General features: G+C 38.0%; 63 protein-coding genes, 1 tRNA gene, 1 pseudogene and 2 other annotated features. Of the genes and pseudogenes, 26 read left to right on the top strand and 39 right to left on the bottom strand.

Annotated features, from left to right (window positions below; genetic code table 11):
- Positions 1-276: transposase (locus tag CWR48_RS03590; protein WP_147294860.1), on the bottom strand; the 276-nt coding region annotated here is incomplete at its 3' end.
- Positions 277-639: 363 nt separating this feature from the next.
- Here CWR48_RS03590 and CWR48_RS03595 point away from each other — a divergent pair.
- Positions 640-1869, top strand: coding sequence for a carboxylate--amine ligase (locus CWR48_RS03595; RefSeq protein WP_115771681.1), 1230 nt, complete (start codon positions 640-642; stop codon positions 1867-1869).
- A 159-nt stretch (positions 1870-2028) separates the two neighbouring features.
- Here the strand turns inward: CWR48_RS03595 and CWR48_RS03600 are convergent, their stop codons facing one another.
- The 8 genes from CWR48_RS03600 to CWR48_RS03635 all read right to left on the bottom strand — a co-directional run bounded on the left by CWR48_RS03600 (position 2029) and on the right by CWR48_RS03635 (position 9933).
- On the bottom strand, positions 2029-2733 hold the full coding sequence (locus CWR48_RS03600) for a SurA N-terminal domain-containing protein (protein WP_115771779.1): 705 nt from the start codon (positions 2731-2733) through the stop codon (positions 2029-2031).
- 243 nt (positions 2734-2976) lie between these two features.
- Positions 2977-3963: a siderophore ABC transporter substrate-binding protein gene (locus tag CWR48_RS03605; RefSeq protein WP_115771682.1), complete on the bottom strand. Its 987-nt coding sequence runs from the start codon at positions 3961-3963 to the stop codon at positions 2977-2979.
- Positions 3964-4298: 335 nt separating this feature from the next.
- Positions 4299-5054, bottom strand: coding sequence for an iron ABC transporter ATP-binding protein (locus CWR48_RS03610; RefSeq protein ID WP_115771683.1), 756 nt, complete (start codon positions 5052-5054; stop codon positions 4299-4301).
- Positions 5048-5998 carry an iron chelate uptake ABC transporter family permease subunit gene (locus CWR48_RS03615; RefSeq protein WP_115771684.1) on the bottom strand — a complete coding sequence of 317 codons (951 nt, stop codon included), beginning with the start codon at positions 5996-5998 and terminating at the stop codon, positions 5048-5050. Before CWR48_RS03615 ends, CWR48_RS03610 begins: the two co-directional genes overlap by 7 nt.
- Complete coding sequence (locus tag CWR48_RS03620; protein WP_115771685.1) at positions 5988-6941, bottom strand: ABC transporter permease; 954 nt, start codon at positions 6939-6941, stop codon at positions 5988-5990. The genes CWR48_RS03615 and CWR48_RS03620 overlap by 11 nt, the downstream gene beginning before the upstream one ends.
- Positions 6942-7393: 452 nt before the next feature.
- Positions 7394-8116, bottom strand: coding sequence for a DsbA family oxidoreductase (locus CWR48_RS03625; protein ID WP_115771686.1), 723 nt, complete (start codon positions 8114-8116; stop codon positions 7394-7396).
- A gap of 140 nt (positions 8117-8256) precedes the next feature.
- The gene (gene fni / locus CWR48_RS03630) at positions 8257-9312 is read right to left on the bottom strand and encodes a type 2 isopentenyl-diphosphate Delta-isomerase (protein ID WP_115771687.1); all 1056 of its coding nucleotides are present in this window, start codon (positions 9310-9312) and stop codon (positions 8257-8259) included.
- A 78-nt stretch (positions 9313-9390) separates the two neighbouring features.
- A complete protein-coding gene (locus CWR48_RS03635; protein ID WP_115771688.1) occupies positions 9391-9933 on the bottom strand; it encodes a 2TM domain-containing protein in 543 nt (180 codons plus the stop codon).
- A 123-nt stretch (positions 9934-10056) separates the two neighbouring features.
- Between CWR48_RS03635 and CWR48_RS21150 the strand changes: the two are divergent.
- Both CWR48_RS21150 and CWR48_RS03640 read left to right on the top strand, forming a co-directional pair.
- A pseudogene (locus CWR48_RS21150) lies at positions 10057-10185 on the top strand (TetR family transcriptional regulator); the annotation flags it as partial.
- Positions 10186-10224: 39 nt separating this feature from the next.
- Positions 10225-10764: an HD domain-containing protein gene (locus CWR48_RS03640; RefSeq protein WP_115771689.1), complete on the top strand. Its 540-nt coding sequence runs from the start codon at positions 10225-10227 to the stop codon at positions 10762-10764.
- Between the two features lie 201 nt (positions 10765-10965).
- Here CWR48_RS03640 and CWR48_RS03645 read toward each other — a convergent pair whose 3' ends face one another.
- Positions 10966-11682, bottom strand: coding sequence for a ferredoxin reductase domain-containing protein (locus CWR48_RS03645; RefSeq protein WP_115771690.1), 717 nt, complete (start codon positions 11680-11682; stop codon positions 10966-10968).
- A gap of 265 nt (positions 11683-11947) precedes the next feature.
- Between CWR48_RS03645 and CWR48_RS03650 the strand changes: the two genes are divergently transcribed.
- Positions 11948-12436, top strand: a complete 489-nt coding sequence (locus CWR48_RS03650) for a pyridoxamine 5'-phosphate oxidase family protein (protein ID WP_115771691.1) — start codon at positions 11948-11950, stop codon at positions 12434-12436.
- Positions 12437-12527: 91 nt separating this feature from the next.
- On the opposite strand, the gene rsgA is transcribed toward CWR48_RS03650, so the two are convergent.
- From rsgA to CWR48_RS20975, 4 genes are all read right to left on the bottom strand, one after another.
- Positions 12528-13592, bottom strand: a complete 1065-nt coding sequence (rsgA, locus tag CWR48_RS03655; RefSeq protein ID WP_425453873.1) for a ribosome small subunit-dependent GTPase A — start codon at positions 13590-13592, stop codon at positions 12528-12530.
- Positions 13593-14023: 431 nt separating this feature from the next.
- The gene (locus tag CWR48_RS03660) at positions 14024-14848 is read right to left on the bottom strand and encodes an aldo/keto reductase (RefSeq protein WP_115771693.1); all 825 of its coding nucleotides are present in this window, start codon (positions 14846-14848) and stop codon (positions 14024-14026) included.
- 48 nt (positions 14849-14896) lie between these two features.
- On the bottom strand, positions 14897-16531 hold the full coding sequence (gene abc-f / locus CWR48_RS03665) for a ribosomal protection-like ABC-F family protein (protein WP_115771694.1): 1635 nt from the start codon (positions 16529-16531) through the stop codon (positions 14897-14899).
- Between the two features lie 116 nt (positions 16532-16647).
- Positions 16648-16770, bottom strand: coding sequence for an RAxF-45 family protein (locus tag CWR48_RS20975; protein WP_278309192.1), 123 nt, complete (start codon positions 16768-16770; stop codon positions 16648-16650).
- A gap of 197 nt (positions 16771-16967) precedes the next feature.
- On the opposite strand from CWR48_RS20975, the gene CWR48_RS03670 reads away from it, so the two are divergent.
- Positions 16968-18713, top strand: a complete 1746-nt coding sequence (locus CWR48_RS03670) for a methyl-accepting chemotaxis protein (RefSeq protein ID WP_115771695.1) — start codon at positions 16968-16970, stop codon at positions 18711-18713.
- A 52-nt stretch (positions 18714-18765) separates the two neighbouring features.
- Here the strand turns inward: CWR48_RS03670 and CWR48_RS03675 are convergent, their stop codons facing one another.
- From CWR48_RS03675 to CWR48_RS03700, 6 genes are all read right to left on the bottom strand, one after another.
- The gene (locus tag CWR48_RS03675) at positions 18766-19329 is read right to left on the bottom strand and encodes a cysteine hydrolase family protein (RefSeq protein WP_115771696.1); all 564 of its coding nucleotides are present in this window, start codon (positions 19327-19329) and stop codon (positions 18766-18768) included.
- A gap of 154 nt (positions 19330-19483) precedes the next feature.
- Positions 19484-19780: an antibiotic biosynthesis monooxygenase family protein gene (locus tag CWR48_RS03680; RefSeq protein ID WP_115771697.1), complete on the bottom strand. Its 297-nt coding sequence runs from the start codon at positions 19778-19780 to the stop codon at positions 19484-19486.
- 318 nt (positions 19781-20098) lie between these two features.
- Complete coding sequence (locus CWR48_RS03685) at positions 20099-20668, bottom strand: DNA-3-methyladenine glycosylase I (RefSeq protein ID WP_115771698.1); 570 nt, start codon at positions 20666-20668, stop codon at positions 20099-20101.
- Positions 20669-20747: 79 nt separating this feature from the next.
- Positions 20748-21317 carry a DNA-3-methyladenine glycosylase I gene (locus tag CWR48_RS03690; protein WP_115771699.1) on the bottom strand — a complete coding sequence of 190 codons (570 nt, stop codon included), beginning with the start codon at positions 21315-21317 and terminating at the stop codon, positions 20748-20750.
- Between the two features lies 1 nt (position 21318).
- Complete coding sequence (locus tag CWR48_RS03695; RefSeq protein ID WP_115771700.1) at positions 21319-22161, bottom strand: sulfurtransferase; 843 nt, start codon at positions 22159-22161, stop codon at positions 21319-21321.
- Positions 22162-22163: 2 nt separating this feature from the next.
- Positions 22164-22664, bottom strand: a complete 501-nt coding sequence (locus tag CWR48_RS03700; protein ID WP_115771701.1) for a GNAT family N-acetyltransferase — start codon at positions 22662-22664, stop codon at positions 22164-22166.
- A gap of 127 nt (positions 22665-22791) precedes the next feature.
- On the opposite strand from CWR48_RS03700, the gene pepT reads away from it, so the two are divergent.
- Together pepT and CWR48_RS03710 are read left to right on the top strand one after the other, a co-directional pair.
- Entirely contained in the window at positions 22792-24021 is a 1230-nt protein-coding gene (gene pepT, locus CWR48_RS03705; RefSeq protein ID WP_115771702.1) for a peptidase T, read from the top strand.
- A gap of 363 nt (positions 24022-24384) precedes the next feature.
- The gene (locus CWR48_RS03710; RefSeq protein ID WP_115771703.1) at positions 24385-25434 is read left to right on the top strand and encodes a D-alanyl-D-alanine carboxypeptidase family protein; all 1050 of its coding nucleotides are present in this window, start codon (positions 24385-24387) and stop codon (positions 25432-25434) included.
- Positions 25435-25519: 85 nt separating this feature from the next.
- Here CWR48_RS03710 and CWR48_RS03715 read toward each other — a convergent pair whose 3' ends face one another.
- From CWR48_RS03715 to CWR48_RS20710, 5 genes are all read right to left on the bottom strand, one after another.
- The gene (locus tag CWR48_RS03715) at positions 25520-26038 is read right to left on the bottom strand and encodes an HD domain-containing protein (protein ID WP_115771704.1); all 519 of its coding nucleotides are present in this window, start codon (positions 26036-26038) and stop codon (positions 25520-25522) included.
- Between the two features lie 333 nt (positions 26039-26371).
- Positions 26372-26830 (bottom strand): DUF2269 family protein, encoded by a 459-nt coding sequence (locus tag CWR48_RS03720; RefSeq protein ID WP_115771705.1) that lies wholly within the window; start codon positions 26828-26830, stop codon positions 26372-26374.
- A 212-nt stretch (positions 26831-27042) separates the two neighbouring features.
- Entirely contained in the window at positions 27043-27192 is a 150-nt protein-coding gene (locus CWR48_RS20295) for a hypothetical protein (RefSeq protein WP_170140688.1), read from the bottom strand.
- A 42-nt stretch (positions 27193-27234) separates the two neighbouring features.
- Positions 27235-27429, bottom strand: coding sequence for a hypothetical protein (locus tag CWR48_RS03725; RefSeq protein WP_115771706.1), 195 nt, complete (start codon positions 27427-27429; stop codon positions 27235-27237).
- A 40-nt stretch (positions 27430-27469) separates the two neighbouring features.
- Entirely contained in the window at positions 27470-27952 is a 483-nt protein-coding gene (locus CWR48_RS20710; protein ID WP_245976709.1) for a GyrI-like domain-containing protein, read from the bottom strand.
- A 569-nt stretch (positions 27953-28521) separates the two neighbouring features.
- Positions 28522-28764 (top strand) — a binding site (T-box leader).
- Between the two features lie 55 nt (positions 28765-28819).
- Positions 28820-29075 (top strand) — a binding site (T-box leader).
- Between the two features lie 65 nt (positions 29076-29140).
- On the opposite strand from CWR48_RS20710, the gene trpE reads away from it, so the two are divergent.
- The 7 genes from trpE to trpA are packed head-to-tail and all read left to right on the top strand — an operon-like array spanning position 29141 to position 35539.
- Entirely contained in the window at positions 29141-30553 is a 1413-nt protein-coding gene (gene trpE / locus CWR48_RS03735; protein WP_245976710.1) for an anthranilate synthase component I, read from the top strand.
- On the top strand, positions 30534-31145 hold the full coding sequence (locus tag CWR48_RS03740) for an anthranilate synthase component II (RefSeq protein WP_115771707.1): 612 nt from the start codon (positions 30534-30536) through the stop codon (positions 31143-31145). Before trpE ends, CWR48_RS03740 begins: the two co-directional genes overlap by 20 nt.
- Complete coding sequence (trpD, locus tag CWR48_RS03745; RefSeq protein ID WP_115771708.1) at positions 31117-32142, top strand: anthranilate phosphoribosyltransferase; 1026 nt, start codon at positions 31117-31119, stop codon at positions 32140-32142. Before CWR48_RS03740 ends, trpD begins: the two co-directional genes overlap by 29 nt.
- Positions 32143-32928 carry an indole-3-glycerol phosphate synthase TrpC gene (trpC, locus tag CWR48_RS03750; protein ID WP_115771709.1) on the top strand — a complete coding sequence of 262 codons (786 nt, stop codon included), beginning with the start codon at positions 32143-32145 and terminating at the stop codon, positions 32926-32928.
- A gap of 3 nt (positions 32929-32931) precedes the next feature.
- Entirely contained in the window at positions 32932-33534 is a 603-nt protein-coding gene (locus CWR48_RS03755; RefSeq protein WP_115771710.1) for a phosphoribosylanthranilate isomerase, read from the top strand.
- Positions 33535-33547: 13 nt separating this feature from the next.
- Positions 33548-34744 (top strand): tryptophan synthase subunit beta, encoded by a 1197-nt coding sequence (gene trpB, locus CWR48_RS03760; RefSeq protein ID WP_115771781.1) that lies wholly within the window; start codon positions 33548-33550, stop codon positions 34742-34744.
- Positions 34745-35539 (top strand): tryptophan synthase subunit alpha, encoded by a 795-nt coding sequence (trpA, locus tag CWR48_RS03765; protein WP_115771711.1) that lies wholly within the window; start codon positions 34745-34747, stop codon positions 35537-35539.
- Positions 35540-35967: 428 nt separating this feature from the next.
- Here trpA and CWR48_RS03770 read toward each other — a convergent pair whose 3' ends face one another.
- Genes CWR48_RS03770 through CWR48_RS03785 form a run of 4 tightly spaced genes read right to left on the bottom strand, consistent with a single transcriptional unit; the run spans position 35968 to position 39114 of the window.
- The gene (locus CWR48_RS03770) at positions 35968-37212 is read right to left on the bottom strand and encodes a hypothetical protein (RefSeq protein ID WP_115771712.1); all 1245 of its coding nucleotides are present in this window, start codon (positions 37210-37212) and stop codon (positions 35968-35970) included.
- 14 nt (positions 37213-37226) lie between these two features.
- The gene (locus CWR48_RS03775) at positions 37227-38060 is read right to left on the bottom strand and encodes a hypothetical protein (RefSeq protein WP_115771713.1); all 834 of its coding nucleotides are present in this window, start codon (positions 38058-38060) and stop codon (positions 37227-37229) included.
- Positions 38057-38746 carry an ABC transporter ATP-binding protein gene (locus CWR48_RS03780; protein ID WP_115771714.1) on the bottom strand — a complete coding sequence of 230 codons (690 nt, stop codon included), beginning with the start codon at positions 38744-38746 and terminating at the stop codon, positions 38057-38059. The genes CWR48_RS03775 and CWR48_RS03780 overlap by 4 nt, the downstream gene beginning before the upstream one ends.
- Complete coding sequence (locus CWR48_RS03785) at positions 38743-39114, bottom strand: GntR family transcriptional regulator (RefSeq protein ID WP_115771715.1); 372 nt, start codon at positions 39112-39114, stop codon at positions 38743-38745. The genes CWR48_RS03780 and CWR48_RS03785 overlap by 4 nt, the downstream gene beginning before the upstream one ends.
- A 565-nt stretch (positions 39115-39679) precedes the next feature.
- Here CWR48_RS03785 and CWR48_RS03790 point away from each other — a divergent pair.
- Positions 39680-40432 carry an exodeoxyribonuclease III gene (locus tag CWR48_RS03790; protein ID WP_115771716.1) on the top strand — a complete coding sequence of 251 codons (753 nt, stop codon included), beginning with the start codon at positions 39680-39682 and terminating at the stop codon, positions 40430-40432.
- A 158-nt stretch (positions 40433-40590) separates the two neighbouring features.
- Here CWR48_RS03790 and nagZ read toward each other — a convergent pair whose 3' ends face one another.
- On the bottom strand, positions 40591-42285 hold the full coding sequence (gene nagZ, locus CWR48_RS03795; RefSeq protein WP_170140690.1) for a beta-N-acetylhexosaminidase: 1695 nt from the start codon (positions 42283-42285) through the stop codon (positions 40591-40593).
- A gap of 163 nt (positions 42286-42448) precedes the next feature.
- Here nagZ and CWR48_RS03800 point away from each other — a divergent pair, with 163 nt between their 5' ends.
- Positions 42449-42844 carry a VOC family protein gene (locus CWR48_RS03800; RefSeq protein WP_115771718.1) on the top strand — a complete coding sequence of 132 codons (396 nt, stop codon included), beginning with the start codon at positions 42449-42451 and terminating at the stop codon, positions 42842-42844.
- 158 nt (positions 42845-43002) lie between these two features.
- Here the strand turns inward: CWR48_RS03800 and CWR48_RS03805 are convergent, their stop codons facing one another.
- The gene (locus tag CWR48_RS03805; protein ID WP_115771719.1) at positions 43003-43950 is read right to left on the bottom strand and encodes an MBL fold metallo-hydrolase; all 948 of its coding nucleotides are present in this window, start codon (positions 43948-43950) and stop codon (positions 43003-43005) included.
- Between the two features lie 139 nt (positions 43951-44089).
- Between CWR48_RS03805 and CWR48_RS03810 the strand changes: the two genes are divergently transcribed.
- The 7 genes from CWR48_RS03810 to CWR48_RS03840 all read left to right on the top strand — a co-directional run bounded on the left by CWR48_RS03810 (position 44090) and on the right by CWR48_RS03840 (position 49152).
- Positions 44090-44704, top strand: coding sequence for a spore coat protein (locus CWR48_RS03810; protein WP_115771720.1), 615 nt, complete (start codon positions 44090-44092; stop codon positions 44702-44704).
- Positions 44705-44869: 165 nt separating this feature from the next.
- Positions 44870-45670, top strand: a complete 801-nt coding sequence (locus CWR48_RS03815) for a TIGR00266 family protein (protein WP_115771721.1) — start codon at positions 44870-44872, stop codon at positions 45668-45670.
- Positions 45671-45766: 96 nt separating this feature from the next.
- Positions 45767-45952 (top strand): YfhD family protein, encoded by a 186-nt coding sequence (locus tag CWR48_RS03820; protein ID WP_115771722.1) that lies wholly within the window; start codon positions 45767-45769, stop codon positions 45950-45952.
- Between the two features lie 255 nt (positions 45953-46207).
- Positions 46208-46669 carry a YueI family protein gene (locus tag CWR48_RS03825; RefSeq protein ID WP_342772431.1) on the top strand — a complete coding sequence of 154 codons (462 nt, stop codon included), beginning with the start codon at positions 46208-46210 and terminating at the stop codon, positions 46667-46669.
- Positions 46670-46877: 208 nt separating this feature from the next.
- Positions 46878-47126, top strand: a complete 249-nt coding sequence (locus tag CWR48_RS03830; RefSeq protein ID WP_115771723.1) for a DNA alkylation repair protein — start codon at positions 46878-46880, stop codon at positions 47124-47126.
- A gap of 194 nt (positions 47127-47320) precedes the next feature.
- The gene (locus CWR48_RS03835) at positions 47321-47845 is read left to right on the top strand and encodes a type 1 glutamine amidotransferase domain-containing protein (protein ID WP_115771724.1); all 525 of its coding nucleotides are present in this window, start codon (positions 47321-47323) and stop codon (positions 47843-47845) included.
- A 161-nt stretch (positions 47846-48006) separates the two neighbouring features.
- Entirely contained in the window at positions 48007-49152 is a 1146-nt protein-coding gene (locus CWR48_RS03840) for a conserved virulence factor C family protein (RefSeq protein ID WP_115771725.1), read from the top strand.
- 107 nt (positions 49153-49259) lie between these two features.
- Here the strand turns inward: CWR48_RS03840 and CWR48_RS20300 are convergent, their stop codons facing one another.
- On the bottom strand, positions 49260-49406 hold the full coding sequence (locus CWR48_RS20300; protein ID WP_170140691.1) for a hypothetical protein: 147 nt from the start codon (positions 49404-49406) through the stop codon (positions 49260-49262).
- Positions 49407-49458: 52 nt separating this feature from the next.
- Between CWR48_RS20300 and CWR48_RS03845 the strand changes: the two genes are divergently transcribed.
- Positions 49459-51447: an acetoacetate--CoA ligase gene (locus CWR48_RS03845; RefSeq protein WP_115771726.1), complete on the top strand. Its 1989-nt coding sequence runs from the start codon at positions 49459-49461 to the stop codon at positions 51445-51447.
- A gap of 449 nt (positions 51448-51896) precedes the next feature.
- Here CWR48_RS03845 and CWR48_RS20715 read toward each other — a convergent pair whose 3' ends face one another.
- The 6 genes from CWR48_RS20715 to CWR48_RS03870 all read right to left on the bottom strand — a co-directional run bounded on the left by CWR48_RS20715 (position 51897) and on the right by CWR48_RS03870 (position 56340).
- Positions 51897-52100: a hypothetical protein gene (locus CWR48_RS20715; protein ID WP_245976711.1), complete on the bottom strand. Its 204-nt coding sequence runs from the start codon at positions 52098-52100 to the stop codon at positions 51897-51899.
- A 96-nt stretch (positions 52101-52196) separates the two neighbouring features.
- Positions 52197-52391, bottom strand: coding sequence for a hypothetical protein (locus CWR48_RS20720; protein ID WP_245976712.1), 195 nt, complete (start codon positions 52389-52391; stop codon positions 52197-52199).
- A gap of 305 nt (positions 52392-52696) precedes the next feature.
- Positions 52697-53113, bottom strand: a complete 417-nt coding sequence (locus CWR48_RS03855; RefSeq protein WP_211316696.1) for a hypothetical protein — start codon at positions 53111-53113, stop codon at positions 52697-52699.
- Positions 53114-53461: 348 nt separating this feature from the next.
- Entirely contained in the window at positions 53462-54505 is a 1044-nt protein-coding gene (locus tag CWR48_RS03860; protein WP_115771727.1) for a DUF4097 family beta strand repeat-containing protein, read from the bottom strand.
- Between the two features lie 111 nt (positions 54506-54616).
- Positions 54617-56053, bottom strand: coding sequence for a sodium/pantothenate symporter (panF, locus tag CWR48_RS03865; protein WP_115771728.1), 1437 nt, complete (start codon positions 56051-56053; stop codon positions 54617-54619).
- The gene (locus tag CWR48_RS03870; RefSeq protein WP_245976713.1) at positions 56050-56340 is read right to left on the bottom strand and encodes a YhdT family protein; all 291 of its coding nucleotides are present in this window, start codon (positions 56338-56340) and stop codon (positions 56050-56052) included. Before CWR48_RS03870 ends, panF begins: the two co-directional genes overlap by 4 nt.
- Before the next feature lie 205 nt (positions 56341-56545).
- On the opposite strand from CWR48_RS03870, the gene CWR48_RS03875 reads away from it, so the two are divergent.
- Positions 56546-56616: transfer RNA gene (locus CWR48_RS03875), tRNA-Ala, on the top strand.
- Between the two features lie 297 nt (positions 56617-56913).
- Positions 56914-57165: a thiamine phosphate synthase gene (locus CWR48_RS03880; RefSeq protein ID WP_281270239.1), complete on the top strand. Its 252-nt coding sequence runs from the start codon at positions 56914-56916 to the stop codon at positions 57163-57165.
- On the opposite strand, the gene CWR48_RS03885 is transcribed toward CWR48_RS03880, so the two are convergent.
- Positions 57074-57523 carry a GNAT family N-acetyltransferase gene (locus CWR48_RS03885; protein WP_115771731.1) on the bottom strand — a complete coding sequence of 150 codons (450 nt, stop codon included), beginning with the start codon at positions 57521-57523 and terminating at the stop codon, positions 57074-57076. The two genes, CWR48_RS03880 and CWR48_RS03885, sit on opposite strands and share 92 nt — an antisense overlap.
- Positions 57524-57671 lie beyond the last annotated feature (148 nt).

The following is a 57671-nucleotide window of genomic DNA, read 5'->3' on the forward strand; positions in this document are numbered from 1 at the left end:
AATCTCATTCTCCAACTCTTTTTCTTTTAGCTTCTTTTTTAATTCTATAATTTCTTTGCTTTCTTTGGCTTTTTTAGTTTGGCTGACGGAACGCGGATTCATTAATCCCTCTTTACCGTTTAAAAGATATGCGTTACGCCAATTATTAACAGTTTCTCGGTGCACACCAATCTCATCAGCTACTTGAGCCACACTTCGATGATTCTCTAAGATATCTTGAACCACTTTTAATTTAAAGTCGACACTTTTATGTGCCTTTCTATAATTTTTATCCATCAAATATTCCCCCTATAAAGTCCGTTATGACGTGTTTTTATTATATCTTATTGTCCATTATAAGGGGGCTAATCACTGTCACTTCCCGAGTTTTGTCGAAAATTGGCATAGAAGTCAGTATTGGGGCAATTGGTTCTAGTACTGATTTTTTTCATTATATGCTAGAATTACGATTACAAGCGGAAGTCTTTTTTCCTTTAACCATATTAGGTATGGTTTCACATTTCACTGAATTTGGTCTAAAATGTAATGTGTCGTAAATAATCGATTGAGAATAAACAATTAGACGACAGCTTTAGTTGCACTTCGCTTATGCAGTGAGAAAGCTACTATTCTTTCAAATCTGCTAAGAAAGGAGATTATATGGAACAAGATACAAATTTATCAAAGCAAACATTTATACCCGTAATATTAGGTGCAAGTATTGGTGTATATAGTACTGCACGTTCTTTTCATGAGGCATATGGAGTGAAGACGCTCAGTGTTTCCCGACAGCTGATTGGTCCGATTAAACATTCCGCAATCATCGTTCCTGTGTTGGAGCCTAATATGGAGGAATCCGATGCATTACTTGCCTGCTTAAATAAAATTGCCCAGACCTATCCAGATACACCGAAGATAATCATCGGTAGTGATGATTGGCATGTGGAGATGGTCGTAGATTTAAGAGATAAGCTGAACGGAAACTGGATTGTCCCTTATACGGATAGAGAAAGCCTACATACGGTCATTGATAAAGCTAAATTCTATGAACTATGTGATGGTTTAGACGTCGATTATCCAAAATATATCGCATTTGATGGTAATCATTCACTCGATCCTGAATTACCATTTACATTTCCAGTAGTTATCAAGCCTACAAGTAGGGTATCCTATGAAAATTTAAAGTTCCCCGGTAAAAAGAAGGTATTCACTGCACATGATCGACAAGAGCTTGACCAGATTATCACGCTAATAAGAAACGCTGGCTATCTTGATGAATTGATTGTTCAAGAATTCATTCCTGGTGATGACACAGCGATGCATATTCTTACACTTTACATCGCGCAAGATGGAGAGGTGAAACTCGCTTCCTTTGGACAAACATTGCTTGAGGACCATACACCGGGTGGAATTGGCAATCCCGTTACAATCCGCACACTCCGTAATGACGAAGCCGTTGAACAAGCAACAAGGATTGTGAAGCAGGTTGGATATATTGGATTTGCGAATTTTGATTTAAAATATGATTCGCGTGACGGAAAATATAAATTCTTTGAATTGAACCCACGTCTCGGTCGAAGTAATTATTATGTAACAACTGGAGGACATAATCCAGTTGAATATTATATAAAGGATTTCCTTGAAAATCAGCCCCTTTCCTATACCGTAGCAGAAAAGGAAATGATTTATACAATCCTTCCTAAGGGATTGCTTATGAAGCATTTAAAGGATACGCAATTACGGGACCGAGTAAATACATTATATAAAGAAAAACGCGTAAAAAATCCAATGTTCTATTTTTCAGTTGAAAAAAACTTAAAACGATTATTATATGTAATTGTATCAACCTTTAATTTCTATCGGAAATTTAAAAAGTATCCACCATTATAATATCAAAAGCAGGAGCGCCCGTTTGAGCTGTGTACGGAGCGAGGGAAGTCTCGCTAGGCGCTGGACGTGGCCTACCTTGTCATGAAAAATTTTATACTTTGCTATTCTAGAGAAAGAAAAGCATCGTCCACTCATATCTGGACGATGCTTTTCTAAAATCTATATCAATGTTTCCACTTCAGCCTTTTCACGTAACGCTTCAACCTTTACTTGCAACTGTTCACTTTGCTTCTGACTATAGAGCACAGATTCGATTCTTTCCTCTAATTCCGCTAGCTCCCCCACTTTTTCATCCTGTTCTTTTAGCATGTCATAATACTCTTGGATTTCCTTATCTGTTACTTCAATGTCAAATTGATCTTCCATGTATTGAACGGTAATTAAATCATTTAATAATTGATCCCTAAATTCTTCCTCTGTCATTTGATACTGTTCTAGTAATTTATTATATTGTTCTTCACCAGTTTCTTCCTTAATTGCATCCAGTTCTTTTTGTGCTTCCTCTTCTGTAACAGAAATTTCCTTGTCAGCTGCATCCTGTCTGATCAACTCTTCATCGACTAGCAACGAGATTGTTTGTTTCTTAATCGCATCCAAGTCAGAAACGTCCTGTCCATATTGATATAGCATCGTCTTCACGCGGGTATACACTGAATTATATTGGTTACCGTTAATTTCCTTTCCGTTAACAGAAACCACTGGAGTATCTTCAACAATCCGTTCTTTATCTTCAAATGTTAGTTCCTTTTGCTGTTGTTCCGATGTTGCATCTTCTGGTGTATTTTTGTCAGCAGACTTATCACTACATGCTGCCATAAATAATGTGATACATAGCATAAGCGCTAATGTAATAAATTTCTTCATTAAAAATTTCCCTCTTTTCATCATTCTTCTCTTATTCAAACATAAATGAACACCACATTTCAAGTTTAGTATCGGAAAAGATGCTTCGGTGTATGTTACGCGAGCATATTTATATTAAGTCTTTGTCGAATATCAGTGGGTCGATTATCGATATCAGCAAAAATTCAACTTATATCAGCATATTTTTCTCTCGAAAGCAAAAAAATAACAGGCAACCTTAAGGCTACCTGTTAATCCACTATGTTAATTCAAGCTCTCATCAATATCCATAATCATCTGTGCCACTGAAACGACTCCACCACCAGACAGGTACCAGTATTCAGGATTCAGATAAACAATTTTGTCATTTTTAAATGCTTTTGTATTCTTAACTAATTCATTTTCAACAAGCTGTGATGCAGATGTTTCGCCACCAACAGCTGCTGCACGGTCAACAACATAGAGAATATCCGGATCTTGTTCTACAACATATTCAAACGTAACGTTCATTCCATGTGTGGATGCTTCAATGTTCTCATCAGATTGTGCTACCCCAAGAACATCATGGATGATCCCAAATCGTGAATTCGCACCGTATGCACTTATCTTATCATCATTCGCTAAAATAATAAGCCCTTTTTCTCCAGAAGCTGTAGCTTTCTCATTTACAGTTGCAATTGATTCTTCGATAGTTGCAATTTCTGCATCAATTTCTGCTTGTTTATCAAAAATTTCGCCGATTATAGCCATATTTTCTTTAAATGATTCCATGTACCTTGTATTATCTACACCAAGGTTAATTGTTGGTGCAATTTTGCTAAGCTCATCATACATTTCTGCCTGACGACCAGAGATGATAATTAATCCAGGCTCAACTCCTGAAATTGCTTCAAGATCTGGTTCTTTAAGACTTCCGATATTTGTATATTCTTCACCTGCATACTTTTCTAAATAAGACGGTATTGTACCCGCTTGGGCAACACCTGCAACGTCAATTCCTAGTTTATCAAGCGTATCTAAAATACCAAAGTCAAAAACAACAACATTTTCTGGATTTACTGGTACCGGTGTTTCACCAGACTCATGTTTCACTGTTATCGTACCTGACGCTTCCTCTGTATCTGAATTTTCTTCTGTATTTGGTGTTTCATTTCCTGTACTAGTATCTTGCTCGCCTTCCTCTTTAGCACCACAGGCGGCAATAATAAATAGCAATAAAGCTGTTATAAGTAACAGTCCTAGTTTCTTCATCTTTTTTCTCCCTTTTGAATGAAATTTATTATTAACAATAACTATTAATGCATGAATACTTATGAATCGCTTGGAGAAAATCATTCCTTCACAGCAAATGAGCTGATATATTAAGAACGTATACATGTCGAGCGCTCAAGACATGTATCCCTTATAAAGTCATAGTATGAGACAAATCCATTTACCTAATCTCAAAGATAAGGTATGATAAGAATTGAGGGTTCCTTTATAGTGGATTGGTTCATTTTATGAGCTTCCATTATAAGGGGATTTTTTCTTACTTTTAGGAAGTGAATACTCCCCTTCTATCCATTTTCTTCATCCATCAACCGTTATTAGAAATAAACACAAATACGTTGATTATCAATTTCTTTGATTTCAATGTCCATGTCATAGATTTCCTTTAATACACATTTATCAATCACATCACATGTTCGACCTTGTTTGACAATCTTGCCATCCTTTAGTGCAACAATGTTATCTGAATAGCAAGATGCGAAATTGATATCATGAATAACGATAACAATGGTTTTACCCATTTCATCCACTAATTTTCGCAGTGTCTTCATAATGGATACGGAATGTCGCATATCTAAGTTATTTAGTGGTTCATCTAGTAGAATATATTCCGTATCCTGCGCCATAACCATCGCAATATGTGCTCGCTGACGCTGACCGCCACTTAGTTCATCTAAGTATTTATCTTGCATATCGCGCAGCTCCATATAATCAATTGCTTCCTCAATCTTAGCTACATCTTCCTTTGATAATCTTCCCTGAGAATATGGAAAACGGCCAAATGAAACTAGTTCACGAACCGTTAATTTTAAATTAATTTGATTTGATTGTTTTAGTATTGAAATTTTCTTAGCAAGTTCATTATTTTTTACACTAAGTATATCCTGTCCATCGATTGAAATTTCCCCTTGGTCTCTTACAATTAGGCGACTAATCATAGAAATTAACGTACTTTTCCCAGCACCATTCGGCCCAATAAACGACGTGATTGTTCCTCTTTCAATTTCCAGAGAAACATCCTCAATAACAGGTTTACTTTGATATGATTTAAATACATTTTTTATATTTACCATGATTTATTCTCCTTTAATAAAAGAAATATAAAGTAAATTCCACCAATAAGGTTAATAATAACACTTACCGTCGTACTGAACGTGAAAATCTTTTCCACGATAAATTGTCCACCAAGTAATGCGATTATACTTATTAAAACAGCAGCAAGTAATATATAGGCATGCCGATATGTCTTCATCAGTTCATATGCCAAATTTACAACGAGTAATCCTAAAAATGTAATTGGCCCAATTAATGCGGTTGAAATGGAAATCAGTACTGCAACAATGATCAATAGCCGCTTGACGATTTTATCATATGGTACACCTAAATTAATTGCCTGATCCTTGCCCAACGCCATGACATCTAAATATTTGTAATACGGGATAAAGAAAATCAGTGTAATTATAATTAAGATGATCGAGACACCGACAAGATCGGAATTCACATTATTAACACTCGCAAACATCTTATCTTGCACAATCGAAAATTCATTAGGGTCGATCAAGACTTGCATAAACGATGCGAAGCTATTAAAAAACGTCCCTAGAATCATACCGATTAATAATAAGAAGTAGATACTCTTATTCTCACCTTTAAATAAAAAATGATAAAGAATCAATGTAAACAATATCATTAATCCGACAGAAATAAGAAAGTTTGTATTGCCACTCATCATCGCAAGTGTATGTGATCCAAACACAAAGACGATTACGGTTTGAATCAATAAATAAAGGGAATCAAGTCCTAATATACTCGGTGTTAAGATTCGGTTATTTGTAACCGTCATAAACACTGTTGTTGCAAAGGCGATTGCACCACCAGTTAAAATAATGGTAACTACCTTTGTAATTCTTCTAGGTAATATATAGCTAATGTTTCCACTTAGATCATAGAAGATGTATAACAATGCTAGTAGTAACGCAATACCAGCTAAAATGATTATTTTCTTCTTATATGCCATACTTTCTTCTCCTTACTAATAGATAGATAAAGATTGCACTACCTATTACCCCAACGGTTAAACTGATTGGAATTTCATAAGGATAAATGATAATTCTGCCGATAATATCGCAAACAAGTACAAATACTGCACCTAACAATGCTGTATGTATTAATGTTTTCTTCAAGTTATCACCTAAATAGATGGTTACAATATTCGGTACGATTAACCCTAAGAATGGGATAACACCAACCGAAAGTATAACGGATGCTGTAACAAGTGCACTAATAATCAAGCCAATATTTACGACGCGTCGGTAATTTAATCCTAGATTTTTCGAGAAATCTTCACCCATACCCGCAATCGTAAACTTATTTGCATATAGATAGGCGATAATTAGAACCGGGATACTGACAAACATTAATTCATAATTTCCACTCATGATCATTGAGAAGTCACCTTGCATAAAGGAAGACATATTCTGAATAAGATCATTCTGATATGCGATAAACGTAGAGATAGAAGTAATAATATTCCCAAACATTAATCCAACCAGTGGAATGAATACAGCATCCTTAAACTTTATCTTTTCTAATATCTTCATAAAGATAACCGTACCTATAAGTGCAAAGATAAATGAAACTGACATTTTTTGTAAGGGTGTAGCAGATGTAAAAATCATCAAAGAGATCAGTACTCCAAGTCTCGCTGCATCCATTGTTCCTGCAGTTGTTGGAGAAACGAAACGGTTTCTACTCAGCTGTTGCATAATTAAGCCAACAATACTCATACTCATTCCAGCAATGATGATGCTAATTAACCTTGGCAATCTACTAACCATTAAAATCTGTGTTTGTTCCTCTGTTAAGCTAAATAAATCGATTATCGTAACATCAGAAACCCCGATAAAAACAGATGCTACAGAAAGAACAATAAGTGTTAATACTAAATACCATATCTTCATAGACTGCCCTTCTTTTCAAAAACCAATCCTGCCGATATATTGCGACATTATGATTAGTCTTACTCCATCCACTATATTTATTTATACGTATAATAAAGTAATAATAATTCTTATTTTTTAATGTGTCTAAATAATAATGATATTCATTATCAATTAGATTTCTTATTTATAGTATATCAGAAATCTAAGTATCGTCAATACAAATAAGCGATTATAATCTATAATTTGATCCGCTTACAATACTTAGATTATAAACCATGTTTCATATCTTTTAGGATTGGTATGCTCGTAATCGGTTGACATAGATTACAAAGAAGAGGAAAGTCTCGCTAGGAGCACGAGCACTGGAGTTGGACGTGGCTGTTTCAGCCATGAGTAATATTTTATATTTTCTTGGCACTAAAAAAAACTAACCTGTTGCAATATATCACAACAAGTTAGTTTCCCTGTTCTTAAGACTCTTTTACGTCGCAGCCCTCATCTGTACAATAAGAAGTCTCTGATTTCTTTGGGTTCAACGATTGCAATACTTGCACTTTATTTTCTTCTTCCCATACTTTTTCAAGTACTTCAGAGAATACCTCAGCAGGTTGTGCACCTGACACAGCATATTTTTCATTGAATACGAAGAATGGCACACCTTGCACACCGATTTGATGTGCTACCGTAATGTCATTCTCAACTGCCTTCGTATAATCATTTGATTGAAGAATTTCCGCTACTTCTTCTTTATCTAAGCCAACCTCAACAGCTAGTTCGATTAATGTTTCATGATCACTCATTAATCTAGACTCTGTAAAGTAAGCATGCAAGAATCGCTCGGTTATTTCCTTACCCTTCCCTTGCTTCGCTGCATATTTTGCAACGCGGTGGGCATCAAACGTATTCGCATACTGCATTGTATCGAAATTATAGGTTAACCCTTCACCTGCCGCCTGCTGACCAACTTGGTTATTCATCACCTTCACCTGTTCCAGTGGAATCCCTTTTAATTCGGAGAAAGTTTCATAAAAATCCTTCCCTGGAATATGTCTTGCCGTTGGGTCAAGCTGATAGCTTTTATATTCAACTTTTATGTCATCTCTATGTTCAAACTGTTTCATCGCATTTTCTAATCTGCGTTTTCCAATATAACAAAATGGACAAACAAAATCAGACCATACTTCGATTTTCATATGTCACACACTCCTTTTCTAAATGCTATTGTAGCACAGCAATTCTCTCGGTGAAAATTATGTGCTTACATCATTACTCTTGCGTTTATCATATGATACTATACGGTAATCATGCTAAAAAACAGCTAAAGCAGTTTGCTTTAGCTGTTTTCATCCAATAAAGACTGACCCATGATACTTACTCGATTTGTATTCTTTAATTCCTCGAGGTTTTTCACACCAATCCCGAACATTGTCATTTTCAATTCTAATTCAATTTGCTCCATTGTTTCAATAACTGATTCTGCTGATTCTGTAGCAGCTTTCAGTAAATGACGTGCAAAGCCAATCATGTCCGCACCAATCGTTATTGCCTTGGCCGCTTCAACGCCGTTCTTCATTCCACCACTGGCAACTAATGGTACTTCGGGTAATTTACTTCTGACAGATACAAGACAATCCTTCGTCGGAATTCCCCAATTATTAAACGCCTCTGCCGCCGCTTTTCTTAATGGATTTCTTGAACGTAGCTTTTCAACCTGACTCCAAGATGTCCCACCTGCACCTGCAACATCAATATAGGAAATTCCAGCATTATATAATTTTTCTGCAACGGTACCATCAATACCAAATCCAACCTCTTTCACACCTACTGGTACTTCAAGTGTCTTACAAACTTGTTCAATTTTTGGTAGTAGATTTTCAAAGTTTAAATCGCCACCATCTTGAACAACTTCCTGTAGGCTATTCAAGTGAAGCACAATCGAATCTGCACTTGTTTTATCAATAATTCGCTGACACTCTTCTGCACCATAACCATAGTTTAGTTGGACAGCACCAAGGTTTACAATTAGTGGCGTATTTGGTGCTTGCTCACGAATCAAGAAAGATTCTTTGTATGCATCACTCTCAAGAAATGCCCGTGTCGAACCAATCGCAAGTGCCCAACCCTTCGCTTCAGCAGCAATTGCTAGGTTTTGATTGATCGTAACCGCTAAATCAGATCCGCCTGTCATTGAGCTTACTAAAAAAGGAGCCCTTAACACTCTATCTAAAAAGCTAGTTTTAATTTCAATGTCATCAAAATTAATCTCTGGTAATGCATTATGTATAAAATGGATCCCTTCAAGACCCGTTGATTTATTTACACCTTCAACTTTTCCTGTTAAACAGAGACGAATATGCTCCGTTTTCCTTTGATTGATTCCCTTTTCCATATAAGGTACCTCGCTTTACTAAAATAATCCACATTTAATAGTGTACTTGTTTCCCAATCAAAATAAAAGGAAATCGAATTAATTTGACCGTGGATCCTTCTTGGGGAAAATTGTATAACTGAAACTAATAAGAAAATCAGCAGCCAAGACAATCGACCATAGACGAAGTGTACCGTATAACGCTTCCGTCTGCTCTTGATTATTGATAAAGAAAATGATTGCTACTAATAAAGCACTGCCAATACACCATGCCAGTAAGTGCCGATACCAGCCTGAACGTTCAGACTTCGCATATTTTTTCCCATATTTCTTTCCCTTCACCGGCTTCTCACCGTTTGCAAATCTAGCCGCAAAATGTTCGTCTGCCCATTTAATCATCCTGTGGCCAAATGCAATACTAACCCCAATGTAAACTGCTGCTATCCCATGTGCTGTTGTCGCAATCGCCCCGTTTTTCAAATCAATTACAGTTACAATTAATAGGAGTAAATCTACAAGTGGTGTACAAATCAATAATAATGCCCCAAGTTTCTTCTTTTTAAAAATATACCTTGCGACTAGACCAGCTATTACAAATATCCAAAACAAGATTTCACAAGCGATAATCATATAACCGACCATTTCATTTCCCCTTCGCAATGGATTCTCTCTAAAGATAATGTAGCATAATATTTTTATATAATACAGCCATGTTATACTAAGAGTATGCCTAAAATAATTAACCATGAATAAAGAAAAGTCCAAATCGCTGAAGCAACATGAAAGATCATCATTCCAGATGGATTTGAACGTGCCTCTGCACGAATCATCGCTAAAGAAGCGGGGCTTTTTGTTGGAGCTCTGCGACATTACTTCATATCACAATTGAAATTATCTTATCCTTTCTTAACTACTAAATAAAGGAGGAAATTTATGATAGAGAAAGCAAAAGCATTTGCAACAAAGGCACACGAAGGCCAAGTGAGAAAAAATTCTGATATTCCTTATATCACCCATCCAATTCGAGTTGCCGAACGCTTACAGAAATTTGGATTTAATGAAGCATTAATCTGTGCTGGCTATCTCCATGATGTAGTGGAAGATACACCAGTTGAAATTGAGGATATTGTAAGGGAATTTGGAAAGGAAGTAGCGGAGCTCGTTGCCGCTCACACGGAAGATAAATCGAAATCTTGGAAGGAGCGTAAACAGCATACAATTGATACGGTTAAAAATGCTGAAAAGGAAATAAAATATTTAATTGTTTCCGATAAACTCGATAATCTGCTTGGTCTCGAACAAGATCTTAAAAAACAGGGAGATACCGTGTGGAATAACTTCAATGCTGGGCCAGACATGCAGAAATGGTATAACGAATCAATTGTGAGAAGTATGTATGCTGGGTTAGATGAGGAGGATATCCCTGAATATTTTAGTGAATATGAAGCTGCTGTAAAGCGGGTATTTGAATAGATAAAATATAACAATCTACATTGCAAGCACAAAAGCGCAAGTTCCCGTTTAGCAACAACGTCCATGTTGCTTTGGAAATAAAGTTCGAACAAAGTACCCTGTAAAAGCTCATTTTAGGGCAAATAAAAAGAATCCGTTATAATAAAAATGGATTCTTTTTATTTGAAAACTGTGGTTTAACCAAGCCTCTCTTTGTCTCGCTTAAATTGATAAATCAAATGATAAAAACTCAGGTCTTTGTTGTTCATGCTTGTCGAGCATAATCTGTTCTGGCTTTATGCCCTGCTCACGCAGTACTTCAATGTTTTGCACGAGGAACTCATCGCTGCCGACAACATAGAAGAGTCCATCCTTGTCGAAGCCAAGATTTTTCACTTCTTCATAGTAGTCTTTACGGTTATCGACGAACTGTGATGTGAACTTCTTGTCAGGTGCGGATTCAAAAATATTAGTGAATAAGAAATTTTTTGATGAATCAATGTTCAGGGAATGTATTTGATTGACGTTGTCAGCACGTTCGAAATAATCAAGTACAAGCGGTCTGAAAGTTGCCAAGCCAACACCTGATGACAGCAGGTAAACATTTTTGTCTTCTCTTTTAAGCGGTACATTCGAATGGGTTTTAAATATTGCAACTTCACTGCCGACTTCAAGTTCTCTTAAAATCGTTTTAAACTCCGAGCACTGCTCTCTGATGCGTGTTGTGATACCAATTGAATTTTCGCGCGGTAAAGTGGCGATTGACATATGACGAACTAGACTTTTATTTGGTTTATCTCCAGCATTAAAACCTTCCAGTGCAAAGTGGACATGGGAACCTTCTTCCCATGTAAATTCTTCCGGACAGTCGAGTAGGTACGTTTTAACCTCAGGCGTTTCTTCAATAATCTTATTTATTTTAGTCCAGTATATTTGCATTATATCTTCTCCTCACTCAGATGATATGTCTCGTTACTACGTATTATACATCAAGTGATAACAATTCTCAATTAAACGTATTGATTTTTTCAGATAATTTATGTGTCTTAAATTTATATTGTATCCTTGCATCCTTATTCTTTTACCAAATTCCGATTTTTGGTTTCATTTTGTTAGATTTCATTTTGTAATCCGCCATACCTGATTGATTAAAAATTAGTGTAAAGGGTAGTATACTTCTATAAACATAAATGAGGTGATAGGAATGTCTAACACGATCAAAGATGAGGAAATGGAAACATTAAGAGAGTTAATCAAAGACGTAGACACTGCCATGTTGACCACATTAACGGAAGAGGGGCTTATTTCACGCCCTATGAAAACACAAGAAGTAGAGTTTGATGGTGACTTATGGTTTTTCACTAAAAAAGAAACTAATAAATATAAAGAAATTTTACATGATCAAGAAGTAAATGTTACTTATGCTGGAAAATCCTATGTTTCCGTTCGTGGAAGAGCAGAAATCGTTGAGGATATTGGCAAGAAAAAGGAATTATGGAGCAAAATGTATGAGAAAATAATGAGAACCAATTATGATGATCCTAACATTGTGTTGATAAAGGTAAAAGCAGAAGCAGCAGAATATTGGGAAACCGGTAATTTCACAAAAAAAGTCGCCTTTCTTTATAAAAGCATAACAGGGCAAAGTTCAGAATCAACAGATGTAAATGAAACGATTAAATTAGATAAATAACACAACAATGGATTGTCCGGTAATAGGACAATCCATTGTTGTTAGGCTAAGTTATGTTAATTAGTTACTAATTGCTTTTTTCTCTAAATTGTTAAACTCGCCTCTTATACTTACTTTTCAAATCCTTAGAAACCTGCTTCCATTTGTTTCTTTCTTCCTGCTGTGCCTTTTGATCCTGCTTTCTTTTCTCATATGCGAGTTCACGTTGAATCTTTAAATAGTTTTGAAAGCGCCTTTCCGTTAACTCCCCATTTTCTAAAGCTTCTCTAACAGCACAACCTGGCTCTGACTCATGGTTGCAATCAGTGAAACGACAGTTTTCTGCTAAGCCTTCTACATCCTGGAAAGTCGCATCAATTGCTGACTCACCTTCCCATAATTGCAGCTCCCTCATTCCTGGTGTATCAATCATGAGCGCTCCGTTTGGCAGCATGAACATTTCTCGATGTGTCGTCGTATGGCGACCTTTACTGTCAGATTCACGAATACCTTTCGTATCTTGCACCTCTTTTTCAAGCAATGTATTCACTAAGGTTGACTTCCCTACACCCGAAGATCCGAGCAATGCAGCTGTCCGACCAGCCGGCAGGAGCTCCAGTAACTCCTCCATACCGTCTTTCGTTACACTGCTTACTGCTATAATTGGAATTCCAATTGCAACGGACTCTGCTTCAGCAATCGCAGTCTCAATTTCTTCTTGAGAGCATTCATCCTTCTTTGTAAGAACGATAACAGGCGATGCACCACTTTCGTATGCCGCTAGCAAATAGCGTTCGATTCGTCTCATATTCAAATCATGGTTTAGTGAATTGACAATAAATATCGTATCAATATTCGTTGCGACGATTTGCGCCTCTGTTCTTAGTCCTGCAGCCTGTCTGACAAACTGACTTTTTCGCGGAAGTACCTGCTTAATAACGGCCTTCTGTTCATCCGCTAGCTTTTGCACCTCTACCCAGTCTCCAACCGCCGGAAAATCAAGTGCCGAGGCTGCTTCATTTAGAAACTTACCGCTCAGATGCGCTAAATATTCCATTTCTCCATCAGAAATACGATAGCTATTTTTCTGTACGGTGATCACACGGGCAATAAACTCCGTGTTTATTACTGTATTTGGGCTTTCCCAACCAAGCTTAATAAGATTATTCAATTTTATTTTCCTCCTGTTTAGTGGAGGTAAAGTCATCTATACCGACTGTTCCTCCATTTTTCTGCTAGTGTATTTGAACTCGATTGTTAAAATTTGAGTTTCAATCATACTACATCACACCTTTCCAAATGGATGAACCATATTTTCTAATAGTTTACTACAAAACAAGGTAATTGTGCGAATTATTTTATTTAAAGGTTAATATATGCTGCATAAGCTAGGATGACTATTACTTTCTGGCCAGCCGCTGCGAAAATACACTACGCGCACCTTAGGGGAGCTGGAGTCTTCGTGTATTTTCTTCGCTGGGACGGTGTGGGTATATATAAATAGCAATCCCTTTCTATAGAATTTTCCACTCTTACAGCCATTAATAACATAGAAAATGGCCATAAAAAAATCAGATGTGCATATTTACACATCTGATTCCCTATTAATTATCGATTATTATTTTCATTCGGTGCTTTATTTATACGGATATTGCGATCAAGTGTTGCGAGTTTCTCCATGTCTGCTTCACTTAGCTCGAAGCCAAACACATCGATATTCTCCTCGATTCTTGAAGGTGTGACAGATTTCGGAATGACAACAACGCCTGTTTGCAAATGCCAGCGAAGAATGACTTGTGCAGGTGTCTTGCCATATGTTTCAGCTAATTGTTTTACAACCTCGTCTTCTAATACATCTCTTCCATTCATTAATGGGCTGTATGCTTCCACTAAAATTCCGTGTTTTTGACAGAATTCCTTCAATTCTTTTTGCTGTAAGTATGGGTGACATTCTACTTGGTTAATTGCTGGAACGACTTCACATTCATCTAAAATACGCTCCAGATGCGGGGTAGCAAAGTTACAAACACCAATTGCCTTTACACGCCCATCTTTGTATAGCTTTTCCAGTGCTTTATACGTTTCCACATATTCATCAAATTTAGGGGTTGGCCAGTGGATGAGATATAAATCTACATAGTCCAGTCCAAGTCTTTCTAAACTTGCATCAAATGCTTTCAATGTATTTTCATAGCCATGGTCACTATTCCATACCTTTGTCGTAATAAAAAGCTCTTCTCTTGGAATATTGCTATTCGCAATTGCTCTGCCAACGCCAGCTTCATTTCCGTAAACCTTTGCTGTATCGATGGAACGATAGCCAGATTCAAATGCCTTTTCTACTGCTGCTGTTGCTTCTTCATCGGGTACTTGCCAGACACCAAATCCTAATTGTGGCATCTCTAGACCATTGTTTAGTGTAATAGTTTGCATATTATCGCATCCTCTCTAACCGTATTAATTTTAGTTTACCATATTCTTTCAAAATTGCGACTCTCTCCACTTGCTTCTGGCAAACGTGAAGTTCCCTTCGTATTTGGTTAGTGTTTGATTTGCCAGTAAATACGTGATTGGAAATAGTCGGTCCAAGAAATATCGGTCATGTGAAACAGCGATTATCGTTCCGTCAAATAAATCTAGTGCCTCCTCTAATACTTCCTTCGACTCAATATCCAGATGGTTTGTTGGCTCATCTAAGATTAAGAGGTTATGATTTTGATGAACTAGTTCAGCTAACCTTAAGCGCATTTTCTCTCCGCCGCTTAAGTCTTTCACTTTTTGGAACACTGTTTTTCCATAGAAAAGGAATTTGGCTAGTATTGCTCTGGCTTCCCCTTCTGCAACATGCACATGATCACGGAACTCTTCTAAAATTGTTTGCTCGCTATCAAGCTCTAATACATGCTGGGAAAGAAATCCAATCGATAAGTTGCTGCCTATTTTAACAGTCCCGCTATCCACATGCTCTTTTCCTAAAATAATGTTTAACATGCTTGACTTGCCGGTACCATTTTCGCCAATAATCGCTATTCTTTCCTGGAAGCGGACATGCATGTTTACCAAATCAAAAAGCTTTTTATCTGCAAATTGCTTACAAACATCCTCGAATATAACAACATCCTTGCCACTTCGACTGTTAATCTGAAAATCAAGGTTGATCCTTTTCTGTTCTAATATTGGTCGCTTCAGCACTTCGATTCTCTCAAGTGCTTTTTCCATGCTTTTCGCCCGACGATGTAGCCCATCATTTGGTGGATTTGCCTGATTTGCCCATTCTTTCAATCGCTTAATTGTTTCTTTCATTTTCTTTATTTTCTTTTGCTGATCCTGGTAATGCTGAAATTCCTGCAGCAACCGCGTTTCCCGCTCGGTTACATAGTTTGAGTAATTTGTCTGATAGGTGATTAATTCTCCTTGGTCGATTTCCAGAATCGACGTCACTGTTTCATCCAAAAAATATCGATCATGCGATACGATAATAACGGTTCCAGCGTACTGCTTGATAAACGCAGTCAGCCACTCAATTGCCAGAAAATCCAAATGATTTGTTGGTTCATCAAGTAATAATAAATCAGGTGCGGAAAGCAGCAGCCTAGCTAATCCAATCTTCGTTCTTTCGCCACCGCTCAAGGTTCTCCATTCCTTATTCGCTAATTCCTCAATCTGTAGACCAGTCATAATTCTTCTCACCAGTGCATCCACTTCATAGCCGCCATCTTCTTGGAACTTCTCCTGTAATTCTCCATATTTTTCAATATAACGGGTTAATCGATCTGGATCTGTTTCATTACCCATTTTTTCTTCAAATTCCATCATCTTAGCTCGTAATTTATTTAATTCAGAAAAGACATTATACAGAAGTGTCACAGACTTTGTTTCCCCATTAATTTCCGAATTCTGTTCTAACAGCCCAACTGTCAGTCCTTTTTTCCAAGTAATCGTTCCGGATGCAGGTTCTGTTTTTCTAGCAATTAAATGTAATAATGTCGTCTTCCCCTCACCATTTCTGCCAATTAATCCAATCCTGCTTCCATGTTTAATTTCACATGTCATTTCACTGAATATTGTATTTGCTCCGTATGTTTGAGTAACATTATTTAAACTGCAAATTATCATTTTCTCTTCCTCCGATATAAGAAGAGACACTGTTCTATGCATACAAAAAAGACGTCAGGAAGAACCCCCTAACGTCTTTTTTACCGATCGCAGGCAGATGTCTCTTACTGGTATTTTTACTGCTCTATTGTTCTGAAAAAGGACAGACTTATCCCGTTGAACAAAAATGCAGCAAAAATAGCATAGCGAATACAGAGGTACTCTCTAAGTTTCACTACACCACTACCAGCAAATTCCATCTAACCCACCTCCTTATAAATATATATTTAAATCTTATGATAAATATAACTATGAAGTCAATAGTTATTTTATAATGGGAAAAAATACTTAAATCAGGCTTAACAATTCTAATTTTATGACGATATAAAATAAAGGTTTATTTTGTATTATTTTTAGATAAATAGATTTCAATCGTTATAGGGGGGAAGGGAAAGATATGAAGAAGAGGCAAAAGAAACAAAAGAATAAAATGAAAATAAATAGATTTACATGGAAAGACATTAAAATCGGCAGCAAGTATTTAACTGCATTTTTTACAACAGTTGCCCTCATTATTGTCGCCAGCTTTATCGTCTTTTTACAATTAAATAAATCAGAAAGCAATATTAAGGCAATAGAAAAGCAAAATATTTGGGTAAATGACATGACACAGCTGTCTTCACTCATCCAGCTGCAGGACTTCCAAATTGCCGAGTATTTATTAACACAGGATGCTCAATATATTGATACATACAATGAATACACTGAAGAAATCAATACAATTATGGCTGATATGACACCAGATCTGACTACAAAGGAACAGAAGGAAGCTTTCAGTACGATACAAGAAAGTATTAATGGAATAAAGGATACCTTTCTTAATAAAATGGTACCCTCAGTTGAAGATGGTTTAGTTTTATATGCGACATCCCTAAGAAGTTACTCATCGAATTATCGAAATCAAATTTTAGATCAGGTAGCACAATTAACAGATAATGTTAAACAGGAACAGGGTCAGCTAGTGAAAACTTCTACCGATAATATCAACAGCAGCATTTTCATTTTATTTGTTGCTATTTTTACTGTAGTCGTAATTGGTACAGCATTAATGCTGTTTGTTAGCCGGAATATTGCAGCTGGACTATCAAGCGTAGTGAAATTAACTAAAGAAGTAGCAGATGGGAATTTGCAAGTCGAATCCATTAACTATAAAGGTAAGGATGAAATTGGCCAATTAGCTGCTACGATGAATCAAATGAAGGATAGTCTTAAAAATATTTTAAGTAATATTGCAGATGTAGCAAATTCCGTTTCTACGAGAAGTGAAAGCTTAACCCAATCGGCAAAAGAAGTAAAAGAAGGAAATATCCAGATTGCTAGGACAATGGAGGAACTATCTACTGGTTCAGAAACACAGGCAAATGGTGCATCAGATTTAGCAGAAAATATGTCTGACTTTGTACAACGTGTAATATTATCCGAACAAAGCGGTCACGAAATCGCAGCAAGTTCAACCGATATTTTATCTTTAACAAGCAATGGCACATCGCTGATGAATAAATCAGTATCACAGATGAAACAAATCGATACAATCGTTTCAGAGGCTGTTGGAAAGGTAAAACATTTAGATAAGCAATCTGCAGAGATTTCGAAGCTAGTCATTGTCATTCGTGATATTGCAGACCAAACCAATTTACTATCATTAAATGCTGCGATTGAAGCTGCAAGGGCTGGAGAGCATGGGAAAGGCTTTGCAGTTGTTGCCGATGAGGTTAGAAAGCTTGCAGACCAAGTAGCCTCATCAGTAGAAGGTATTAAAAAAATCGTTACTTCTATTCAAAAGGAAACCGTTCAAGTGGTTGATACATTAAATGTTGGCTATCGTGAGGCACAAGAGGGAACAACCCAAATTGAAGCAACAGGAAAAAGTTTTGCATCCATTAATGTCGCGGTCTCTAATATGGCAGTAAAAATTGATGCCATATCAAATAATCTAAATGAAATTACAACTACAAGCAGTGATATGAACAAGGTAATTGAAGATATCGCTTCTGTTTCAGAGGAATCAGCTGCTGGAGTGGAACAGGTTGCAGCTTCCACGCAGCAATCTGCTAGTTCGATGGAAGAAGTATCACATAATGCAGACGAATTAGCAGATCTTGCAGAGCAATTAACCTATGCAATAAAATTATTTAGACTTTAGATTTATAGTAACGAAACGCTCAGAATCTCTGAGCGTTTCGTTATGCTATGCTTTACTTTTCTCGTAAAAAATTCACTAATTGTTCTGTTGTAAGTATAGTCGCAAACTCTTCATTTAAAGTAGCTAAAGATATATTATGTATGGTCTCGGCATCATAATAGTTATTATTTTGATCTTTCATACCAAACGCTGCTGTCGCATCTGAAATAAGATATGTATTAAAACCTAGATTCCCACTCATTCTAGTAGTTGTAGATACACAATGGGGAGTTGTCAATCCAGTTATAACTACTGTTGTTAAACCATTCGCTTTCAGATACTCTTCTAAATTTGTACCGATGAAACTACTATTAACTTTCTTGGTTATAACTACTTCACCTTTAATAGGCGCAACCAATTCTTTTATTGTAAATCCCTCATGATTTGGATGAAATATAGAATTAAGATTATCAGACTTGTGTTGAATATGTACTACTTGCCAGCCTTTCTTCCTCCATATGGTTAATATCCTACTAATGTTATTTTCTGCAGCTAAATTGTTTCTTTCTCCCCATTTTTTATCATCAAAGGCTTTTTGCACATCAACTATTATTAATACATTATTTTTATTATCCAAGATAATTCTCCTTTACGCTTATGATTCACTATCTGCTGGCTTAACAATTGCATCCGTTCTTGTCGTATAAGAAGTCTTAAGCATTCTTTACTTTCAACCATAATAACTTTCTTCACCCATCTTGATTCCTTTATCAATATAGCATTGAAACTTTTTATGAAATATGAACCTGCTCAAAGTGTTCCACTTTTGGAAATGGGTCATAAAATTTGTGTAATTGCTTTTTCCATTCTTGGTACTCTTTTGATTGTCTAAATCCAACTGTATGGTCCTCTACTGTTTCCCATTTAACTAACAGTAGATATTTCCCTTTCAATTCAATACAGCGTTGTAACTCGTGTGATATATAACCTTTCATTGAAGAGATAATTTCTGATGCCCCACGGAATGCTTCCTCATATTCAACTTCCATCCCATCCTTAACCTGTAGCATAACTGCTTCCAGAATCATTTCATTATCCCCTTTTCAAGTGACTTCGCATGTACGATTAACTGAATTAGTTTGATATCAACATAATGGAATCTTAACATAATATTGCAGTTATCCAGTAGAAAATAAATAAAATTTTCTGAAATAATCTTAAATAAAGGAACAGTGAACTATTTTGGCAATCTTATAGCTTAACAACCAAATAAAAATATAGGTACAAATCATAAAATAATCTGCACCTAAATTTGATATGTTATTTAATCTCTTCTCTTCTATAATTGAACTCGTTGATTGTAAGGGAAACTATTTCTCCCAACTGCATATCGAAGATTATATTTTTTATACCACAAGATTAGAGTACCTAAAACAATCCATCGTATGGTCATTCACCATTCCTATTGATTGCATAAATGCATAGCAAATTGTCGGTCCGACAAATTTAAATCCGCGTTTTTTTAAATCCTTACTCATTCGCTCCGACTCTGGTGTAGACGCAGGAATCTGCCCAATTTCATCCCAATGATTGATAATTGGCTTGCTTTCAACAAACTGCCATATATACGCTTCAAATGTACCGAATTCTGCTTGTACATTCAAGAATGCCTTTGCATTAGAGATAACGGAATTGATTTTTAGCTTGTTTCTTATAATTCCTTCATTTTGCCTTAATTCTTCTACTTTTGACGCATCATAGTTCTTGATGATTTCTGGGTCAAAGTTAGCAAATGCTTCTCGGTAATTCTCCCTGCGTTTAAGGATTGTAATCCAGCTTAAACCTGCTTGTGCTCCTCCAAGCGAAAGCATTTCGAATAGTTTCTGATCGTCATGAAGAGGAACACCCCATTCCTCGTCATGATAATCCAAATAAATCGGATCTGTTGTAACCCATGCACATCGTTTCTGTTCCATCTTAGCTTCCATCCAATTCTATGTCATTTTTAGCAATTGAGCTCTATTTCCCCCTATTATTTATCCGGTGACCCATTGTTTATTCCATATGCTTAGAATACTTAAAACAATCCTTTGTATGGTCATTCACCATTCCTATTGCTTGCATAAATGCATAGCAAATCGTTGGGCCGACAAATTTAAATCCGCGTTTCTTTAAATCCTTACTCATTCGCTCCGACTCTGGTGTAGACGCAGGAATCTGCCCAATTTCGTCCCAATGATTGATAATTGGCTTGCCACCAACAAATTGCCACATATATTCGTCAAATGTGCCGAATTCTGCTTGTACATTCAAGAATGCTTTTGCATTTGTGATAACGGAATTAATTTTCAGCTTGTTTCTTATAATTCCTTCATTTTGCCTTAATTCCTCTACTTTTGACGCATCATAGCTCTTGATGATTTCTGGGTCAAAATTAGCAAATGCTTGTCGGTAATTCTCCCTGCGTTTAAGTATCGTGATCCAACTTAAACCAGCTTGTGCTCCTTCGAGGGTAAGCATTTCGAATAATTTCTGGTCATCATGAACGGGAACACCCCATTCATGATCATGATAGTTCAAATAAATCGGGTCTGTTGTAACCCATGCACATCGTTTCTGTTCCATCTTAGCTCTCATCCAATTCTATGTCATTTTTATCATAAGAAATCCAGTCACTAAAGCTTCCCGGGTATAATTTCACATTGGTATAGCCAGCAGTTTTTAATGCAAGGATATTCGGACATGCCGATACACCTGAACCACAAGAGACAATAATTTCCTCGTCTTTTGGTAAGGTAGCAAAATGCTGCTCAAGCTCTTCCCCTTTTTTCCATACCCCTTCATCGGTAATTACCCCTCTCCAAAAATAACTCTTCGCACCAGGGATATGGCCAGCCTTACTATACATTGTCTCGATTTCTCCTAAGTAGCGCTCTTTTGCACGGGAGTCGATTAATATTGCTGTATGATTCTCGGTCTTTTCCTTTACTTCTTCCATTGTTACCGTTTGATCATCACGGAAATTGGGTTTAAATGTTTTCGGCTGCAATCGGCTAATCTCCCTCGTGACCTCATTTCCATCTTCAATCCAGAGCTTATACCCTCCCTCAAGGAGATAAACTTTATCATGCCCACTATTTTCAAGTAACCACCAAAGCCTTGCAGCAAACATTTCATTCCCTTGATCATAAATCACAACGGTTGTATTTGCATCAATCCCGATATTGCCCATTTTCGCAGCGAATGTCTTTCGATCTGGCAGTGGATGTGCACCACCATGCTTCTCCGCTCTTCCTGATAAATCTCGGTTTAGATCGAGATACACTGCACCCGGAAGATGGCTTTTCAAGTACATTTTCCTCCCTGCATCCGAATCATCCAGCTGAAATCTTACATCGACAATTACCGTGTTATTAAGATTGTTCTCGAGTCGTTTCTTCAATCGTTCCACACTAATTAAATTCGACATCCTTATCCCTCCAGTATTTTGCTCATGTAATATTCATCTACAAATCTATCATCCATAAATAGTGAATCTTGTTTTATTCCTTCGATTTTAAAGCCCGCTTTCTCATATAACTTTATACCCGCTATATTTTCTACGATAACAGTGAGCTCTAATCGATGAATTCCTTGGTTTAATGCCCATTTTTCGATCTCTACAAATAGCTGCGTGCCAATACCTTTTCCACGCTTATTCGCTAAAATACCAATTACTATGTAAGCACAATGCTTATTCTTAATGGTATTCCCGCCAATTGCAAATAGATAACCAATTAAATTATTATTTTCCTCAACAACAAGGATTTCCGAATTATGCTTCTTAGTAAGAGAATCTATCATGTTCAATTGCTTTTCTTCTGATATTTCCCTTTCCCCTGACCCGTAAAGCATATAGGGACTTTCCGTTTCCACTTGCCCGATCAATGTAGCTAAATTCGCTGCATCGCTTCGTAATGCTTGCCTAATCATCCTCATCATCCCAATCCATATCAATAATTATTCGCTAATCAGCGGCATTATCCTTCTAATATTATTTCATGAATACTTCGGTATGTGATAATATACAATTATATCAAAAGAAGGAGCGAATAACCTTATGAAAGACGAACTAATTAAGCGCTTTACTACATATGCAAAGATTGATACGCAATCAAATGAAGATTCGGATACAACACCTTCTACCCCAGGACAATTTGATCTGCTTCACGTCCTTGTAGAACAATTAAAGGAAATCGGCATGGCGGATGTTGAACTTGATGAAAATGGCTATTTAATGGCAACCCTTCCTGCTAATACAGATAAAGAGATCCCTACGATCGGCTTCCTAGCACACGTGGATACTGCAACAGATTTTACAGGGAAAAATGTCGCTCCGCAAATTGTGGAAAACTTTGATGGAAATGATCTTACACTTAATGAAAAATTAAATATTGTATTATCTGCGAAGGATTTCCCAGAGCTTCCAAGCTATAAAGGACAAACTTTAATTACAACAGATGGGACAACATTGCTCGGTGCAGACGATAAAGCTGGGATTACAGAAATAATGACAGCGATGAATTACTTATTGCAGCATCCAGAAATTGAACATGGTCGCATTCGTATTGCCTTTACACCTGATGAGGAAATCGGCCGTGGACCACATAAATTCGATGTGGAACGTTTCGATGCAACATATGCCTATACGATGGATGGTGGTCCACTTGGAGAACTACAATATGAAAGCTTTAATGCTGCAGCTGCAAAGGTAACATTTAAAGGAAGCAGTGTTCATCCTGGGACAGCGAAGAACAAAATGATCAATGCCGGCAAACTTGCAACAGAGTTTATCGGAAAGTTCCCTGAACAAGAAGCACCAGAATATACAGAAGGACATGAAGGCTTCTACCATCTTATTTCCATTCATGGAGAAGTAGAAAAAACGCAAGTATATTATATTATTCGTGATCATGACAGAGACAGCTTCGAAGCTAGAAAAGCGACATTAGAAAAGTATGTAAATGAAATGAAGGAAAAGTATGGAGAAGCGAATGTAGCGTTGGAATTAACCGATCAATACTACAATATGCGTGAGAAGATTGAACCAGTAATGGAAATCGTCGATATTGCTAGTGAAGCGATGAAGAACTTAGATATTAAGCCAATTATTGAACCAATCCGTGGTGGCACTGATGGATCACAGCTATCCTTCATGGGCTTACCAACGCCAAATATTTTTGCTGGCGGAGAGAATTTCCATGGTAAATTCGAATATGTTTCGGTTGAAACGATGGAAAAGGCTGCCAAAGTAATCGTAGAAATTTGCCGATTGTTTGCTAAGAAATAATAATGAAAGTCCGATTCTATTCTGGAATCGGACTTTTATTATTCCCTACCGTTCCTTCTTTTCTAATTCCTCCACTCGTTCCGTCAGCTTCTTTAGTTTTGTTTGATTATCCAATACAAAAACAAATGCGATTAAACCGAAAACAAATCCAATCACTTCCATGCTGCCACCCCTTTTATAAGCGCTTTTCTTATCTGTTTATCCTATCACACAAAGCATCCGAATCAGTTATATTATTCAATATCTATTGCACTCTGAACAGAATCTATGAGAAAATGAGTACGGCTTACAATTGCTACTTTCCAATTCCCTTGAATAGATTAGTAATATTATAATTATGTGAAGCATAAGGAGTTATTCATCATGTTTAAGAAAAAACTTACTATACTTTTCAGTTTGCTTTTGCTACTTTTCGTTCTCGTAGCATGTACAACTGAAAATCCTATTGGAAATAAGACAGATAATGAAAAAAATAATAAAGCAGAAGAACAGGGTGAAACAACTGCAGATACAAATGGGAATCCTGAAGATACTGGAACTATTCCAATTGGAGATTTACAGAAAAAGGATCAAGGAGAACAGGTCGAACTTCTGCAAAAAAGCCTAAATGAGCTTGGATACAATATAAGCGTTACTGGAATATTTGATGAAGCAACAACATGGGCGGTAACAGATTTCCAATTACAACATGGGGATCTAATGGCGTTAGGAATTTACAATGAAGAAACAGCAAAAGTACTCACAGATGCTATAGAAAAGGGCGAAAAGTTAGAGGCAGGAGCAGGTCTTCCATTCGTTGCTGAACCAGCTGCAACAGATGCGGGTACTCCTGTAATTGCAAATCCATATGACCAGCTTGCATTAGTTAATAAGGAACATGCACTGCCTGCTGAATATACTCCAGAAGATCTCGTAATACCAGATGTCCGCTTCCCGTTCACCGAGGACTTACCGAAGAAGCAAATGCGTAAGATCGCTGCACAAGCTTTGGAGAAGCTATTTCACGCTGCAGATGAAGCGGGATTAGAGCTATATGCTCAATCCGGTTTTAGAGACTATGATACTCAAGTATTTCTCTTTGCCAACTATGTAAGTGCGAATGGTGAAGAAGCTGCAAATAAATTCAGTGCTCGTCCAGGTGAAAGTGAGCACCAATCAGGTTTAGCAATGGATATTACGAGTGTCGATGTGAACTATCTTTTGGACACTGATTTTGGTGATACCGATGAAGGAAAATGGGTAAAGGAACATGCAGCAGAATTTGGATTTATTATTCGTTATCCTGAAGGAAAAGAAGAAATTACACAGTACCAATTCGAACCATGGCACTTGCGCTTTGTTGGTAAAAAAACAGCAAAGGAAATCACGGATCAAGGAATTACGTTAGAAGAATATTTTAGTGAAATTGAATAGATTATGTAGTCCTGTTCTTGCGAGAGCAGGATTTTTTTATTTCTGTTATTCCAGATAAAACGAGGTATGCGAGTTTTAACCGAGTTTATTTTGACTCCTCACTCACTTCCTTAGCAATCAACGTATCCAATGCGCGAATACGCTCTAGTGCGACTGCCTCATCGATTTTCTTATAATGATGATTCCCACCATTCTCTTCATCCGCTTCATCTGCCATTGCAACCACGCGCTGTAACGGATTGAGCTCTAGTTCACCTTTTGGTAAATAAGAATCTGTATGAAGCAAAATCGCAATTGCGATTTCCTTCGCCGCATGACGATCTTCACCAATTTGGATTAACAACTTATGAGCACGACTTGCACCTTTAATCGCATGGATATCATTTTCCCTGTAAAGGTCATAATCCCATTCGCCATCACTATACCAAGTGTAATGACCGACATCGTGCAGTAGTGCGGCCTTTGTTGCAAGGTCTGGATTAACATCGAATCGTTTAGCGAAGATATATGCATACTCTGCTACTGCAATCGCATGCGCAACACCTGAGCGATTCAAATATTTTTGTGTAATCGGATGTGTGAATACTTGCTCCAATGTTACCAAATAATCGCCTCCAATAGAATTATTTCACTGAATATAGCATGTTTTCTATTTCATTGCAATGAATGAATCCCTATTTGGGCTAGAATAAAAGTGCAAGTGCCGTTTGAGCTGTCTACGGACTGCTCCCCACAAGACGTCGAACTTCTCCTTGCCTTTTGAAATAAAGAAAAACGGGGATCGTAAGCGGTTGACTTAGATTACGGAGGTGATGAAAGTCTCGCTAGGAGCATGGGCGCTGGAGCTGGCTATTCTCAGTTATTAAGTTATCTACAGCATTAAAATTTTATGGTTTCCTGGGCTACTAAAAAGCACATCCGCGATAGGCAGATGCACTTAGAATGGTTTTAGAATCATCAATACGATTATTGTTAGAAACAGAAGATTTTCTAAATGCTCCATATGAAATAATTGCTTTGATAATTGCTTATATGAGGCTGGGATTTCTTCTCCCTTATGTTTTATTATCATTAATTTGATTGGCTTTGACCTTGGTGCTAGTAATACGGGACCAAATGCTAATGCAACCAAAAATAATAGTAAGCTAGTAGTATACCAGCCCTGTGAGAATAAGTATGTATTTAGAAGTCCCATCCCTATACCTGTAGCCAGTAATAATAATCCGCCAGTCATCGTTAGCATATGCAAGGAATTTCGGATTGCGAATGCATGCTTTAATTCTGTCATATTCTTAGGCATTGGTTTTATTACAACAAGGGTCATCATCATTCCTGGTCCCATTCCTAATATAGCTGAAATCACATGAATAAATACAAGTACATCGTATAAGCTCATTATCGTTCCCCCCAAATAGCTATTACTATCATACACTATTTGGATTGACGAAGGACCGTCATATCGCTCACATTTTCGTTATCTTTTATCAAATCATGCCAAAGATACTCACTCTATTCCGACAATATCTGATTAGCATAGTTCGTTAAATCCTGCTCATCAATTGTCGACAGTTGACGATTATTCATCCACAGTATATTACATAGTTGCAGCTATTTTCCTTGCTGAATATCCACACCAGCATCAACATAGATTCCATGTTCATCGTCATATAGAATTGAAAGTTTTTCGAAACAAGCTGCATAGTCCGCTGCCACATCCCAAGCTTTTTCAGAACCGTACATTTCTATAAGACTACTCATTGTTTCTTCCACCAAATTCCATCCACATTGGCGATATTTCCTTCATGAACAGATCATCATTTCTTCATGGTTACCAACCATAATAAGATTGTTTTCTAGATAACTTCTTGTTCTCTCCTTTATCCATTCCAACACATCAGCACTTCTTTCTGGTCCATAATTTATCATGTCACCGCCGATAATCAGTTTGTCTTTCATTTTACGAAAAGCAGTACTATATTTTCCCGAAATCAACATATGCCATTCGTCAATATTTCCCAGGAAATGACGTAATAATTTATTTTTTCACAATCGGTATCCATACCTCACTATAATAATCATCACTATTTGGATCGCCATCACTTAAATATACTTCTAACTCTGGTCCATCTGCATGTTCGTAACCTGTAGATGGGAACCATTCAGAGAATATTCTCTCCCAGACCTTTACCATTGCCACAGGCATTGATCCTTTCACAGGAAATATTGCCCAAGTTGCTTTCGAAATTTCTAGTTCCTGCCATTCAGTAGGGTATATCTCCGTTTGTTTCTCAGCACAAATGAAATATGTCATACTTTCTTGCAATGGATCAAAATCCATACAAACACCAATTAGCCCTAGTGGCCCACAATTTTTCGCAAGTGCTACAGAGAACCCATTACCGTTGGATTCATTCCAAAATGTTGTGATGTTTCGATTATTTTCCCCATTTACCGTCGAGGTTTGAATCCCTTTCCCTATCACTTGAAATGCTTCCTTCTCCATGATTTTATATTCCATTTCAACATCACCTTTTATTTGTATTTGAAACGATAGTTTTGGAAAAGCTTTTAGGAATTGGCTCCTTTTACGAGCAGCTGATGGACTGATGCCATGGATTTCCAAAAGCTTTCGCAAAAGACTTAGGCGTTTCATACCCATACTTTAGAGTAACATCAATCACTTTAGTATTCGACTGTAAAAGCTCTTCTGCAGGCATAGTAATCCTCTGATTCCGAATATTTCCCAGAAAGTGAAAGTTAAACATGTAGGAAATCGTTGCTATCTGTTCGATTTGCAAATCCCCATCTAAATGTTCTTCGATATAATCAATGCCATCAACCAATTGCTGAAGACTTTCCAGTATTATCCTCTCCCCTCTATAACTATCTTAACGATTTTATAGCCTTCATTCCTGTCCTTTTGTGCTATTCCGGGACAGATCTATGTATCCTATTTTAAATTATATGTTTATCATACACGAAAAATAGTTTATGACTCCAGCCGATTTCTTTGTCGAATATTTTTTTCAGAAAGTACTTGACTTTCATTTTGAATTATCTTAATATTAGTGTCAATAACTAAATTAGTTAATGGCAATGACGAAGAAGAGTAATCTAAATTAGTCACTAAAGAGAGCTGGTGGTTGGTGCAAACCAGTGTGAATACTTAGATGAATGGGCTTCCGAGCTTCCAAACCGAACGATAATTCAGTAGGCTTTGGCGAACATGTCTCATCGTTACACGAGACGAATATTAAGCATTGCTTGATATTGCTAAAGTGAGCTGATTTTCAGCTAATAAAGGTGGTACCACGGTCCCTCGTCCTTTTAGGATGTGGGGCCTTTTTGTATTTTTATAAAGTACTAACAGCATTTATAAGTAATAAATAAATCTATGATTAAGAGAAGTAGGTAATCTTGAAGCATAACAGAGAGCTGGTGTTGGTGGGAATCCAGTATGTGAATGATTACTGAATGGACTTATGAGAGGTTTTCCGAACACTCCATTCTGGATCAGTAAGAAAACACGTGATTCCGACGTTACACGGATAGGATATCGGATGAGTATTTTCCTGTATCTGAAAGAGATGAAAAGAATTTCTTTTCAACAGAGGTGGCACCGCGGTCCAATCGTCCTCTATAAGCACATGATAATTGTGTTTATAGAGGACTTTTTTTATTTATCTAAAAGAAAGGGAGCTATCAAATGGAAAATACTGGTGACAACGAATACTCCTTCAAATCAACAATACGAAAAGCAGGTGACATGACACCAATTGATATCTATCGGCAATTAACAGGAAAGAAAAAGTTCTTGCTGGAAAGCACGTTTCAGCATCAGAAAAAAGGCAAATTTTCTTTTATCGGTGCAAACCCACATCAGGAAATCATCGGGAATGGGCATACAACAACAATTATTAACCATGAGAAGCAGACAAAAGAAAAAATCCAGCAACATGCACTCGATTACTTAAAAGAGCATCTTCCGAAAATTGAACTCGACTTCCCCTTTCCATTTTATGGCGGGGCAGTTGGCTATATTGGCTATGACTCGATTCGATTGCATGAAGATATCGGTGATACGTTACCGGATGACCTCGATATGCCGGATATTCATTTCATGGTATATAAGGATATCATCGTCTTTGATCACGCAGATGAGTCACTCTGTTTAATCGTTCTGCAGCATGGACTAGATGCTGACAATATATTGGCTGAGCGACTCAACTTGCTTCAGAGAACATTAAGCAACCCAGCTGTACCAATGGCCGAACAGGAGGTAACGATTGATTTCGAAGCGGAAATAACGGAAGAAACGTTTCTCGAAAATGTCAATATAGCAAAGAAGCATCTGGAGCAGGGAAATGTCTTCCAAGTTGTTTTATCACAACGTTTCTCAGCAAAAATAGATGGTGACCCACTCTTATTCTACCAAAAGCTGCGTGAGGCAAATCCATCACCATACATGTTTTACATTGACTTTGAATCCTATCTCTTACTTGGAGCGTCACCTGAGAGTCTAGTACAAACAACAGGCCAAGAAATCGTAACGAATCCAATTGCTGGAACAAGAGTACGTGGGAAATCGCAAGTCGAGGATGATGCTCTAGCTGAAGAATTACTAAAGGACAAGAAGGAAATTGCGGAACACCGAATGCTCGTTGATTTAAGCAGAAATGATCTTGGACGCGTGTGTGAGGTTGGCAGCATTACGATTCCAACCTATATGACAATTGAAAAATACCAGCATGTCATGCATATCGTTTCCGAGGTAAAAGGTGTACTGCGTAAGGATCTATCCAGCATCGATGCTTTAATTGCTTGTTTACCAGCTGGAACGGTCTCTGGTGCACCCAAGATTCGCGCCATGCAATTGATTAACGAATTGGAAGATAAGAAACGTGGCGTTTATGGTGGCGGCATCGGGTTTATTAACTTTAATCATGATTTAAACATCGCGCTTGCAATCCGATCGCTCGTAATTAAAGATGGGCTGGCCGTTTTACAAGCAGGAGCAGGAATTGTTTATGATTCCATTGCCGAAATGGAGTTCCAGGAAACATTAAACAAAGCAAAATCAATTATGGAGGTGAATCATTATGATTCTGTTAGTGGATAACTACGATTCATTCACCTATAACATTTACCAATATGTTGCAGCTGAAAATGAGCAAGTAATAGTCATTCGAAATGATGCCATTTCATTACACGAAATAGCTGCAATGGATTTAAAAGCGATCATCATATCCCCAGGTCCTGGATTACCAGATCAAGCAGGAATTTGTGTAGAATTGGTACAAAGATTTTATAAGAACATCCCAATTCTTGGAATCTGTTTAGGTCAACAGATTATCGCCGAAGCATTAGGCGGAAAATTGCGACTTGCCAAGGAAATTAAGCATGGGAAAACATCGCACATTACCCATGATGAGCAAGGTCTTTTCCAGGGACTACCAAATCCAGCTGAGGTCATGCGCTACCATTCATACGTTGTCGATGAATTGGGTGTCCCAGAAGAATTAGATGTTGTTGCGAAAGCAATTGATGACGATGAGATCATGGCAATTATGCATAAACAGTACTCCGTTTACGGTGTTCAGTTTCATCCTGAGTCAATCGGCACGGTAACAGGAAAGCAAATCATTCGAAACTTTTTGGCGAAAATCAGAGAGGAGAATTTACATGAGGAACTATCTGGAAAAATTAATTAACCGGGAAAACCTGACAACAGAGGAAATGAAAGCAGCAGTACGTTACTGTTTTAAGGAAACAGCAACAGATTCCGAAATAGCAGCTTTTTTAACAGCCCTGCAAGCAAAGGGAGAAACCGCAGATGAAATTGCTGGGATCGTTGATGTCATCCGTGATGCGTCCTCCTTCCAAGCGTCAGCCATTACAGATGCGATGGATAACTGTGGAACTGGTGGAGACAAATCCTACAGCTTTAACATCAGTACTACCTCAGCATTCGTTCTTGCTGGTGCAGGTGTAACTGTTGCAAAGCATGGAAACCGCAGTATCACAAGTAAATCAGGAAGTGCAGATGTCCTTGAGCAATTAGGGGTTTCTCTCTCCTTCTCAAAGGAGCAAATTGAGGAGTTGCTTCAGGAAAATCAGATTGCCTTCCTATTTGCACCAAATGTCCATGCAGCATTGAAGCCCTTTACAAAGGTAAGAAGAGAATTACGGATTCCTACAATTTTCAATGCAATCGGACCATTAACGAATCCAATTGCACTAGAGTCACAGCTGCTTGGTGTTTATCGACAAGAACTAATGCCAATTCTAGCGGAGGCCTTACACAAATTGGGAAGAAAACGTGCTGTTGTCGTAAATGGTGCTGGAAATGTCGATGAAGCAACACTAGCAGGAGAAAACCAGCTTATTTTCCTTGATGATGGAAAGCTCACTTCATTTACACTTCGTCCAGAAGATGTTGGTTTACCGTACTATTCAAAAGATGAAATTCGCGGTGGAGATGCAAAGCAAAATGCAGCGATTTTACTTGATGTGCTAAAGGGGAAAAATGGCGCTTACTATAATACAACCATTTTAAATGCCGGAATTGGCATATTCGCAAACGGCAAAGCTGAAACCATTGAGGATGGAATCGAGTTTGCACGTGAGAGCATTGATTCTGGAGCGGCATTAGCAAAATTAGAATATCTAATTAATTACAGTAACAAAATTCCAAGCGAGGTGTTTTAATTGTCCATCTTAGAACAAATTTTAATTGAAAAAGAAAAGGAGGTTACAGCATTAATCGGTCAAACCTTTGTCCCTAGTAATTCGAAAAAGATTACTACTTTTAAAGAGAAGGTACAAGCTGCAAATACGATATCGGTTATTTCTGAAATTAAACGTTCCTCCCCATCAAAGGGAGAAATAAAAATGACAGTCGATCCCGTAACACAAGCGAAACAATATGAAGCAAATGGTGCTGCAGCCATTTCCGTTCTAACTGACAAACCCTTTTTCAACGGGACAATCGATGACCTACGTGCTGTTAGAGAGGCAGTTGATTTGCCAATACTATGCAAGGATTTCATTATCCATCCTATTCAGATTGATCAAGCAAAGGCTGCTGGGGCATCGATTATTCTATTGATCGTTGCTGCATTATCAACGACGGATTTAGAGAATCTCTATTATTATGCTACAAGCTTGGATCTAGAGGTATTGGTTGAGGTTCATAATGAAGAGGAAATGGAAACAGCGCTGCAATTAGATCCAGATATAATTGGCATTAATAATCGTAATTTAAAAACATTTGAGGTCAATTTGGAAACGACTGAAAAGCTTGCAGCAATGGTAACAAACCCAAACACAATCTTGATTAGTGAAAGTGGTATGAAAACCACAGCAGATGTTGTACGCGCAAGAGATGCTGGGGCAAAGGCAATATTAGTTGGAGAAACGCTAATGCTTGCAGATAACCTGGAACGGACCTTCGACGAGCTAAAAGTCGCACTGCCGGCGGAAAGGGCGAAATAAATCATGCTTGTAAAAATATGTGGAATCACTACAAAAGAGGCTGGTGCAGTAGCTACTCAATCTGGAGCGGATTTTATTGGCTTCGTATTTGCCGAGAGCAAGCGGAAAATTTCACCTGAAGCTGCTAGCGAGATTGTGAGATCACTCCCCTCTTCTGTTGAAAAGGTAGGCGTCTTTGTAAACGAAACGGTCGATAGAATGATTGAAGTCGCGAAAATCGTTGGCCTAGATTATATTCAGCTACACGGTGAGGAACCAGCAGATGTAGCGAAGGCATTACCCTATAAGATCATAAAGGCATTTTCTGTCACTAAGGAAAATGCTAGCTCCATCGAATCCTTTCCATGCGACTATTATTTACTCGATAGTCCTAAGGGAGAGTATCATGGTGGAAACGGGATAACGTTTGACTGGAGCATGATTGACCTGCTTTCCATTCCAACTGAGAAGATATTATTAGCTGGTGGACTAAATGCAGATAATATCACGGAAGCAATCAGACTTGCACAACCCGCTGGAGTTGATGTATCTAGCGGTGTTGAAACAAATGGAATAAAGGACAATGAGAAAATCAAGCGATTTATTACACTTGCTAAAAACAATTGAAAGGATGATACCATTGACAACCTACACAATGCCAGATGAAACCGGAAGATTTGGTAGTTTTGGAGGAAGATTTGTTCCAGAACTATTAATGCCCGCACTACTAGAATTAGAGGAAGCATATGAAAAGGCTAAAAACGATCCGCAATTTACCGAGGAATTAAACTATTATTTGCAGCAATATGTTGGAAGGGAAACACCGCTTTACTTTGCAAAACAGTTGACCAAAGAGGTTGGTGGGGCAAACATTTATCTTAAACGTGAAGATTTAAATCATACTGGTGCACACAAAATTAATAATACGGTTGGTCAGGCCTTACTGACACTTAGAATGGGCAAGAAAAAGGTTGTTGCCGAAACTGGCGCAGGTCAGCACGGAGTTGCGACCGCTACAGTATGTGCGCTTTTCGGTCTCGAATGCATTGTATTTATGGGTGAAGAGGACATTCGCCGGCAAAAACTGAATGTGTTTCGCATGGAATTATTAGGCGCAGAAGTACGCAGCGTCTCCCAAGGCAGTGGAACCTTAAAGGATGCAACGAATGAAGCATTACGTTACTGGGCGAGCAATGTGAATGATACCCATTATATTTTAGGCTCTGCGGTTGGACCACATCCATTTCCGAAGATTGTTCGTGATTTGCAATCTGTAATTGGCAAGGAAACAAAGCAACAAATCGTCGAACAAACCGGAAAACTACCAGATGCAATCGTCGCCTGTGTTGGTGGTGGCAGTAATTCAATTGGCATGTTCCACCCATTTATCAAGGATGAATCTGTAAAACTAGTTGGCGTCGAAGCTGCTGGGGCAGGTATTGATTCGGATCAACATGCCGCTTCGATCACAAAAGGCCGAAAAGGGATTTTACATGGAACGTTATCGAATCTCCTGCAGGATGAAAATGGGCAAATTACAGAGGCATTCTCCATCTCTGCCGGACTTGACTACCCTGGCGTGGGGCCAGAACATAGCCACTTAAATGAGACTGGCCGGGTCCACTATACCGCGATTACGGATGCAGAGGCATTAGATGCATTTCAAGCCTTATCTAGAATTGAAGGAATCATTCCTGCACTAGAGAGTGCACATGCGGTCGCCTATGCGTTGAAGCTCGCAAAGGAAATGGACACAAATCAAACATTGGTTATTTGCTTATCCGGACGCGGGGATAAAGATGTAGAGCAAGTAAAAAATCGATTGGAGGGAAAATAAATGGGTAAAGAAAGAATTGAACAGAGCTTCCAGGAAAAACAAGCAGCAGGACAAAAGTTATTCATTCCTTATATTATGGCTGGTGATGGTGGCCTGGATATTTTAGAGGACAGAATTAATTTTTTAGCTAAAAGTGGGGTCGCTGCCGTTGAACTTGGCATCCCCTTCTCGGACCCGATTGCTGATGGACCAACGATTCAAGCAGCAGGAGGGCGTGCATTGGCAAATGGCACAAGCTTGAAAGCAGTGCTCGATCAACTACAAAGCTTTGTAGCAGCAAACACCGCCGTACCAATTATTTTAATGACCTATTTAAATCCAATTTATAACTATGGGATAGAAAAATTTGTCGCAGACTGTGAAAAATCCGGTGTTGATGGCATCATCATCCCAGATTTACCAATGGAGGAAGAAGAGCTGATTGCTGGAGTTTTACAAGAGCATTCCATTGCCTTCATCCGCTTAGTTGCCATGACAAGTCCGAAAGAGCGAATGATTGAAATAGCAAAACGATCGGAAGGCTTCCTATATGCCGTTTCCGTTATGGGAACAACTGGCGCACGACAGTCGCATGGTGCGAATGTCCAAGACTATTTAGATACATTGAAAGAAAATAGCCCTGTTCCCGTTCTAGCAGGATTCGGTGTTTCCAGTATTGAGCAAGCACATGAACTAAGCGCACATTGTGACGGTGTTATTGTTGGCAGTAGGATTGTGGAGTTATTTGATCAAGGGCAGGATGAAGAAGTCAGGAAATTGATTCAGGGAAGCATTGAGGTTGGAGTACGGAGGTAACTCGATTTGATTGGTAGGGATCAAAGGGATCAAGGTAAAATTTGTCGAATATCAGCGGGAAAACAGACGATATCAGCCTGAATGCTAATTATATCAGCGTGTTTGAGGTAAATATCAGCTGTTTTTCAATTATACCAGTATTTTCTAACTTTCCCTCCATGCAGCAAATAAAGCAGGCGAGCCGTTATAGTGCTCTCCTGTTTTATTTTCGACAAGATTCAGCAAAACTCGGGAAGTGACAGGCACCAAAAAAAAGGGAAAGCCAGTGATCAGTTGGCTTTCCAAGAAAAGAGCGAATCATGGGTTGTAAGGATAATCTAAATCTAAGTCAAGTCTTGTCTAGATTCTATATATTTATATTCCAGATAACTTCTTCTGTATAGACCTCACCCCTATTGCATTCACACATTTTATGATTTGTTCCACGCTCAATCGACCACTAAATCATAAATATTTACACCATATATTTCTTTTTCCTGCCCACTATCTCGATCTTCAACGGTTCCTACATACAAGATATCACCAGAATTTAAATCTGCCACCATGATCGGTGACTGTGTTTCACGATCAATCTGTGAACTTACAATATATAATTTATCATCGATTATTTTAAACATCGGCCAATTCATTTGTAAATCCATATCTGTCTTTGGAATTTCAACCGATTGCTTACTTTCCGTCTCACCATTCTCGATATTATAAACGATTAACTCTAGTCCAGTTTCCGTCACTTCGATAAAATGAAGCTTGGAATTATTGACGATAATTTCACCTGGAGTATCCCGCATTTGCTTCATCAATTGCTCAGCTTCATCAGGTATTTCAATCCTTTTCTGTTCACCTGTTTCAAGATTATAGGTCAAAAATTCACTGCCAATATATTCTGGATAATAGTCTGGATGTAAATTTTCATCCTCTAGATTGATATCCTCCACGTAAACCATTTCAAAAACAAGATATTTCTCGCCGCTGAGTTCATCATAATCATTCATTAACCGCACATAATCTAGCTTTCCATGCTTCCCTTCTTGCTCTGCCCCGATAATCTCATCTTTCACTAGTGTTTGCTCGGTTAGATTGAAGTGATAAATATGAACCTCATCAGAATTAAATTGATCACTTCTGAGTGCATTAGTAGTTGTTACCTTCAGGGTGCCATCTATTACCCGTACATCATTGATATACACATAATTATAGTTTTTCTTTTCTGGTACATCTACTGTAAATGCAGACCTCTCCTTCGACTCCTTATCTAATACTTCAATATCAATGGAAAAGTCACTTGCCTCCCCACGGTGATACTTAAACTCGACTTCTGCATATGCTAATATTCCCTCGTCCTCATACAGTTCAGTGATATCTCCCTTTCCACGCATGAAGCTACGATAATCTGACTGAAGCTGCTTAATTTTAGAATTCGTGTAGAAACCAACCAAACGATCAACATATGACAACTCATCTTGATACTTACTTCCTTCTGTACTAATTATCAAATCATCCATTTGATAATTGCTATGTAGCGAAATATTTTTGAATACTGTTTCGTCCCCACTCTTTGTCGTAATTGCAAATTCCGGGTTAGACTTCCCTGCAAATGCTGCTTGAATGTAAAATGCACCAATCGCCAAAATGACAACTAAAATAATAGAAATAGACTTCCAATAACGTATCATTTTTCTCCCTCCTCCTATACAGTAACTTTCTTATTTAATAAAAGTTTACTTAACCAAATGGACATAGCGGTAACTAGAATACCTAGGATAATTTCAATTACAAATATTTCCTCTGTATAAAAGAAACTCGCTTCAAATCCAATCTCATAAATAAGAGGTGCTAGAAATATTATGGATGCGATTGCACAATAAATGATCCCCAGAAGAGCACCCTTCCACCGGAAACTTCTCTCAAATAAAATTGCTGTAAACAGAATGAAAACGACCATAAAGCCAATTCCATAATTAATGATAAATTGAATAAACGAATCTGGAATTAGAATGAATAGGTAGCTATTATTATTGATAATCTCGCTGACTGTCATATCAATGCGAAAATCAAATGGAACATTCCACTTAAGTAGCATACTCTCAATTGGCAGAAGAATCAGCTGAACCGAAACTAAACCGAACACCATTATAAATATTGCCGTAGCCTTTGATAATAGAATATTTAATCTCGAAGTCGGCAGCATCAATAAACGATAAATAAATGTATTCTTGCCAACCCAATCCCGATACCAAATAAAGAAGATGTAAAAGATAAATGCTGCAGCACATAAAGCAATTGGGCCTATAAACCAGATACTTCCGACAACATCCATCATACCCATTTCTCCGTATTGCTCAATAAACTGCTCCAGCGGCAAAGAATCTACGAAAATAACCTCATTTGCATTCGCTACATAGTTTTTTGCCATCACAATAACACCAATAAGCTGTGATAAAATCGTAATACCAATCAACACGAGGTAGATTTTCATAAATCTCCCAATCTCAAAGTTAACTAATTTCAGATAACGCTTCATCCTCGATAAACCTCCCTCATCACGTCAACTACAGATTTTCCTTCGTCTTCACGCATTTCTTCTGTTCTAAACTCTTTTAGTACAACCCCGTTATCCAACAACACGACTTTATCAATCAGATGCTCGATATCATTAATCTCATGTGTCGTAATAACAACACCACGATCTTCTACTAAATGACTTGTGAAAACATCAGCAATCTGTTCTCTACTAAAAATATCGATTCCGGAAAAAGGCTCATCCATTAAAAGATAGTCCACATCCAGTGCAAGTCCAAGCAGTAAATTCACTTTCGCAGTATTTCCTTTAGATAAGCTTGAGATCTTTTCTTCTTGTTTCAATTTAAAAAATCGGAGCAATTCTGTTGCACGCGCTTGATTCCAGCTCTTGTAATAATCCTGCATAAACTGCATTGCTTCTGCTATTGTCATGGTTGGAATCATCGTTATCGCATCGGGAATAAACGTAATTTTTTCATACATATCCTTACTCATCTTTTCGCCATCGATAAGAATTTGCCCGCTATCCATTGGTGTTAAATTCATAATTCCCTTTAGTATTGTTGTTTTACCAACACCATTAATACCGATTAGGCATGTTATTTCCCCCTTATTTGCAGTAAATGAGACTCCGTTTAATATTTGCTTGCGCCCAAACCTTTTCTTTAATTCTTTTGCCTCAATCATGCTTTATCCCCCTTATATTTCTCCTGGATTAATCCGACAACTTCATCGAGCGGAACATCGATTGGCCGAATCGCGGCAATAAAGGAATCAATTGCCTGTCCAATCAGTTCCTCCCTTACTGCTCCTAGAACTTTCTCATCCTTTGTGATTTTACTTGGGCTATTTCCCTCGGTATAAATCAATCCCTGTTCCTCCATTTCCTTATATGCTCGTTGGGCCGTATTCGGATTAATCTTTAGCTGGTTCGCTAATTCTCTTCGCGATGGAATTTCTTGACCTGGTTCGAGGCGCTTCGTTGCAATTTGTTCTTTAAAATGCCGTATAACTTGCAGATAAACAGGCTCGCGCTTATTTAAATTCACGTTCATAGCAACGACTCCTTTCCTTCTCATAGTTGCATTGCGTATTAATATGTTAGTACACGACTTGTAAAAAAAGTGTATTAATGATTTGATACGCTTCTGAATGTATTATATGTTTAATACACTATTTATGTCAAGGAAATTTTTTAAAAGCTCATTTTGTATTATTTGTTGATATTTAAATAAGCTGCGAACCAAGTTAAAGTGATGGGTGCTCTCAGGCTGGTCGCTCCAGAAATGCACTACGCTTTTTACGGGGGGGGCTGGTAAGCCTCTATCGCGCTTCGTAGTCACCTAGGCTCTTCTTCCCGCAGAAGTCTCCGTGCATTTCTTCCGCTGGGGATAGTGCAAAAACCAGCAAAAGAGTAGCTAAACTACTAACTATTGACGTTTGTGGCGAAGGAAATGGTACTTCGTGTGAAAACAGCAATGGCTGTTCAGATTTCAAGTCATAATTATAACTATATCAACTTCAATTATCCACTACTCTATTACTTACAATAGGCAAATGACCAGGTCTTATATGGTAAAATGGATGTAAGAATCAACTACTGAGGAGAAATAACTACTTATGAAACTAGTATCTTGGAATGTAAATGGAATTCGTGCATGTGTGCGAAAGGGATTTTTAGATTATTTTCATGAAGTGGATGCAGATACTTTTTGCATTCAAGAATCAAAATTACAAGCCGGTCAAATCGAGTTGGATTTAGAAGGCTATTATCAATATTGGAATTATGCTGAGCGTAAGGGCTATTCTGGTACTGCTGTTTTCACAAAGAAAAAGCCTCTTTCAGTAAAATACGGTGTTGGAATGGAAGAAACCCAGGATGAAGGACGTATTATTACACTGGAATATGAAGACTTCTATTTAGTGAATGTGTATACTCCCAACTCGAAGCGCGATTTAACAAGACTTGATTACCGTTTAGAATGGGAGGACGCACTCACCCTCTATTTAAAGGAATTAGATGGGATTAAACCAATCATTTATTGCGGTGATTTGAATGTAGCCCACCAGGAAATCGATATCAAGAATTATAAAACAAACTATGGAAACTCTGGATTTACACCGGAAGAACGTGGAAAAATGACAGAGTTACTTGAATCCGGATTCGTTGATAGTTTACGCTACTTTTATCCGGATAAGGAAGATATATACACATGGTGGTCTTATATGAAAAACATTCGCGAACGAAATATCGGTTGGCGTATTGATTATTTTATTGTATCCGAGCGAATCAAAGATCGTTTAATCAATTCGTACGTGCATTCACATGTACTCGGCAGTGATCATTGCCCAATCATGCTCGAAATAAATTGAATGTGACCATTATTAATACTCCATTCATATTGTCTAGCTATATAGAATTATTGCCTCTAATAGTTGGGAAGGCTTGGTGGGACAAGCCAGGATCGCCACACCAAACCAACTATCCAAAATCAACAAAGGCTGTCATCAAGGTGACAGCCTTCTTTTTTTCATTTTCCAAGTATTTTCTCAGCACTTTCATTAAGCTTATCTATATCTACTGGGGGAATTTGTTCATCATTTAATTCATATTCCTGCTTTAATTCAATGATTCGGTACACACTCTCATCAATTCGTTCCTCGGGTATTTCTCCTTTTTCAACTGCTTCTTTAATCGCATCGAAAGCCGCGACAATATTTTGATACTCATGCGCCACAAGGATAATATCGTTCCCTGCCTTCAGCGCTTCAACTGACGCAGGACCGATTTCATAATGATCGGTTATTCCCTCCATTGTCATATCATCCGTCATAATAACCCCATGATAATGAAGCTGCTCCCGTAGCAAACCTGTTACGATTTCTTTAGACATGGAAGATGGATAATCAGGATCTAACGCTGGTAATAAAATATGCGCAATCATGATAACATCCGCCCCATTTTTTATCGCATACTCGAACGGGACTAATTCAAGCTTATTAAGTTCATCAAGTTTTTTATCGGCGATTGGCAATTCTAAATGGGAATCAACAGCGGTATCACCATGCCCAGGAAAATGCTTTATAACAGGAATGAGCTGCTGTGATTGGAGACCCTTCATTGTTAGTGTTCCAAGCTCACTTACGATATTAGGATTATCACTAAACGCTCGATCTCCAATTACCGGATTATCCGGATTACTATTCACATCAAGCACTGGAGCGAAGTCGAGATTAAAGCCATAAGCTCGAAGCTGCCATGCAAGTAACGTACCAATCTCATACGCAAACTGTGAATCATTTTGTGTCCCTATCTCGCTAGCTTTAGGCGTAGGAACTATATCTCCTGGTAACCTTGAGACATCTCCGCCTTCTTGATCCGTACCAATAAACATCGGGAATGCATTTCCGGAATTCTCCACTTTTAAATGATTGACTAAATCCACTGTTTGTTCAGGGTTTTCCATATTATCCGCGTATAAAATAATGCCACCAATCTTATAGTCTGTTATTAGACTTATCGTTTCATCGGATACAGATGTGCCGGAAATTCCACTGAAAAGCATTTGTCCAATCTTTTCATCCAAACTCATATTATTTATTTTTTCATCAACCACTAATTGATCTACATCTACTAAAGTAACGAGTGATGTGTGATGTATAACAGGATTTGGATTATCATCAGTCGGATTTGGGAAAATTAACTTTAATTGAAAATCCTCGCTCACATCATAAATTAGGATAATCTGATCAAAATCATCGTCGCGGTAATAACGAATATCATCCGCTTCTCCCTTCGTCTGCTCAATATCATTAAGGGAGATATCCGAAAGTTCTTCCTTGTCATACGAACGTAGATCAACAATCCGATCTTGTTGATAACCTATATGAACATTTCTGGACGGGTATTCGGAATAATCCTTGCTTTCCGCTTCTATTTTAGTTTCCGGTTCTCCCCATTTTGCCGTTACTTCCTGCTCCATTGTCTCACCAAGAACGAAGGGTACTCCAGGGATTTTCCCCTTCTCAGCCTGTGCATAAATTCCATTGATTTTATTTTTTACTGGTTTTTTCGTATGACCTGGTTTGGGTAGTACATAGTCATAATTCATCTCACTTTGTTCTTCCACATAGGTGCCTTCTTCGTCTTCATTGGTAATAAATTGATCACCAATAATAAAGACAAAGACAATCGGTATAATAATGTATAATAGTTTCTTTATCATATTAAATTCCTCCATCATCCGTATTCTGTTAATTCCTACCTGTATGTATAAGTCATCTGGAAAACGAGAAATATGTTTATCAATTAAGATTCGCCTTTTTCATATTTGCTATGTATTATCAATTATATAAGGAAATTACGGAACTATACAGGAGGGGCTCAGAATGAAACGAATTGTTCCACATATCCGAATTGAAAATTGTAGAGAAGAGGTCGCTTATTATCAACAAGTATTTGGTGGTGAGATAAAAAACGCACAGTTATCCGACGGCATCGACATGTTTAAAGGGCATGAAGGAAAATATATTCATGCGGAATTGCATATTAATGAACATTGCATCTTATATTTTGCCGATTTATTTGGGGACGAACCTGTTAAAGACAGCAACCTATTACTTGGTCCAGACCTTGAAAGCGAAGAAGAAATCAGCAAAATCTACAACAAACTTGCAGCCGATGGCGAAATTAAGATGCCATTACAGGATACCTTCTGGGGCGCAAAACATGCGATTATCAAAGATAGAAACGGAATTTCCTGGGAGTTAAATTATACCAAATAGGATTTTATTTATCCACAATTGGATATCTCTTAAAGGCCTTAATCAAAAATTGTGGATAGAGAAACCATTATCCACAATTTTTTTATTTTTAATATCGCCGATGGATTATTTGCTAAGTTTTCTCACTAACAATCTACGTACCTTTTTCATATTTAATTTTAATGCTTCAGCTTCTGAAAATAATCCATAATTCCCAGTGAACTAACCTGCATATCTAAATTTATCAAAATATATACTTCGTGGTCATCATCAATTCCTTGTCCCCGTAACTTTTTGCGAATACGTCCCATTAACCTTGCTGCTAGCTCATCATAGCCCTTACCTTCAGCAAATACTCGCTCCCCTTCTTCGACAAAGATTGATAGCCATTTTGAAACCTGCTGTAATGCTACATCAACATACTCTGTCATTCCAAAATGTCCAAAATAAATTCGATTTAGATTCAGTTCACGAATCCGCTTAATCGATGTCTCCATTGCACTTGGATCAAAATGATTTGGCGAGGTGGATGGTAAAAAAAAGTCAACCCCATTTCTGCTTAATTGTGCATAGCGAACCCCTACCGTATCACCGGTAAACATTCCATTACTTGTCGGATCATAAATACTGAAGTGGTGTTTCGCATGTCCTGGTGTGTCGTAAAATTTCAAATTACAGTTAGGTCCAATCTCCAGCGTATCGCCTTCTGTTTTCGTTATTATATGATCTTCTGGAACAGGAATAATTGGATCAAACAACTCAGCAAAGCTATCCCCATAAATCGCTCTTGCCCCAGCTGCTAATTTCCTTGGATTGATAAGATGCCTTTCCCCTCTAGGATGGACAACAACTTTTGCATTCGGACATTCCCTAAGAAGTAACCCAGCCCCACCTGCATGATCAAGGTGAATATGCGTGACAATGATGTACCTTACATCTTCTAATGAAAGCCCAAGTGCCTCTAACCCCCTTTTAACATGTTTAATCGACGGGCTTGGCCCAGTTTCAATCAATGTCAGTGCCTCTTCTTGAATTACATAAGCACCCGTTCGACCTGCCACCCCTAAGTCATGTCCATCAATTAGGGAAATTCGATTATCAATTTGAATTGGTTTTTTCTCCTCCATCAAGATCCCTCCGTCATTATTTTTCTCCATCGTAGCATATTTTACCAATCTTATCTTGAGAAAAAGTTAAGTTTAATTTGTGCATAACAAAATCAATACAGCTCAAACTAACCATGACTTTTAAAAGGAGGGAATTTATTTGCAAAATCAACAGCAAAACCAACAATTTCAGGGCTCGTCACAAATACCAGCAAATATTAGCCATGGTGGGCATGAGGTCATTGATGCACATGAGGCAATCAGTGGTTTAATTGGTACGTTAGAACATTATTATCTTTATGAATCCCATATTCAAGATCCAGAGTTAAAAACAATGCTCACTCGACAAAAGGACTATTTAACACAGATGTATAACACCATTGTTGAGGCACTAAAAACCGGAAGTGAACCAGCAATTAAAACGCAAACCTATAATATGGCTGCAAGCAATAATACACTTTATGGCATGCAACCAACACAACCTAAAACACCTGCTCAATCGGCCAACGAAATAAATGACCAATGTATCTCTGGATTTTGGCTGGGGCATTTAAAAGCATCATCATCCGCGTTTCCAATGACAGCACTTGAAATATCAAATCCTGTATTAAGAAGAGTATTTGCAGACAGCGTCCCGAATTTAATTGAAATGGCATTTGAAGTATATTTATATCAGAACAAGCATCATTATTATCAAGTACCACAGTTGAAACAAGAGGATATGCAAAATTATATAAATGCATTCGCACCAGTGCAAAGTACAATGCAGCATTAATGTTAAGTAACGGGGAGTCCATGATGTTGGGCTCCCTTACCTTTTTGTAAAAAATAATTTAAGGATAGTACTCTAAAATTGGAGGACAAAGTTTTTCGGGGAAATACGAATCCTTATAATAAGCTATCCGTAATATGATTAATATAGTCGAGAGGATGAGGAGAAATGAACAATCACGAAATTGATTACAAACTACATGGAGACGATATGCAATTTGTCGAGGTAGAGCTCGATCCACAAGAAACGGTAATCGCTGAAGCAGGAAGTTTAATGATGATGGATGACGAGATTCGCATGGAAACGATCTTCGGTGATGGTTCCAGCAAGGATCAAGGTGGATTGATGGGGAAATTACTTGGTGCCGGGAAACGAGTAATCACTGGCGAAAGCTTATTTATGACCACATTCACAAATCAAGGCGTCGGTAAGAAGCATGTGTCCTTTGCTGCACCATATCCTGGTAAAATAATTCCAATGGATTTGAGTGAAATGGATGGGAAATTAATCTGTCAAAAGGATTCATTTCTTGCTGCTGCTAAAGGGGTGGCAGTTGGTATTGAGTTCCAGCGTAAAATTGGGACCGGCTTCTTTGGTGGCGAAGGATTCATTATGCAGAAGCTCGAAGGTGATGGTTTAGCCTTTGTTCATGCAGGTGGTACGATTCATAAAAGAGAGCTTCAGGCTGGGGAAACATTACGCGTCGATACTGGCTGCCTTGTTGCAATGACAGGTGACATCGATTATAATATCGAATTCGTCGGCGGCGTAAAGACAGCATTATTCGGTGGTGAAGGATTATTCTTCGCGACATTACGAGGACCAGGAACCGTTTGGATTCAGTCTCTTCCATTCAGTAGACTTGCGAGCAGAGTATTTGCTGCAGCACCGGGAAGAGGTGGTTCAAAGGATGAAGGCAGTATCGCCGGAGGATTATTCGATTTCTTTGGTGGCGATAGAAGCAGATAAGATCTATTACCAGTTAATGGTGTGCGATTCTGGGTAATAGTAGAAACATTTTTGCACATACTATCCATGAAAATCCTACACAAAGAGGTGGATGGCATGGGTAGAGATGACCATAATAAATCAAAGAATAACTTCTTGGCACAGACACCGAAACAGCAACTGGTAACCGATGGAATTGATGTAGAATTCTCTGCGGAATTTGCTGATGAGGATGATAAAGTAGCGCAAGCAAGAAGTAGAGCCGCGGATCAACGAGTGAAAGGAAAGAGGCCGAAGTTGTGACGCTTTTCTTATGATTAGTCGGGATGATTGACTATCCCATAAATGTTGGCTTTCGTCTAAACGCCTTATCGTCATTTAATAGAACATTTTTTGTTTTATCCCTTTGCTTAGATTTTCATTTGGATAAAGAGCGACCCATTATCATATAGGTCGCTTTTTATCTTTGCAAGCGTATTTTCCATTATGTGATGTATTTGACAGACATGCCAAATATGCAGTACATTAGGAATAACAATGGATTAAAGGGATTGATCAATGATGAGCAATAAGAGTGTGGATGATTATCTAACAGATGGAATTTACGGTACACGACTTCCGAAAGATGATGAACGCAAGCAATTTTTAGGTACCCTCCGCGAGCGAATTGTAATCGCCTTAACAATTGGGCAAGTAATGACTGACAAAGGACTCGGAAAATTAGAAGAGGCGATGAAGAATAATACGCAGGCCAAGCTACTTATCAATGGGCATGTCGCTAATAAATTTTTAAAAGAAGAAAAGGCACTGGCAGATAAATATCATATTCCATATACGACGATTACAGACGAAGAAAGTGAAACCGATATTGGAGCTGTTTTGACTTACGATTACGCGATTGATAAAGAGGACATTTTTATCAAAGAAGAAGTAGAAAATGAACCAAAATTATCACCAGAAGATAAACCTACTTCTTTTATAGCTAAATTGAAGCATTGGTTCGGAGCTTCTGAAAAATAATTTCAATTGTCCCCTATTCACAGTTTAGGGGAATTTTTATTTAATGCTATTAAACTTCATACTTAAAGGGGGCATATTCATGAATGCAACATTCTATAAATTAGTAGTAAGAAAGTTTTTTTACTTTCTTTACTATTAAGATTGATTTGAACATCCTCTATTCATATTTTCTGAAAAAATAGGAATAATAATGTTGGGAGGTGTCGTTATGAGTAAGCCCTATCGTTGTCCTAACTGTAAAACAAATAGCTCGCGATTTAATATGATCGAGCAAGTAGCTACACCAGTAAAATTAGATTCGCAAACTGGTGAGCTCATCAATGAATATTCAGATGAGAATGTTGAGGTATTTCATAATCTATATCAAGGACCAAAGTACAGAATCCAATGCGCATCATGTGGACTTGTCGAGGATGAGCATACATTCATCCAATTCGCTTCGTATAATAGTAAATAAATCTTATAGGGTAATTGTAACATCGCTTAGGATCGTGGGCGGTGTTTTTTATTTACGAATTATCAGTAACCTTGCTGGTATATACCGTTGTCAATTAACATTTAATTGATAGCAGGTTGCGCTTATTAGTTAAGATAATCGAAATTTACCTCAACCTCTGGTACACTTAATATATCAAATGATGGAGGGATTTTATGCGACTCAAAGATAAGAAAGTAATTGCACTTGTTGAGCATGACTTTGAAGATTTAGAGCTTTGGTATCCTGTACTGCGCCTGCGTGAAGAAGGGGCACAAGTAGATTTAGTTGGAAAAGAAGCAAATCATAAATATATCGGTAAATATGGCGTACCAGCAGAATCAGATTATGCATTCACTGACATTATTGCTGCTGATTATGATGCTATCCTTGTACCTGGAGGATGGGCTCCTGATAAATTACGACGTTATCCTGAAGTATTGAACTTTGTTCGTGAAATGGATGCGGCGAAGAAGCCAATTGGACAGATTTGTCATGCTGGATGGGTACTTATTTCAGCCGATATTTTACAAGGAAAGAAAGTAACGAGCACGCCTGGAATCAAAGATGACATGACAAATGCAGGTTCAACATGGTTGGACGAAGCAGTCGTTATTGACGGACATATTATTTCAAGTCGCCGCCCGCCTGATTTACCACCATATGTAAAAGCATTTGCAGATGTATTAGCAGAGCAATAAAATAGACGAATCCTACGTAGATTACGTAGGATTCGCTTTTGTGATTGCCTGTCACTTTCCGAAGTTTGTCGAATATCAGTGGGAAAATGGTGGATATCAGCCTATCCACATCATATATCAGTATTTTTGATCTAGCATCTATAAAAGAAAGGAGAATATACTTGAAGATAGTTTCAATTGAACCAACTCCAAGTCCACATTCAATGAAGATTAATGTTAACGAGGAATTATCAGCAGGAGAGAATTTTAACTATAAGCAGGATGATGATTTGGCCAATGCACCCGACTATGTAAAAAGACTATTCGAAATTGAAGGTGTCAAGAACCTCTATCGTGTTGTAGATTTCATCGCGTTGGCAAGAAATCCAAAGATTCCGTGGGAAAGTATTTTACCAGAGGTTCGCAAAGCCCTTGGCAGCGAAGATGAGGATGAGGAAAACCTAATTTTGCAGGCTGTCCATAATACAAAAGATGCCTATGGTGAAATAAAAGTCTTTATTCAATTATTTCGCAATATCCCAATGCAAGTTAAATTAGAAGACGGCAACGAGGAAAAACGCTTTGGACTTCCTGAAAGATTCACAAATGCAATTTTGGCAGCATCTCCCTCCTCACCAAACGTTATCCTAGATCGAAAATGGATCGAACAGCATCCTAGATATGGATCCATGGAAGAAATCGGCAATGATGTTGTTGAGGAAATAAGTGCAAGCTACGATCAGGTCCGCTTAGATAACCTTGTAGAACTAGCATTCAAGACTGTGGATTCTGCGGAAATTAAAGAAGTTAAGAAGAAAAATCAAATTTCAATTAAGGAACTAGATAATCCAGATTGGAAAGTACGTTTTGCTGCACTTGATCGATTCATTCCTAGCTATGAAAATTTGCCATTGCTGGAAAAAGCATTAGATGACGAAAAGGCATCGATTCGCAGACTAGCTACCGCTTATCTTGGCATGATTGAAGAGCCCGAGGTTCTCCCTTATTTGTATAAAGCATTGAATGATAAAGCAATCAATGTGCGACGTACTGCAGGAGATTGCATCTCCGATTTAGGCTTTAAAGAAGCAATGCCGCAAATGATTAAGTCTTTAGGTGATTCAAGTAGAATTGTCCGCTGGCGAGCAGCGATGTATTTGTATGAAGTTGGAGACGAATCAGCAATCCCAGCTCTCGAAACTGCAATTGATGATCCTGAATTCGAAGTGCGCATGCAAATAAAAATGGCATTAGAACGAATCAAAGGTGGAGAGGATGCTATGGGTTCTGTCTGGCATCAAATGACACAAGCGACGAAAGGAAGCTAACATGAGCGCGGGCTCGGTTAGCTTTTTTGTGTGCATTTATGACATTGAGCGGAACTCGTAGTGATATGTGTTTTCTCCTGCAGATATCTCTGCTTCTCCTGCTGATTTTATGTTTCTCTTGCCGATATCTTTGCTTCTCCTGCTGATTTAATTTCTCTCCTGCCGATATCGATCCGTTCCCGTTGATATTCCACTCTTCCTACTGATAATACGTCGTGACTGCCAATATTATCCTCACCAATTCCTTTACACAAGGAAAGCGTTTCCATATAATATAAATTAGTATCATTGGTTAGGAGGAACTGTATGAATCCAGTTAAAGAAGGAACATTATTATGGAAACCTGATAAAAAAAGAATACAGCATTCCAATCTGTATCATTATATGGCTTGGCTAAAGCAGCATAAGAATTTGGTGTTCAATGACTATTCATCGCTTTGGAAGTGGTCTGTTAGTGACATCGAAGCATTTTGGGAATCAATTATGCAATATACCGATATCCATACGAAGAATGCCTATACTTCTGTTTTATCCACCCATACAATGCCTGGAGCTCAGTGGTTTTCAGGCGAAAGCATTAATTATACCGAACATATTTTCCGAAATCGTGATGAGAATAAACCAGCAATTATTCATACTTCAGAAACACGCAAATCTTCAGAAGCTACGTGGAAGCAACTTTATCAGGATACAGCTGCTCTCCAGCAAACATTAAAGAATTTAGGAGTGAAAAAGGGTGATCGTGTCGTCGCCTATATCGCCAATATATATGAAAGTGTGGTTGCCTTTCTCGCTACGGCTAGTCTCGGCGCAATTTGGTCGAGCGCGTCACCCGATTTTGGAACGCAAAGTGTCATTGATCGCTTTCAGCAAATTGAGCCGAAAGTGCTAATTACGATCGATGGGTACCAATATGCTGGAAAAGTATTTAATCGCAGGAAAGTCGTAGAAAATATACAAGCAAATCTGCCAACATTGGAAGCGACAATCGCGATTCCATATTTAGATACAAATGCCAGCTTCGACGAATTACAAAAAGTGACGCTCTGGAGTGAGGCCACCCAGGCCAATGAAACCCCTAACTTAACATATGAACATGTCCCCTTCAATGATCCGCTTTGGATTTTATTTTCTTCGGGGACGACCGGGAAGCCAAAACCAATTGTCCAAAGTCAGGGTGGGATTCTACTTGAGCATCTAAAGACGGTTACTTTGCATGTAGATTTGCATGAAGATGACCGCTTCTTTTGGTATACGACAACTGGATGGATGATGTGGAATCTGCCAGTAAGCGGACTACTAAAAGGTAGTACGATTATATTATATGATGGAAGCCCTACATACCCTGATAATCGCGTACTATGGAAGCTTGCTGAAGAAACGAAGATGACAGTATTTGGCACAAGCGCAAGCTACATTACAGCCTGCATGAAGGATGGAGTTCAGCCTGGGAATGAATTCAATCTAACCCACCTAAAGAATATTAGCTCCACAGGATCCCCATTACCTCCTGAAGCTTTTGTGTGGTGCTATGAAAATATTAAAAAAGATCTCTGGATTGCTTCTATTAGTGGTGGAACCGATGTTTGTACGGCATTTATTCTTGGAGCACCAATTTTACCGGTATTTGCTGGAGAATTACAGTGCCGCGGGCTCGGTGCGAAAATCGAGAGCTATAATCAAGCAGGAAAATCGCAACTAGAAGACATTGGTGAACTCGTGTTAACAGAACCATTTCCATCGATGCCAATTTACTTTTGGAATGACCAAGCAGGTAATCGCCTCCATGAAAGCTATTTTGACGTCTTCCCGGGAATTTGGTGTCATGGTGATTATTTGAAAGTTACCAAGCGGGAGACCTGTGTCATTTATGGACGCTCCGATGCAACAATTAATCGCGGTGGCATTCGAATAGGCACGAGTGAAATCTATCGTGCTGTTGACCAAGTAAAAGAAATTTTGGATAGTTTAATTGTAGATATCCCAAGGAATAATGCTGATTCAGTTACGCCCCTTTTTGTCGTAATGAAAGAAGGATACACATTAACACCAGAAATAAAAAAAGAAATAAAAAGGCAAATCCGAACACAGTGTTCCCCGCGCCATCTTCCAACTGGGGTTTATCAGGTCAGTGATATACCGAAAACCTTGAACGGCAAAAAATTAGAAATTCCAATTAAAAAAATTCTAATGGGTGAGCCTGTAGACAAGGTAATAAACAAAGGATCCATCAGCAATGAAGAAGCGCTCGATTATTTTATCCAATTCGCCAAGCAACATTTGCTTCATGATTAAAAAATGAAGGCAGATAAGAAAATACCACGCTCTCTAATTAAAGGGTTCCGTTTTGAGGTGCCTATTAATTAAATGACAGATCAACTGACGTATGAATTGGCATACGTCAGTTTTGTTGCTATATCAACGATTAGCGGTTAAATTCGGTTTTTTTGGCAACCGAATACCTCATTTATTTTATATAGGACAATAGATATTGTACGTATAAAAACTGGTGTCAATTGCGCTGTCATTTTAGAGAAAGTACTATTATTTTCTTTAACACATAAAGGACCCCTATTAAGAGATCCTGGTCAATTTTCTTATTAAAGCGCCCGATGATTGAACAAAGGAATATGGGCCGGCCTTGTGCCAGAACAGAATGAAAGTGCAGGTAAGAGGAAATCGGCCAAGACCAAAAAAAGGAAACAAGTATTTAGGCTCTGATTAATGGAAACAGCTCATTCATTTCACCAATCAATGCCACTCCAAGAGGGTTGCAACTTTCGCAACAGAACAATTTGGCCAAGATGATACGTATCGTGCATCATGATATTGCTGAGTAAACGCTCAACAGAGTAACTGTTAGCTGCATACGGAGCTGTTAACTTTTCATCGTCAAGGTCCGCAATGACGGTTTTTAATTTATTCATGACTTCATAAAGGCGCTGCACTGTCTTGGACCACCCAATTTCGTCTTCTGAATCCCCCGGATTTCCAAAGGTTTCATCATTTCCTTCTGCATTATGCGGATTCTCTGTGCCCTTAATTCAATGGATCACGTCTTCATTCCAAAATATCAAGTGGTTGACAATCTGCCAAATCGAATTGCTGTTTCCCGAACTTGTCCATGCTGCCTCGGCTGCGATGACTCCATGAAGCACCTGATCCATGGAAGCAAACCACTCATTCTTATAGCAATGCATGTCGAGTTGTTCTAAGAACATTTTGGCTACAACTTGCATAAAACCAATCCCCTCACTGTTATTGTAATCTTTCAAAGTTAAAAGTCATGAAAAAATGTTCTCAATGAAATCCTCCAATCATTTATTTTGAGAATACAACAAAACCAAGTTCACTATAACTTATTCTACTGATCCAGTTTAAATTCCTTCTTCATGTACCTGACTAGAATTGCTTTTATTTCAAATAACCCTATATTCTTTAATAATAGGCTCTGTTATAGTTTGATGTTGAGTTTACACTGTGTTACAACGAAACACTGCACCCCTTTAGATAAAATATCCAAAGTGGATAAAACGGTACAACTTTATTTTAACTGCTTTTTCTTCATTCTTGTGCCCAGTATGATAAAGGCGACATAGATTACGATGGCAATCGAATCTATAATCGTATCCTTAAGCCCTGAAACATCAAAGAATGCCGTTACACCAAGAATAGCCATCAATCGGACGATCAGGATTGCTACAATCAACCATGCTGAAAACTGGATTTTTGATTGATCAGTTTGGAATGACATGTAGATGAAAGCAATGCCAAAGACCAGATTCTCCACCGTGATGACATGCCAGACATACGTGAATATTGTCTGGGTACCCACGGATATCGTTTCAATGTTGAGTGTGGGTAGCACAGCGGACTGCCCGTTCCATGCGTGTGTAAAGGCAAACAGTATCGCAAGGACGCCTGCAATCAGATAATAAAAATTCGTAATCTTGATGTTCATCACAACCTTCCTTAGAAATTCCTGGTTCCTTCTTTCTCTTTTTATTTTTTCTTTATATTCTAATTTATATCTTAAAATTGATTTAATGAACGTTACTTCAAATAAAGTGGCTCATTTCGGTGACTTTGTCATTTTATAACACTAGTCAACGACGTTAGCGTTTAAGTGTATCTCTTCACAATTAACTTAATGAAATATTCAATTAATTATCGTCATTATAACAAAAACCCGCCTAAAACCTAGACGAGTTTTATCTGTCAATAAATTGGTCAACTTCGATGTTATTTGAGGGCTGTTTTTAAGAAATGCACCTCAATACAGAATCCTATACTCTCTTATATACCTCTTCTATTTTACCTGTAGGATTTTAATATCTCCAGACCTTGCCTTTAGTATGATCGGATTTTCTCCTGAACCAATACTTCCTTCTAATCTATGTTTAGCTTGTCCCTCTATTTGCAATGGGAGATTTGTTCTTATTTTTCCAGACCTTGTTTTCGCGTTGATTGTAGCATTCAGCTTTTCTGAGGAGATTTCAACCGTTATGTCGCCACTACTTGTTTCGATATCATATGCCGCTTCATCCACTGTAGAAAATTCTACATCTCCAGAGCTAGATTCTGCTTTCACATTTCCCTGAAAGCTGCGAACATTAATTTCGCCTGAGGATGTTCTTACACTTGTTTGTTCTGTCATCAAGTAGTCTGCTGCTATATCACCTGAATTGGCGCGAAGTGATGCCGTATTGACAATTACTTTCTCCAATTCCATTTCTCCTGAAGAGGTTTCTATTTCGAGAGATTTCCCATGGAGATTCTTTACAACAATATCTCCCGAACTAGCAGATCCATGAATCACATTACTAGAAATATTTTTTAACTTTGCTTCACCAGAGGATGTTTCAAAGGACAGTTTCTCTACCTCGCTGTCTTTCAAAGATAGATCTCCCGAGGATGCGATAATACTAGCTTGCTTTGATAAAATACGGACAGCTTCCATATCCCCAGATTCAGTTTGCATTGAGATTGATTCGGTAATAATGTTCGAAATTTCAACATCACCCGAACCTGTTCTTATTTCCCAGTTATCTGCAATCTCCTTTGGTAAAGTCAGTTGCAAGCGGGCATTTGAAAAATGAATCGAAAATAAACCATGGTTCCGATTTTGCTCTTTAACTTTAATTTCAAGGCGTCCATCCACTATCTTTGTTTCCAAGAAAGGTCCATCCTCATATGTTTCAAAATAGAGAGCAATCCCCGACGCTTCGTGTGTTAAAACTTCGACATTCGTTTGACCTGTTGAAATCCCAAGATGCTGTAACTTATCTATGTCAAACGTTTCTTCCTCAATAATTGGTGGTGCTGAACGTTTCAACAAATTTATCGTCTTCATAATCCACACTCCATCTTTTATTATCAATACACTGTCTTCATTTTAGCGAACTTTTGATTAGATAAGGAACCAGCCCACGGTTGATTTTCCCTCCGTCCAGAGATGGATATCTTAATTAAAACTACTATTCTGCTTCTGTGTAATTAAACTAACAGATACATAAGCAATAAGTGCGAGCAGAATCGACGATACAACAGAGTGCATCCCGAATGGCTGAGGATAATACGTTTCAAAGATAATGTAGAACACAATCCCGACAATACTTGAGGACATCGCCCCATACTTATTCCCTTTACGCCAGTATAACCCACCAATGATTGGCCAAATAAATGCTGCTTCTAATCCACCCATGGAGAACAAGTTTAACCAAATAATCAAATCAGGTGGATGGAGTGACATTAATACGACAATAATACCTAAAACGGTTGTCACGCCCATACTTAAGCGTCTTATCCCTGATTCAGATACTTTTGGATTGATATAATTTATATAGACATCCTTTACAACTGTTGAGCTAACTAAGATCAGTAACGCATTAACCGTCGACATGATAGCCGCCATCGGTGCCGCTAAAACGATACCTGCAAGCCAAGGCGGGAGCACCTCCATAGAAATAAGTGGCATCACGGTATCTCCTACTTCGATTCCGGGTAAAATTGGTCTAGCGAATACACCAATAAGATGCATATTTAACATAATAAAGCCAACAACAACGGTGCTAATCACGATGCCACGATGTAGTGATTTTGAGTTTTTATAGGACATCGCACGTACGGCAATTTGCGGAAGTGCTACAACCCCTACCCCAACAAGGACCCAAAAGGAGGAAACATATTGTGGTGTCAAATCCGCATTTGCACCAAATGGCGTAATTAAATTTGGATTCTCTGCTGCTAAGTCTGAGATAATAGCGGGAATACCTCCACCAGCAATGATTACCCCAACTAATAAAATTAACGTACCAATAAACATGACACTACCTTGAATCGTATCGGTAATCGCAACCGCACGAAATCCACCAATAATAACATAAATTAGGACAGATGCTGTAAAAATAAACAAAGCAGTTATGTACGGTAATCCAGTTAATGATTGAATTAAACGTCCCCCACCAATCCACTGCGCAGACATCGCGGAGAAGAGAAAGATAATAATACTTATAGCAGATATGAGGACAACCCATTTTGATTGATAGCGATCCTTCAAAAAATCAACGATTGTAACAGCATTATATTTGCGCGTTATGATGGCGAACTTTTTTCCTAGGATCATTAATACAAAATATCCTGTTACAACCTGCGACATCGAAAGCAGGACCCACCCCAGACCTTGATTATACGCCGCTCCTGGTCCGCTGAGGAAACTGCTGGCGCTGCCATACGTCGATACTAACGTCATCGCTAGGACAAATCCACCTAAGCTCCGCCCACCTAAAAAATATTCTTGTAAAAAGGAATCACTCGATTTAACATGCCTTGCAGCCCATACTCCAACAATAAACACGATAACTAAAAATAATAGCAAAGGTAAAATTACTTGCCAGTTCATTTATCCTCATTCTCCTCATCATCATCGAATGGAACATCCACGAAAAAATACTTTACTGCTATGATTACTAGTACTACCATTACGATAAACCCCACGACGCAACTATAAAAAAACCAGTTTGGCAAACCAAACGTATAGGAATAGTTACTAGGATCTTGTCCACCTAATCCATACGCAAATCCAAACCACCAAATAAAATTAAAGATGACTAGCCCAACACCAATTAGAGCCTCGCGATTGGCTATTTTAAAACGATAATCATTTTTATCGGTATCTTCTTTCTTCAACAGTATTGCCCCCTCTAAAAATCATTCCAAGAAACGATTCAGCTTTTTTTACATAGTATCAATTATAGCAAGTAGAAGAAAAATGTAAATAATGAGCTATTTTTAAAAATGATTTTTAAGAATAGTTTGCCAATTTATGAACCTTATTATATATTTGAAATATATTGGAAGAGAGTATATAATGAAGGTTCTGCAGGGATTTTTCGGGGCTATGGTATAATGGGATTACACTTGAATGGCATTCAAGTAATCGGGGTTCAATTCCCCGTGGCTCCATCTTAATTATTGTAATATAAAAGACTAGCAAGACACATTCTTCAGGTGTCTTGCTAGTCTTTTTTTTTTAGAGTTTCATTGTTGGACAGGAGGAACTATCGGTAGAAGCGGTTCACGAGCTTTTTCCTGATAAAGTGAAACTTCATTCAGTGGGAGTTTTCATTATTCCCACTGAATGTTAGTTGAACAGAATCGGGAATTTGACTTTCTGTTGATCCCCCACTTACAATTCTTGTTTTTTCCCGAATTCTTTTCGTTAAGGGTCTTACAACCAGTTAATTCGGGATAAATGGATTGGTGTGCTGGCAAGTAGTCGATTATATTGATGTGGGACCAATATTCAATACAACAACAAAGCTTGATGCTAAATCTGCTGTTGGTCTGGAATGGATAACAACATTAAGAAGGCATTTTCCTGATCTCCCAATTGTCTTGATTACAACAGAAAATGCCACCTCTACCCTATTCTTGCAAACTGCGAAATATAAATTCCCTCCGCTACCTCAACTTCGTCATTTTTTTCAAAGCCTAACTTTTCATATAGTTTAATTGCAGGGTGATTCTTTGAACCCGTACTAACAAGGAGCCTCCTACCATTTGCACAATGAATAATCTCTAGTAATAGAGACTTAGCGATACCTTTCCTGAAGTATTTAGGTTTGACGACAAGACGGCAAATATCAACCTCCAATTCCGTTTCCACATACGAAATTAATCCTACTATTTCTTTATCCAACATAAATCCCACAAAAGTTTCTTGCGATGCCATGATTTCTCCCACGGTATCGCTTAGCTGAGGGATACCATGAAATCCAATAAGATCTGCTTCTATTTCATATGCTGTAATTTGAATAGCAAGTATCCATTTAGCAATCTGTTTATTTCGGTTATTTAGTGTTCGAATCATTCATAACTCCCCTATTCATCCATTACCCTTGTTATACATGATCTTCATGGAAAAGCAAACTTATAAAGTGAAACTAACATCATCGTTTTAATGATTGATTGTCCACTCCTCACGCAATCTGCTTGCATAAAATAATAATATGCCAATA

The organism is Oceanobacillus arenosus, from assembly GCF_003369575.1.
Classification (GTDB): domain Bacteria; phylum Bacillota; class Bacilli; order Bacillales; family Amphibacillaceae; genus Oceanobacillus; species Oceanobacillus arenosus.

Bases quoted from the DNA above. Each gene is read 5' to 3' on its own strand.
- CWR48_RS03595 (WP_115771681.1), top strand. From the start codon at position 640: ATGGAACAAGATACAAATTTATCAAAGCAAACATTTATACCCGTAATA.
- CWR48_RS03600 (WP_115771779.1), bottom strand. From the start codon at position 2,733: ATGAAGAAATTTATTACATTAGCGCTTATGCTATGTATCACATTATTT.
- CWR48_RS03605 (WP_115771682.1), bottom strand. From the start codon at position 3,963: ATGAAGAAACTAGGACTGTTACTTATAACAGCTTTATTGCTATTTATT.
- CWR48_RS03610 (WP_115771683.1), bottom strand. From the start codon at position 5,054: ATGGTAAATATAAAAAATGTATTTAAATCATATCAAAGTAAACCTGTT.
- CWR48_RS03615 (WP_115771684.1), bottom strand. From the start codon at position 5,998: ATGGCATATAAGAAGAAAATAATCATTTTAGCTGGTATTGCGTTACTA.
- CWR48_RS03620 (WP_115771685.1), bottom strand. From the start codon at position 6,941: ATGAAGATATGGTATTTAGTATTAACACTTATTGTTCTTTCTGTAGCA.
- CWR48_RS03625 (WP_115771686.1), bottom strand. From the start codon at position 8,116: ATGAAAATCGAAGTATGGTCTGATTTTGTTTGTCCATTTTGTTATATT.
- fni (WP_115771687.1), bottom strand. From the start codon at position 9,312: ATGGAAAAGGGAATCAATCAAAGGAAAACGGAGCATATTCGTCTCTGT.
- CWR48_RS03635 (WP_115771688.1), bottom strand. From the start codon at position 9,933: ATGGTCGGTTATATGATTATCGCTTGTGAAATCTTGTTTTGGATATTT.
- CWR48_RS03640 (WP_115771689.1), top strand. From the start codon at position 10,225: ATGATAGAGAAAGCAAAAGCATTTGCAACAAAGGCACACGAAGGCCAA.
- CWR48_RS03645 (WP_115771690.1), bottom strand. From the start codon at position 11,682: ATGCAAATATACTGGACTAAAATAAATAAGATTATTGAAGAAACGCCT.
- CWR48_RS03650 (WP_115771691.1), top strand. From the start codon at position 11,948: ATGTCTAACACGATCAAAGATGAGGAAATGGAAACATTAAGAGAGTTA.
- CWR48_RS03660 (WP_115771693.1), bottom strand. From the start codon at position 14,848: ATGCAAACTATTACACTAAACAATGGTCTAGAGATGCCACAATTAGGA.
- abc-f (WP_115771694.1), bottom strand. From the start codon at position 16,531: ATGATAATTTGCAGTTTAAATAATGTTACTCAAACATACGGAGCAAAT.
- CWR48_RS20975 (WP_278309192.1), bottom strand. From the start codon at position 16,770: ATGGAATTTGCTGGTAGTGGTGTAGTGAAACTTAGAGAGTACCTCTGT.
- CWR48_RS03670 (WP_115771695.1), top strand. From the start codon at position 16,968: ATGAAGAAGAGGCAAAAGAAACAAAAGAATAAAATGAAAATAAATAGA.
- CWR48_RS03680 (WP_115771697.1), bottom strand. From the start codon at position 19,780: ATGATTCTGGAAGCAGTTATGCTACAGGTTAAGGATGGGATGGAAGTT.
- CWR48_RS03685 (WP_115771698.1), bottom strand. From the start codon at position 20,668: ATGGAACAGAAACGATGTGCATGGGTTACAACAGATCCGATTTATTTG.
- CWR48_RS03690 (WP_115771699.1), bottom strand. From the start codon at position 21,317: ATGGAACAGAAACGATGTGCATGGGTTACAACAGACCCGATTTATTTG.
- CWR48_RS03695 (WP_115771700.1), bottom strand. From the start codon at position 22,161: ATGTCGAATTTAATTAGTGTGGAACGATTGAAGAAACGACTCGAGAAC.
- CWR48_RS03700 (WP_115771701.1), bottom strand. From the start codon at position 22,664: ATGATTAGGCAAGCATTACGAAGCGATGCAGCGAATTTAGCTACATTG.
- pepT (WP_115771702.1), top strand. From the start codon at position 22,792: ATGAAAGACGAACTAATTAAGCGCTTTACTACATATGCAAAGATTGAT.
- CWR48_RS03710 (WP_115771703.1), top strand. From the start codon at position 24,385: ATGTTTAAGAAAAAACTTACTATACTTTTCAGTTTGCTTTTGCTACTT.
- CWR48_RS03720 (WP_115771705.1), bottom strand. From the start codon at position 26,830: ATGAGCTTATACGATGTACTTGTATTTATTCATGTGATTTCAGCTATA.
- CWR48_RS20295 (WP_170140688.1), bottom strand. From the start codon at position 27,192: ATGAGTAGTCTTATAGAAATGTACGGTTCTGAAAAAGCTTGGGATGTG.
- CWR48_RS03725 (WP_115771706.1), bottom strand. From the start codon at position 27,429: ATGTTGATTTCGGGAAAATATAGTACTGCTTTTCGTAAAATGAAAGAC.
- CWR48_RS20710 (WP_245976709.1), bottom strand. From the start codon at position 27,952: ATGGAATATAAAATCATGGAGAAGGAAGCATTTCAAGTGATAGGGAAA.
- trpE (WP_245976710.1), top strand. From the start codon at position 29,141: ATGGAAAATACTGGTGACAACGAATACTCCTTCAAATCAACAATACGA.
- CWR48_RS03740 (WP_115771707.1), top strand. From the start codon at position 30,534: ATGATTCTGTTAGTGGATAACTACGATTCATTCACCTATAACATTTAC.
- trpD (WP_115771708.1), top strand. From the start codon at position 31,117: ATGAGGAACTATCTGGAAAAATTAATTAACCGGGAAAACCTGACAACA.
- CWR48_RS03755 (WP_115771710.1), top strand. From the start codon at position 32,932: ATGCTTGTAAAAATATGTGGAATCACTACAAAAGAGGCTGGTGCAGTA.
- trpA (WP_115771711.1), top strand. From the start codon at position 34,745: ATGGGTAAAGAAAGAATTGAACAGAGCTTCCAGGAAAAACAAGCAGCA.
- CWR48_RS03770 (WP_115771712.1), bottom strand. From the start codon at position 37,212: ATGATACGTTATTGGAAGTCTATTTCTATTATTTTAGTTGTCATTTTG.
- CWR48_RS03775 (WP_115771713.1), bottom strand. From the start codon at position 38,060: ATGAAGCGTTATCTGAAATTAGTTAACTTTGAGATTGGGAGATTTATG.
- CWR48_RS03780 (WP_115771714.1), bottom strand. From the start codon at position 38,746: ATGATTGAGGCAAAAGAATTAAAGAAAAGGTTTGGGCGCAAGCAAATA.
- CWR48_RS03785 (WP_115771715.1), bottom strand. From the start codon at position 39,114: ATGAACGTGAATTTAAATAAGCGCGAGCCTGTTTATCTGCAAGTTATA.
- CWR48_RS03790 (WP_115771716.1), top strand. From the start codon at position 39,680: ATGAAACTAGTATCTTGGAATGTAAATGGAATTCGTGCATGTGTGCGA.
- nagZ (WP_170140690.1), bottom strand. From the start codon at position 42,285: ATGATAAAGAAACTATTATACATTATTATACCGATTGTCTTTGTCTTT.
- CWR48_RS03800 (WP_115771718.1), top strand. From the start codon at position 42,449: ATGAAACGAATTGTTCCACATATCCGAATTGAAAATTGTAGAGAAGAG.
- CWR48_RS03805 (WP_115771719.1), bottom strand. From the start codon at position 43,950: ATGGAGGAGAAAAAACCAATTCAAATTGATAATCGAATTTCCCTAATT.
- CWR48_RS03815 (WP_115771721.1), top strand. From the start codon at position 44,870: ATGAACAATCACGAAATTGATTACAAACTACATGGAGACGATATGCAA.
- CWR48_RS03820 (WP_115771722.1), top strand. From the start codon at position 45,767: ATGGGTAGAGATGACCATAATAAATCAAAGAATAACTTCTTGGCACAG.
- CWR48_RS03825 (WP_342772431.1), top strand. From the start codon at position 46,208: ATGATGAGCAATAAGAGTGTGGATGATTATCTAACAGATGGAATTTAC.
- CWR48_RS03830 (WP_115771723.1), top strand. From the start codon at position 46,878: ATGAGTAAGCCCTATCGTTGTCCTAACTGTAAAACAAATAGCTCGCGA.
- CWR48_RS03835 (WP_115771724.1), top strand. From the start codon at position 47,321: ATGCGACTCAAAGATAAGAAAGTAATTGCACTTGTTGAGCATGACTTT.
- CWR48_RS03845 (WP_115771726.1), top strand. From the start codon at position 49,459: ATGAATCCAGTTAAAGAAGGAACATTATTATGGAAACCTGATAAAAAA.
- CWR48_RS20720 (WP_245976712.1), bottom strand. From the start codon at position 52,391: ATGCAAGTTGTAGCCAAAATGTTCTTAGAACAACTCGACATGCATTGC.
- CWR48_RS03855 (WP_211316696.1), bottom strand. From the start codon at position 53,113: ATGAACATCAAGATTACGAATTTTTATTATCTGATTGCAGGCGTCCTT.
- CWR48_RS03860 (WP_115771727.1), bottom strand. From the start codon at position 54,505: ATGAAGACGATAAATTTGTTGAAACGTTCAGCACCACCAATTATTGAG.
- panF (WP_115771728.1), bottom strand. From the start codon at position 56,053: ATGAACTGGCAAGTAATTTTACCTTTGCTATTATTTTTAGTTATCGTG.
- CWR48_RS03885 (WP_115771731.1), bottom strand. From the start codon at position 57,523: ATGATTCGAACACTAAATAACCGAAATAAACAGATTGCTAAATGGATA.